The organism is Alitibacter langaaensis DSM 22999, assembly GCF_003096995.1.
Classification (GTDB): Bacteria; Pseudomonadota; Gammaproteobacteria; order Enterobacterales; family Pasteurellaceae; genus Exercitatus; species Exercitatus langaaensis.
In genome coordinates, this window is the sequence record NZ_QENU01000015.1 from 1 (window position 1) to 42,982 (window position 42,982).

Consider the following 42,982-nt stretch of genomic DNA (forward strand, 5'->3'; position numbering starts at 1 on the left):
CGTTGTAGCGAAAATCATCAAATAATTGATGTTGCGTAAATAACGTTAACAAGCATTAAAAAGGGTATCGAAAGATACCCTTTTTGTTTTTGTGCGTTTATAAAAATTCCATTGTTACCTTTCTAACGAAGTCATTACATCCTTAAAAAATTTAGGATTTTTTGACCGCACTTTCGCTTATTTAAATTAGATGAATGGTTTTATCTATTAAAAGGTTAGATTTAAACGTCTTTACATATTATTTCATTCGCCTATAATGTTATCAACAGCCCATAAATGAGCTCAATCTCAAAACTATTTTATATCGGAGGTATAATTATGAGCACGAAAAGTATTCATTTCCCTATTTTGACATTAACAGAAAAAAGTTCAGCATTAACGGCAGATGTAAACAAAAACGCAGTATTTACCGCTCCTGGTTTAGATAAAAAAGTGGGACATTCAATTGCAGATGCATTGCAAGCACGCTTACAAGGTTTGAACGAATTACAATTAATTCTAAAACACGCCCATTGGAATGTTGTAGGACCTAACTTTATCGCAGTACACGAAATGCTTGATAGCCAAGTTGATGAAGTTCGTGATTTTGTTGACGAAATTGCAGAACGCATTGCGACATTAGGTGTTGCACCAAATGGATTATCTGGCAATTTGGTTGCGAATCGTCAAACACCTGAATACCCATTGGGACGTGCTTCAGCACAGGATCACTTACGAATTATCGATCAATTCTATTCACATAACATTGAATCGCATCGTGTTGTATTGGCTCATTATGGTGAATTCGATCCTATCAGTGAAGATTTACTTGTAGCACAAACCCGTGCATTAGAAAAACTTCAATGGTTCTTACGTGCCCATTTAGATAAAGGTGACGGAAACATTTAACCTAAGTGCGGTCAGAAATGGCTGCATTTTTTATCTCAAAAATGATTGAAACGCAGCGTATATGGCGTTATTGATTAAGATTGCTATATAGAATAAATGAGCTCTACATTTCTAATCAGAAATTACTCAAAAGTTTTATTCAGCTATATTCAACTGATTTTCCCACTTCTAACTTTTCAAATTCTAATAATCTCTCTTAACTTTCATCAACTTTATGCATAAAAAAGCCCATGCATTAACATGGGCTAGGTAAATTTAGCTAATTTATTCTGCTGTAAGTTTTGGGCGGATAATGGCGTAAATTATCCCAGTTACGAGAGAACCTGCTGCGATTGCGCCGAGATACATTAATGGTTGTGAGACTAATGGCACAACGAATAAGCCGCCGTGTGGGGCTGGTAATTCGATTGCAAAGCTTAATGAAATTGCGCCTGCTAATGCACCACCGATGACGCTGGAAATAATTACGCGGATTGGGTCTGCGGCAACGAATGGTAGCGCACCTTCAGAAATAAAGCATAAGCCTAACACAAAGGCGGCATTGCCAGCATCACGTTGGCCTGCATTGAATTTGCTGCGTGCGATCCAAGTGGCGATTGCCATTCCGATTGGGGGCACCATACCACCTGCCATAACGGCTGCCATTGGCGTGTTTAATTGTGAAGCCAATAAACCTGTACCGAACATATAAGCGGCTTTGTTTACCGGTCCGCCCATATCGACACACATCATACCGCCAAGAATCGCGCCAAATAATAAACCGTTGGTTGAGCCTAATCCGTTTAACCATTCAGTTAATGCCGCCATAGTGGAAGCAACAGGAGGGTTTAAAAAATAAACCATCAATAACCCGACGATTGCAGAGCCGAGCAATGGCAGAATTAAAATAGGTTTAAGCGATGCCATAGATGCAGGCAATTTGATTGCTGCGTTTAAGCCTTTCACCACATAACCTGCAAGAAAACCTGCGATAATACCGCCTAAAATTCCCGCGCCTGCGGTGGTGGCAAGCATACCGCCAATTAAACCAACGGCTAAACCTGGGCGGTCTGCAATGGAGAATGCGACATAACCTGCGAACACAGCGATCATTAATTTGAATGCGGCACCGCCACCAATTTCCATTAATGCTGCGGGTAAGCCGCCAGCAATGCTTGGGTCTTTGAAAGCATTCGGACCAAACATAAATGAAATAGCGATTAATAAGCCACCAGCAACCACAACAGGCAACATATGTGATACGCCTGTCATCAAGTGTTTGTACACGCCTTTTTTCTCATCTGAACTATTGTCCGCTTTCGCAGATGTCGCGCCACCTTCATAGATCTTGGCTTCAGCAAAAGCTTTATTAAACTCTTGTTCGGTTTTTTTCAAGGCTAAACCCGTTGAAGTGCGATACATCGGTTTGCCTTTGAATTTTTCCAAATCAACATCAATATCAGCAGCGACAAAAACTAAATCAGCAGCCGCCACTTCTTCCGCGGTGATTGGGTTGCCCGCGCCCACTTGACCGCGCGTTTCCACACGCACATTCCAGCCCATTTTTTTGCCATAAGCCTCAATGGCTTCGGCTGACATAAAGGTATGGGCAACGCCCGTTGGGCAAGCTGTTACCGCAACGATATTTTTCGCGCCCGAAACTGTTGAAATTCCGACCGCACTTTGCGCGGGTGCAACATAATCAACCGCTTGAGTGAAGGCACTTTGGATCACATTTTCAGGAGCTGATAACGCTTGTTCTGCATCAACTAAAAAGACTTTCTTGCCTTGAAGTGCGGTCAACTTTGGCAAAGTTTCGCCAAATACAATCGCCACATCGGCTTGTTCTGCGTTATCAACAATTTGGGTGTTTTGCGCTTTTGCCGCGGCAGCGATGACTTGCTTCAGCAAGAACGCTTTAGCGTTGCCTAAAGTCGGGGATTGAGTAAGAAAAAAATTCATAGGTTATCCTTTAATCGTGGTAATTTTGACATTGGCGAGAATTGGATCGAGTAATTTTCGATCACTCACGCCCACGTTACTTTGTGATACTGCAAAGGCAGACACGGCACTGGCGAAAGCAAGGGTTTCAGCTTGTGAATAATCATTAACAAAGCCATAAATTAACCCCGCAACCATTGAATCTCCTGCGCCCACCGTGCTGACAACGTTTTCGCATTTTGGCGGTTGCGCTTGAACAATGCTATTTTCCGTTAACCATATCGAACCGTTTGCACCCATGGAAATAATGATGTTCGCAATTCCTTGCGCTTGTAATTTCTGGGCCGCCGCAATGATTTCATCTAAGCTATTTAGGCTATGACCAACCCAGGCTTCCAACTCGCGGTGGTTTGGTTTCACTAACCAAGGATTTGCTTTTAAGCCAGCCGTTAATGCGGCATTTGAGCTATCGAGTACCACTTTTACCCCTGCACTATGGAGTTGGCTTAACCATTCCGCAAAGTGTTCTGGTGTTACCCCGCGTGGAAGGCTACCACATACCGCAACAATGTCGAATTGTTGGCAATAAGCAAGGGAGGTTTTGACAAATTTTGCCCAGTCTTCCGCGCTAATTTCATAGCCTAAGAAATTGAGATCCGTCACATCGGCTTCGGTTTCGGTGATCTTCACATTAATACGGGTTTTGCCTGCCACACGCTGGAATTTGTCTTCTAAGCCTTGTTGCTGAAACAGGCGTTCAAAATCGCCTACGTTGTCGATGCCTAAGAAACCACCCACGGCAACTTCAACGCCTAGATCATTTAAGACTTTGGCAACGTTAATGCCTTTCCCCGCAGGGAATAAACCGAGCGTTTCTACCGTGTTGACTTCACCTAATTCAATGCGTTTTAAACGTCCGACCAAATCATAGGCGGCGTTTAAGGTGATTGTTGCTACTTTTGCCATAATATTCTCCAATTATTCACCTAAACCTGCGGCAATCGCGGCACCAATGCCGTCAATAGCTTTTTGTGCTTCTTCACCCGTTGCCACAAAGCGTAAACGTTGACCTTTGGTTACGCCTAACGCTACGATTTTCATTAAACTTTTGGCGCTGACTAATTGGCTGTTGCGATCTAAATTTTGCACCGCAACGGAAGCGTTATATTTTTTCACTTCATTGACGAGCGTAGCACTTGGACGCGCGTGTAGCCCGTGTTCATTGATAATGGTGAAAATCGCTTCAATGGCACCATCGTCATTTTTTTGTGAAGAAACTTTGTCAGATTTGACCGCACTTTGCGCTTGAGCGGTACCGACAGTTTCAATGCTATCTGCTTCCGCAGGTGTGAAAGAGCTCACATCTTCGCCTAAGCCACTGGTTAAAGCTTGGCTAATTGCCTCGATAGCCGCTTGTGCATCTTCGCCCTCGGCAACAAAACGTAAGCGATGCCCTTGTGATGCGCCTAATGCCACAATTTTCATCACGCTTTTGGCATTCACAAGTGAACCACCACGGGTTAAGTTTTCCACGGTAATTTTCGCGGTAAATGGTTTTATCGCACTCACTAACACCGCACTTGGGCGAGCGTGTAAACCGTGTTCATTGCGTAAGGTAAATGTGCCCGCCACGCCACTTGCAGCTTGTACGGATGCGGCAACGGTTTCCACTTTGCCACCATTCAATACGCTGACAATTTGTTCGCTAGAACCGTTTAATAAGGTGTTTTGCACATTTTCATCTAATAAGCGAGTGAGCGCATCATTAATCGCGTCGTCTTTTGCGGCAATGGTTAATACGCCTTGGATTGATTTTCCGTTATGCTCAAATGCAGCTTTAGGGCGGCTAAAAGCAATCGCGTTTTTAAGGTTGCCGTTTACGCTATCGGTGAGCCATAAGCCTTTAGCCAATGGTAACGCGGCGGAGCTGATGACTTCAGAAACAAAGGCATTTTCCACCGCACTTTGTTCTTGTAATTTTCCTGCATTGATTGCAGTGAGCGTGAGCAAGCTTTGTGTGTCCACATCAAGGCTGATTGTGTCTGCTTTCACGCTAAATTCTTCGGACTCGCCCATTAAAATGGCGCGGAATTTTTTAACATCATTTAATGTTGCTAGTTTTGCCGCCGTTTCTTCATCGCCTAACACATGGGTTAATTGGCGTAATAATGCGAGATGTTCATCAGAGCGAGCTGCGATGCCGATAACCACATAGGCAATATTGTCTTCACCCCATTCCACGCCTTGTGGAAATTGGAATACGGCAACGCCAGTATTTTTTACCATACCGCGAGTTTCAAGGGTGCCATGCGGAATGGCGATGCCATTGCCTAAAAAGGTGGAGGTTTGTTGTTCTCGACCTAGCATGCCTTGCAGATAGCCACTTTCTACATAACCAGCTTGCTCTAATGCTGCTGCAGCCAATTCAATAGCCTGTGTTTTCGTTGCAGCCTGGGCGGCAAGATGAATGTTGTTTTCAGGTAAATTAAACATTCTGTTTTCCTTTTAGTTGGTTAGCTAAAACGTGTCAGCTTGAGTTTTCTATTATTATAAAAAATAAACAAGCTCAAATCTCTGCACTTTTCTCAGAAATGTGAGCTTGCTCATAGTTTTTTTCAATTATTTACAAGTTTGCAGTAATTGCTCGTTGCCTTTGCTGATGTATTCATCATCTTCACTACGAGCTTTGCCTTTGCTTAAATCGATCATCGCATCGTATATCCCTTGGGTCATACTTGGACGATCAATTTTGCTCCAGCAGGTTTGGCTTAAACGGCTAAAGTTTGTTTGCAGATCCGCTGCAAATACCACGCCGCTATAATAAGCGTGTATATTGCTGTCAATGCCCGAAGCGAGTTTTGCTTTAACTTGATCAATTGGCACTAAAATTGCGCCTTCATAATATTGTTTCACGCCATTGGCAAATGAGTTGACATCGTAATCTTCGCTGAGTTGACCTTTATAAGTCTGCACGGTGGAAGCGTAGGCAACGGCATAAGATTTTTGATCGATTTTATCTTCATCAAGATTAATCACGGGCTTGCTATTGCCCATAAATGGCACATATTTGGTGACTGATGAACAAGCAGTTAATATTGCAATCATTGCAATGAGTGAAATTTTCTTAAACATAACGCAAATGTCTCTAAAGCAAGTGGAAAATAGGCTTTATTATACTGTTGAAATGCTATGGAATAAAGGCGTTTTATTTAACGCAAGCCATTCAGAATGATATAGATCGCAGCACACCAGAAAATGAGCACACAACTGATTAATATTTTCCGTGCCAAGTGCGGTCGATTTTTATGAAGTTTAAATAAAATGCGGGCAATGATGCCTAACACAAAGGGATAAAGCCAGAAAAAGCACGCAAATGCCAGAGATTGAGTTCTGCTGAGCGCGGGGTTTTCTAATAATGTTGGCGACAGCAATAACGCCAATGGCCAGAGTAAAATCGGGAAGCACAAACCCGCTAATGCCCAGCTGAAACGGCTAAATCCTTCAGGCAAATTTTGTTGTGTCATTTTCTCTCCATGTTTTACAATATCCCTTATTTTGAATAATCGGACTATATCAAATGCAATGCTTAATTAGAAGTCATATTCCACAATTTATCATGTCCTTTCGCGATTATATTCGTAGCAAGTATGCAGTCGATCTTAAGCTCGTGGAAGAAATGAACGCTCAAGGCGAGCCAAAGCTTTGTGCTTATTTAGATGAAAATTCACCGCATTTTGCGGCTATTACGCATGAAGCAAAGATCTTTTTACAAAACCCGTTTGATGAACGTTATCAGCAAGCAAGCTGGGAAAGTGGGGACACCAAAAGCGTTCAATATCAGTATCAAAAACCGAATTTTTACGGCTATTTATTGCGTTGGAGCCAAACAAAATTTACCGTATTTTTGACCGCACTTTGCGCCATTATTTTTGCTTTTGAATGGTTTGGCTATGATGAATCCATTATGACATTCGCGCATTATCCTGCAGATATTGGCGAAGATCATGAAATTTGGCGTTATTTTAGCCACGCATTGGTCCATTTATCGCCGTTACATATTCTGTTTAACCTCGCTTGGTGGTGGATTTTTGCTGGGATGATTGAGCGACATTTCGGATCATTGAAATTAATCGGATTATTTTTCTTGTCGGCAGTGGTGAGTGGAATGGTTCAAAATTGGGCTAGTGGGCCGGCGTTCTTCGGTTTATCGGGCGTGGTTTATGCAGTGATGGGTTTTGTTTTTATGGTGGATAAATTTGGCTCGACAAAAGCGACAGTCTTGCCCGAGGGCTTTTTCACTATGTTAGTTGTGGGGATCGCCTTTGGCTTTGTCAGCCCATTTATCGGGATCGAAATGGGCAATGCAGCGCATATTTCGGGTTTAATTGTGGGCTTAATCTGCGGTTTCTTGCAAGCAAAAGTGCGGTCAAATTGAGCTAAGTTTTTTAGCAAAAATGGACGTATTTGGCGTCCATTTTGTTTCATCGTTCATTTCAAAATAAAACATCGCAAGCGCAAAATGCGCACTTTGGATTATATCTCAACAGGCAGATTCGCTTTTTGCCAGCCTTCAAAACCGCCGATGACGCTATAGACATTGTCATAGCCTTGAGCGAGTAAATAAGCGCCAACATTAAGGCTGCTTATGCCGTGGTAACAGATGACAATCACATTGTTCTCAAAATCAACCCGATTTTGAAATTCGCCGTAGCTTTGGTTGGTTAGATGAAATGCGCCTTTGGCATGGGCTTGGTTAAAGCGCAGTTCGTCACGCACATCAAGCAAATGCGCGCCATCATTCATCATCTGCCACGCCTGTTCTGGCGTGATTGAGATCGGTTGTTCCATTTTCTACTTTCCTAACAAATAATAATTTTTCAGTTTCAATATCACTGTGCAGCAATTCCACCGCAGGCAGCGTTTTATTGGCTTTCGCCGATAAATCTTTAAAGCGTTCCACTTTGCCGACCAAACCTTGCTGCCCAACAAGAGCGGTCACCGTGTCATTATAGCGCGCATTGGCAGAGCTCAGGGTATTGCCTAATTTTGCCAACCGTTCCGCCACTAAACAGATTTGATTATAAATTTCTCCCGCGCGCTCACTAATTTCACGGGCTTCTGCATTGCCCCGTTCAATTCGCCATAAGTTTGCCACGGTGCGAAGAATCGGCATCAGCGTGGTGTGCGACACTAAAATAACGTTTTTATTATAACCATAATTGAACAGCTCGATATCGGCTTTCATCGCCTCAATATAGGCAGGCTCTACGGCGACAAACATTAACACGAAATTAGGGCTGCGCATACCAATCAAATTGCTATAATCTTTTTGTGATAAGTCATTGATATGATTGCGAATGGCTTTAACGTGTTCTTTCAGCCAATGATTGCGCTGAGATTCTTCATCAGAATTGACCGCACTTTCATAAGCCACCAGCGACATTTTACTGTCGATGATTAAGTGCTTGTCGTCTGGCAAATGCACCACAAAATCGGGGTAATTGTGCTTGCCTTGTTCATCTTTAAAGTGCGCTTGCGGTTCATAATGCTCGCCTTTCACCAAGCCAGCTAGCTGCAAAGCGCGCTCTAGCTGAATTTCGCCCCAGTTTCCTAAGGTTTTTTTCTCGCCTTTTAAAGCGGATGTGAGATTATCGGCTTGTTGCGACATCGAAAGCCCAATATCCAAAACTTTTTTAATCTCACTTTCTAGGCTTGCGTTGCCCTTAACATTCTCCGAATGAATTTCATTTACCCGCTTTTGAAAACCATCAATTTGCTCACGAAATGGCTTGAGCAAGGCATCTAATGCAACTTGGTTTGATTGGCTAAAAGATTGAGATTTTTCTTCTAAAATGCGATTAGCCAAATTTTGAAATTCTATCGTAAGCTGTTGTTTGCTTTGTAAAAAGGCTTGCTGCTGCTCGGCGAAGTTTTTCTCTTTTTCTGATAATGTGATTTTAAATGTGGTTAATTCTTGCCCAAGTGCGGTGAGTTTTTCTTGCGTTTCTGACAGTTCTTCGCTGCGTTTTGATAAGAGCAGATCCCGTTCTTTAATCTCTTCGTTCAAGTAATTATTTGCTGTTTGAAAACGTGCCACCGCTAAATCTTGGCTCGATTTGACCGCACTTAATGCATCAAATTTTTCGACTAATTGATTGTAATCTAAGATATTTTTCTGTAAATCTTGCGAAAGCTCTTCCACATCTCGGCTTTTACGCATAATCACAAAAAGCAAAATAATGCATAGGATTGCTAAGCCCAGTGCGGTTAAAAAATAGGGATTTTGGAGAAGTTCAAGCATAAAAATTCCTTTGGTTTTGGGTTGTGTAGTATAAACGAAAATGGGTAAAATCAGAGCAAGATTTTTCAACGGGATAGGCTATGAATTGCTCACTTTTTCAACGCACGAAACAACATGAAGTTTGCCCTGAATGTGGCTCGCCATTGCAAATTCGTCATGGCAAAAAAGGCTTGTTTTTAGGGTGTTCTGCTTTCCCAAAATGTGAATATTTAAAACCGTTGCAAGCACAATATGAAAGCAAAGTGTTGAAAGAATTAGACGCGCTTTGCCCAGAATGTGGAAAACATTTGCAGCTCAAACAAGGCAGCTTCGGTATGTTTATTGGCTGCAGTGGCTATCCTGATTGTCACTTTATTTTTCGTGAAGAAACAGAACAAGAAACTGAGAGCGCAGAAAAAATCCCCTGTCCTGATTGCGGTAAAGGGGATTTAGTTGCGCGCCGTGGGCGACAAGGCAAAACCTTTTATGGTTGCAACCGATTCCCCCATTGCAAGTTCACCTTGCCCGTCAAGCCACAGCAGCAACCTTGCCCCGCTTGTGGCAACGCTTGGGCGGTGCTTAAAAAAGAAACTGAAACCCACCGCACTTTTCTCTGCTTAAATAAAAAATGTAAACAGATATTTGAAACAGAAATTTAAACGGCAATAATGCTGCGGTTTCTTTTCATTCTTTATTGATGCCCTTTCTAAATCATGATCACCAATTACAGTTGTTTTGGTGATTAGCCTTGTTTTCAATTCACCTTAAATTTTGCACCAAAACACGAAGAAGCATTACTTTTAATCATTTGACGGCATAGCAAATATTCGCTATTTTTTGTCAATCTCATAAAAACGAAAAGGAAAAAATGATGATGAAATTATGGTATTCAATGGCAAGCCCGTTTGTGCGTAAAGTGTTAGTGACGATTAAACATCAGCAATTAGATGACAACATTGAGTTTAAATTTGTTACTGGCTCATCTGATCCGAATTCGCCGCATAATCTGGACAACCCATTGGGGCGCATTCCTGCCTTGCAGCGTAATTGTGGTAATTGGTTGTTTGGCAGTTTGTTAATTTGTGAATATTTGGATCAAAAAGGCAAGCAGCCGTCCTTGTTTCCAAAAGAAGGTAAACCACATTGGGCGGCGCTGGCATTGCATAATCTCGCAGACGGAATTTTAGAAAACACCGTGCCAATGGTGATAGAAAAAGGAAATCGCCCAGAACAGGAATGGTGGGTGAGCCGTTTTGCGCAAATTGCAGATCGTAATTCACGGAGCTTTGCTGCATTAGAGAAAGCCATTGAGCCCTTTGGCTATGAATTAAATATCGGCACCTTGACCGCAGTTTGTGTGGTGGATTGGTTTATTTTCCGCCAAAAAGTCATTGGCTATGATTTAGCGCAGCATTATCCAAATTTAGTGGCTTGGGCAGCAGAAATGAATGCGCGTTATCCTGAATTGAGCGAAACCTTGCCACGAGCTTAATATGAATATGACGGAAATTGCCGATAAACTCCACCAACAGCAGGTGGTGGCTTATCCAACGGAAGCCGTGTTTGGGCTGGGTTGCAATCCGCATAGCGAAAGTGCGGTCAAAAAATTATTAGAATTGAAGCAACGCCCTGTGGAAAAAGGCTTGATTTTGGTGGCACCCAGTTTGGTGTATTTATTGCCTTTTATTGATGTGGAAAAGATCAATCAAGCCCAATATGAACGTTTGGCGGGGCAATATGCACGCCCGACAACTTGGCTAGTGCCGGCAAAATCAAGCACGCCAAAATGGTTGACGGGGCAGTTTGACAGCATTGCGGTGCGCCTTTGTCGTCATCCCGCGGTTGTCGAATTATGCCATTTAACCCAATTTGCATTAACGTCAACCAGCGCCAATTTGTCAGGGCAGACCCCTTGCAAAACCGCTGACGAAGTGCGGTCACAATTTGGTGAGAATTTTCCTGTATTAGACGGCGTTGTCGGCAGGGCAGAAAAACCTTCAGAAATTCGCGATTTACTCACTGGGCAGATTTTTAGATAGGAACGATATAGGAACAATAATGACAGATCAATACACGGTTTGGGGCAATCCCATTGCTCAGAGTAAATCGCCACAAATTCATAAAGTCTTTGCACAGCAAACATTGCAGGATATGGAATACGCCGCAATGCTAGGAGATCTCGATAATTTTGAACAGCAACTACACAACTTTTTTCAGCAAGGCGGAAAAGGTTGCAATATTACCGCCCCATTCAAAGAGCGCGCCTACGCCATTGCCGATGAATATAGTGAACGTGCGTTGACGGCAGAAGCCTGCAATACATTAAAGCGTTTAGATGACGGCAGATTGTATGCGGATAATACTGATGGCGCGGGACTGGTGAGTGATTTGCAACGTTTAGGGTGGTTAAAACCCAACCAATCTATGCTCATTTTAGGGGCAGGCGGCGCCACCAAAGGCGTTTTGCTGCCCTTATTGCAAGCACAACAAAATATCACCATTTCTAACCGCACTTTGTCGAAAGCGCAGGCGTTGGCGGATAAATTCAGACCTTATGGCGCGATTCAAGCGGTGGCTTTAACTGAAATTCCAGTCCAGCGATTTGATGTTGTCATCAATGCTACGTCTCTTGGCTTGCAAGGCAAAACGGCAGAGATAAATTCGGATATTTTGCGCTTAGCGGGCGCGGTGTATGATATGCAATATGCGAAACAAACAGACACGCCTTTTGTGGCGTTGGCTAAATCCTTAGGCGTAAAAAATATTGCTGACGGCTTTGGTATGCTGGTGGGACAAGCGGCGCATTCTTTCACTTTATGGCGAGGTGTTATGCCCGATATTGAACCCTTGCTTGAGAGCGATTGGGTCTAATTGGGAATGTTAAGCTGAACTTCGTGTTCTTCTTTTATAAAAACTTTCCAAAAAATGACCGCACTTTTGAACAGTTTGAAAAGTGCGGTCATTTTTAATTAAATAATTTGACTTAGGCTTTTGGACCTGCTGCGACTAAGGCTTTGCCTTCGTCAGTCACTGTGTATTTTTCAAAGTTTTTCACAAAACGACCAGCAAGATCTTTCGCTTTTTCTTCCCATTGCGCTTTGTCCGCATAGGTATCGCGCGGGTCTAAAATCGCTGGATCAACACCCGGCAAGGCTTTCGGAATGGCAAAATCAAAGATTGGCAATGAGCCCATTTCTGCTTTGTCGATTGAACCATCTAAGATAGCATCAATGATGCCGCGCGTATCTTTAATGGAAATACGTTTGCCTGTACCGTTCCAACCTGTGTTTACTAAGTAGGCTTCAGCGCCTGATTCTTGCATACGTTTTACTAACACTTCTGCATATTGTGTTGGGTGTAGGCTTAAGAATGCCGCACCGAAACAAGCGGAGAAGGTTGGCGTTGGTTCTGTGATACCACGTTCTGTACCCGCAAGTTTGGCGGTGAAACCAGATAGGAAATAATATTTTGTTTGCTCTGGTGTTAATTTAGAAACTGGCGGTAGCACACCGAAAGCATCAGCAGATAAGAAAATCACTTTAGTTGCGGGGCCTGCTTTTGACACGGGTTTCACAATATTTTGAATGTGGTGGATTGGATAGGACACGCGCGTATTTTCCGTTTTTGAACCGTCTGCATAATCGACATCGCCATTGTCTAACACCACCACGTTTTCTAATAACGCATCACGTTTTATTGCCGCATAAATATCAGGTTCATTTTCAGCAGAAAGATTAATGGTTTTGGCATAGCAACCGCCTTCAAAATTGAATACGCCTTCATCATCCCAGCCGTGTTCATCATCACCGATTAATTGGCGTTTTGAATCTGTGGATAAGGTTGTTTTCCCTGTGCCAGATAAACCAAAGAAGATTGCTGTGTCGCCGTCTTTGCCGACATTGGCAGAGCAGTGCATTGAGGCAATGCCGCGAAGTGGCAAGAAGTAGTTCATCATTGAGAACATACCTTTTTTCATTTCGCCGCCATACCAAGTACCGCCGATTAATTGAATGCCTTCAGTGATATTAAATGCGACAAAGTTTTCAGAATTTAAACCTTGTTCTTTCCAATTTGGATTGGTGCATTTCGCTCCGTTCATCACAACAAAGTCAGGTTTGAATGTTTTTAACTCTTCTGCGGAAGGGCGGATAAACATATTGGTAACAAAGTGCGCTTGCCAAGCCACTTCAGTGACAATCCGCACGGACAAACGTGTATCTTTGTTCGCGCCACAGAATGCATCAACCACGAATAAGCGTTTGCTCGAAAGTTGTTTGGTGACGAGTTCTTTTAGGCTTTGCCAAGTGGCTTGATTCATTGGTTTGTTGTCGTTTTTAGCCGCATCGCTTGTCCACCAAACGGTATCTTTGGTTTTTTCATCCAACACGATATATTTATCTTTTGGCGAACGCCCTGTGAAGATACCCGTATTGACAGCCACAGCGCCTTGGCTTGTGACCACGCCTCTTTCGTAGCCTTCTAAATCTGGCTTGGTTTCTTCCTCAAAGAGCTGATCGTAAGATGGGTTGTATACCACTTCTTTCACATCATAAATACCCAAGTCACTAAGTTCTTTGATTAAGCTGTTTAAGTCAGTCATACATCACCTCTATTAAGTTCAAAAGTTAAATTTAAATCGGGAATTGGCGACTATTCTAGGCATTTTTCTACCTAAAAAATGTTAACTGGATCGCATTTTGGGAAAAAAGTGGGATTTTTTGTTCAAATTTTGACTAAAATCAAAATTAAAACGGCAGGAAATGAAAAATGCGATCAAATTTGACCGCACTTTTAAACGAAATACACAATTCATTTGTTCAAATGAACGAATATTTAACTTTTTGTGGAAACGCGCTAATTCTGCGCTTGCGCTTTTAATTTATTGATCGCTTCTTTATTAAAGAAATAATGAGTGCCACAACATTCGCATTGCATATCAATGCTGCCGTTGTGCTCTTCCAAAATCTCATCAATTTCATCATCATTAATCAGCATTAGTGCCGCACCAGAACGCTCTGTAGAACAGCCGCAATGGAATTTCACTTGTTGCGGTTGATAAATCTCAACTGTCTCCTCGTGATATAAGCGGTAAAGCATTTCTTCTGCGGTTAAGCCGAAAATTTCTTCGTCTTTTACCGTGGCTGTTAAGGTGGCTAAATGCTCAAAATCTTCAGGCGTGCCTTGTCCGTCAGGCATAATTTGTAACAGCATACCTGCGGCAACAGGTTGACCTTCATATTCGCCCGTGCGAATAATCAACTGGGTTTGTAACTGTTCGGAACGCACAAAATATTCTTCTAAACATTCGGTAATGGTGGGTTTATCTAAGGCGATCACCCCTTGATAACGCTCGCCTTCTGTGGGGGCAATGGTAATCACCAACACGCCTTTCCCAATCATTTGGTGCAAACTGAAATCATCGGGAATATCGCCATCAACCCGAGCCAAAGCGCGGATTTCTTGATTGTCGCTGCCATTAACTAAAGCGAGTTTTAACGGACCGTCCCCTTGAATTTGTACTGTAATATTGCCGTTGAATTTTAAGGTTGCCGTTAATAAACTGGTAGCCACCATCATTTCTCCGAGCAGATTTTGCACGGCGGCTGGGTAATGGTGAGTATTCAGTGTGTCTTTAAAGGTTTGATTAATGCGCACCCATTCGCCACGCACGGCGCGGTTTTGAAATAGGTAGCGGTAGAGTTTGTCATTGTCTTGTTGATATGTCATTGTTATTCCTAGTTTTATTTCAATCTTAGCCAACTTGATGTTGCTTGAACGCCGTTATTATTGATGTTTAAATTTCAACAAATCCCGCCGTTCTTTTTTATTCGGTCGGCGATCAGGATGTGGCATCGCATTCATTTTTCGCGCTAATGCCATTTTTTCGCGAGCTTCAAGGCTGTGTTCCGTTTCACGATACAAAAGTTGCGCTTCGGGCGCACCACGGCGTTGCGCAGAAAGTGCGGTCACTTCCACCTCTTTTTCTTCATTGCCTTGGCGCAGTTTGATTTTCGCCCCGATTTCCACGGTTTTATTCGGCTTGGTGCGCTGACCATTATAATGCACTTTGCCGCCATCGATCATTTCTTTGCAGATCGTTCGCGTTTTGTAGAATCTTGCTGCCCACAACCATTTATCCAGACGCACATCATCGTCTTTTTCATCTTGTGAATGTTTTGTGTTTTTCGCCATAATTTTTCCTTAACGCAGAATGGGGCTTATGGTATCGTTATTCCAAACTTTGTCAAACGGGAGAACCCAAATGAGCCAACAATTACCCGAAATTCTGGATATTTCAATTGCTGCCAAATCACGGATTTTTGAAATTCAAGCGGTAGAACTGAAATTTTCTAATGGCGAACATCGCACCTATGAACGTTTCCGCCCAGCCACCCGTGCCGCCGTTATGGTTTTGCCGATTGATGGCGATGATCTGCTAATGCTGCGCGAATATGCCGTGGGCACTGAGCGTTATGAGCTAGGTTTTTGCAAAGGGTTAATGGAAAAAGGGGAAACTCCAGAACAAAGTGCCAATCGAGAATTGCAAGAAGAAATAGGCTTGGGCGCTAAGCATTTTGAATTATTACGCACGGTAAATTCCAATCTCACTTTTATGAACGCGCCAATGCATATTTTTGTTGCCCGTGATTTTTACCCTTCAAAATTAGCAGGCGATGAACCTGAACCCTTGGAATTAGTGCGTATGCCGTTAGCGAAAATTGATGCGCTATTGGCGGACGAACATTTTAATGAAGCACGCAATTTAGTGGCACTATACGCATTACGCGATTACCTAAAAGGCTAAAAGTGCGGTCAAAATTTAAAAAATTTTCATTTATTATAAGAAAATTTATGAATTATGGTTTTCGTCGGCACAACTAAAATCTACGGTTAAAATATAAAAATAGGGCAAACCAGAAATTTGCCCTATTTTTATATTCGTTTTGTGTATTAGGAACGAGTGACATTTAGCGCATTAAAGCTCTGCGATACGGGCATAATTTCGATGCGGTTAATGTTCACGTGGGCGGGTTGTTGGTAAATCCATAAAATGGTATTGGCGATATCTTCCGGTTGAATGGCGTTTGTCCCTTCATATAGGCTTGCAGCTTTTTCATCATCGCCTTTGAAACGCACATTTGAGAATTCTGTGCCGCCGCATAAACCGGGTTCAACATTGGTAACACGAATGGCGGTGCCCGCTAAATCTGCGCGTAAATTCAAGCTAAATTGTTTAACAAAGGCTTTAGTCGCGCCATATACATTGCCGCCAGGGTAAGGATATGTGCCTGCAATCGACCCTAGATTAATAATATGCCCCTGATTGCGTTCTACCATTTGGGGCAGCACTTGACGAGTCAGATAAGTCAAGCCGATGATGTTGGTTTGGATCATTGTATGCCAGTCGTTGAAGTCCACTTTATGCGCGGGTTCTAACCCCAATGCCAAGCCTGCATTATTGACTAACAATTCAATTTTCGACCACTCCGCTGGCAAGCTAGCTAAGGCTGCGTCAATTTTTTTGCTATCCGCCACGTCCATTTGCAATGGATAAAATTTTTCGCCTAATTCTGCTTTTAACTCAGCTAATTTTTCTAAACGGCGTGCGGCACCGATCACCGAAAATCCTGCACGCACAAAGGCTCGACAAGTTGCCGCACCAAATCCAGCCGAAGCACCAGTTACTAAGATTGCCATATTTATCTCCTTGATATTTTTGAATACGCTTTCTCGCAAAATCGCAAGTAAGGTTGTTTATAACAGAGATAACAGCGCAGTGCAAACGATTGCAAGAAGAAAATTTTCTTGATTTCTAGGGCGTGTGCTGTTCGCCTTTTGCTATGAATTCTGCTAAAATTGTCCGCATTTCTAGCGCCCGTCGAGAGCCCAATTATGCCGACAGTTTCCCTTTCTGATAGTTTGCTTCAATCTGTGCTAGCCATTGCGCAGCAAGCCGGTGAACATATCCGTGCGTTTTATGCTAAATCTGTCAAAATTCATACTAAATCTGATAATACCCCCGTCACCGAAGCTGATTTGTTTGTGAGCCAATTTTTAATCGAAAAATTGATCGCACTTACCCCCGATATTCCCGTGTTGTCGGAAGAAAATTGTGAAACGCCTCTAAAAGTGCGGTCAAAATGGGCGCAATATTGGTTAATCGATCCCTTAGACGGCACGCAGCAGTTTATCAATCGCACGGGGCAATTTTCGGTGATGATCGCCCTTGTTGAACATAATCAGCCCGTGCTTGGCGTGATTTGCGCACCGATTCTGGATTGCAGCTATTATGCGATGAAAGGTTTTGGCGCGTTTAAGCAAACGCAACAGGGTGTGATTCAGCTTGTTAAACGAAACATTGATTTAAACGGAACAGTTAAAATTATTGTGGGAAGTGAAAAGAAAATCCCCAAAGTGCGGTCATTTTTAAACCCAAATTTTCATTATGAATTTCAAGTGTTTGGCTCGAGTGGGCTAAAAGGTGCGCGCGTGGCGGAAGGCATTGCCGATTGCTATGTGCGCTTGGGGAATACGGGCGAATGGGATACCGCCGCGGCGCAGGTGATTTTGCACGAAATAAACGGAACGATTTTTGACCGCACTTTTGCACCGCTTAGCTACAATCAGCGTGAAACCTTTACAAACCCTGATTTTATTATGGTGGCGGATGAGCAGATTAATTGGGAAAATATCTTTCAAACTAATACCCGCTAGCTATTGGTAATTTCCCTTGAATTCGGGCATTATAAGACACAGCCAGCCTTAGGCACATTTTGCTTTTATTTTAAACGTGAAATCGTTTTGAAGATAAAACAAATACTGATAACAAATAGAGATAAAACTATGCAAACAGAAAATAATTGTATTGTCATTTTTGGTGCGTCAGGTGATTTAACGCATCGTAAATTGATCCCTGCTTTATATAATTTATACAAAATCGGGCGTTTGTCTGAACATTTTTCCGTGCTTGGCGTGGCGCGTACGAATTTGGACGATACCGCATTCCGCGAAAAAATGCGTGAAGCCTTAATTAAAAATGAAAACGCCGAAGGTGAAACCCTCGATAAATTTTGCGAACACCTTTATTATCAAGCGATTAACACCGCTGATGCGGTGGACTATGTGAAGTTAGTGCCACGTTTAGACGAGTTACATGATAAATATCAAACCTGTGGTAACACGCTTTACTATATGTCAACGCCGCCGAGTTTATATGGCGTCATTCCTGAATGTCTTGCGGCGCACGGGCTGAATACGGAAGAATTCGGTTGGAAACGCATTATCGTCGAAAAACCATTTGGCTATGACATCAAAACGGCTCAAGCCCTTGACGTGCAAATTCACCGTTTCTTTGAGGAACATCAAATCTATCGTATCGATCACTATCTTGGCAAAGAGACCGTACAAAACTTGCTCGTGCTACGTTTTTCAAATGGCTTATTTGAACCGCTTTGGAACCGCAATTTCGTTGATTATGTAGAAATCACAGGGGCGGAAGCCCTTGGGGTAGAGCAACGTGGCGGCTATTATGATGGTTCTGGTGCAATGCGTGATATGGTTCAAAACCACTTATTGCAAGTGCTTGCAATGGTTGCGATGGAACCGCCCGCAATTATTAACGCCAATTCTATGCGTGATGAAGTCGCCAAAGTGCTTCATTGTTTGCACCCACTTACAGATGAAGAATTAAAACACAATCTTGTGTTGGGGCAATATATCGCAGGCGAAGTGAACGGCGAAATGCAAAAAGCCTATACCGAAGAAACAGGTGTGCCAGCGGATTCCACAACAGAAACCTACCTTGCTTTACGCTGTGAAATTGATAACTGGCGTTGGGCTGGCGTGCCATTTTATATCCGCACAGGTAAACGCTTACCAACTCGTGTAACGGAAATTGTCATTCATTTTAAAACCACGCCACACCCTGTGTTTAGCCAAAATGCGCCTGAAAATAAACTGATCATTCGCATTCAACCAGATGAAAGCATTTCTATGCGTTTCGGTTTGAAAAAACCGGGTGCAGGTTTTGAAGCCAAAGAAGTGTCAATGGATTTCCGTTATTCCGATCTAAGTTCCGCATCCAATTTATTAACGGCTTATGAGCGTTTATTATTAGATGCGATGAAAGGCGACGCCACGCTCTTTGCGCGTACGGATGCGGTGCATGCGTGTTGGAAATTTGTTCAACCAATCCTAGATTATAAAGCCGCGAATGGCAGAGTGTATGAATATGAAGCAGGCACTTGGGGCCCTAAAGAAGCGGATAAATTAATTGCGAGAGAAGGTCGTGTATGGCGTAAACCTTCGGGTCAAATGAAGAAAAAAGTTTAATCACTATCTTCAGCACGCCACAATCGCAGATACTCTGAATAACCACGAAATAGACATATCATCAACGCTCAAATACCGTTTTTGATATGTCTTATCGGAAAAAATAGGATAAAACCAATACTATGAACTATATCGTCTTCCCAACTGCGCAAAATGCAGTAGAGAAAATTGCCCAAGAGTTTGAGTTGTACAGCCAATTAAATCGCCCCGTGCATATTTCACTTTCGGGCGGTTCAACGCCAAAATTGCTCTTTAAAACTCTTGCTCAAGCGCCTTTTAACACTTCGATAAAATGGAAAAACTTGCATTTTTGGTGGGGCGATGATCGAATGGTGCCGCCGCAAGATCCCGAAAGTAATTATGGCGAAGTGCAAAAATTGTTATTCGATCACATTCAAATCCCCGCGGAAAATATTCATCGCATTCGTGGCGAAGAACCTGTGGAAAGTGAGCTTAAACGCTTTGAACAAGAGCTAAGTGCGGTCATTTTTGACGGCGTTTTTGATTGGATTATTTTAGGTATGGGCAGCGATGGGCATACCGCGTCTTTATTCCCACATCAAACGAATTTTGCTGATCTAAATCTTGCCGTCATTGCGAAACATCCTGAAAGCGGACAAATCCGCATTTCAAAAACAGTGAAACTGATTGAACAAGCAAAACGCGTGACTTATTTAGTTACAGGCGCAGCAAAAGCAGAGATTTTAAAAGAAATTCAATCAACGCCAGCCGAGCAACTTCCTTACCCAGCCGCAAAAATTAAAGCGAAAAATGGGGTAACGGAGTGGTATTTGGATAAAGAAGCGGCAGCGTTATTGTAATGTTGATTGTTGCTTATATTTTGATAACCCTTGTCGCCATTGAGCATTTCTACATAATGTATTTAGAAATGTTTGCATTAGACAGCTTACAAGCGAGAAAAATATTTAATTTGGATGAACGCGCGGTAAACGATCCTAAAATTAAAGTTTTGTTTGCCAATCAAGGGTTATATAACAGATTTCTAGCTGCAGGGATAATTTTTTCCCTTTTTATTCAACAAAGTGCGGTCATTTCTTTCTTTTTATTTTGTGTCATTGTTGCCGCGATTTATGGTGCAATGAGTACGAAAAATAAAGGAATTTTGCTCAAGCAGGGCGTGCCAGCGGTGTTGGCGATACTTATAAATTTTATTTTACTGTTTCAGTGAAATCTTAGAGTTTTATAAAAATATTATAGAGTTTAAATTACTATGATAAATTTCGATCAAGAGACGATCTTTAAGCTTTTGGGTCTAATAATTTCTATTATTACTTTAATTTATTTGGTAAGACGTTTTTATATAGATACATTTAATAAAAAAGAAATTCAGGATTTTGAACAAATTAATAAGTACTTTTTATCTGATAAAATTAAAATATTTGATAATGAGCCTCTTTTAATACAAGAGATGTTGTGTAATACGGTATCATACTTTAAGGATACTCCATTTAGTCAAGTTAAAGAAGTATTAGAAAATAGGAATGTAGGTATTTATGATTTTATCAATCTCAAAAAGCTAAGAAAAATTGGTTACTTAACTACCAGTAATGAAAGAAATAAAAATTATAAAAATCAAGGAGGTTTTTTGTGGGTTTTGGTATTAATTTTTGTAATTTATATTTTTGCGCTCCCTTTTATTTTAGAATATTATAAAGTTGAACTGGTAGCTTATGAATTTTTTCTTTTGGCTTTGGTCTTTATAGGTTTACCTGAAATATATATTTTGTCAAAAATAGATAGGAAGTCCCAGAATAAGAAGGTTATAGCATGGTATGCAGAAAATGAAGATAGATTAAAACTATCAAAGATAGTACTAATAGGACAAGATAGTAATTTTGAAAATATAAACCCAACTAGGAGAAATTAAATGTCAACAAAAGGTGATATCGGCGTTATCGGTTTAGCGGTAATGGGCCAGAACTTAATTTTAAATATGAACGACAACGGTTTTAAAGTTGTTGCTTATAACCGTACTACATCAAAAGTCGATGAGTTTTTACAAGGGCCAGCAAAAGGCACCAATATTATCGGCGCGTATTCGTTAGAAGATTTAGCTGCGAAACTTGAAAAACCGCGTAAAGTGATGTTAATGGTGCGTGCAGGCGATGTGGTGGATCAATTTATTGACGCGTTATTACCGCACTTAGAGCAAGGCGACATCATTATTGACGGCGGTAACTCAAATTATCCTGATTCAAACCGCCGCACAGCAGCATTAGCTGAAAAAGGCATTCGCTTTATCGGCACAGGGGTTTCGGGCGGTGAAGAAGGCGCTCGTCATGGGCCTTCAATTATGCCAGGTGGTAACATTGAAGCGTGGGAACACGTTAAACCAATTTTACAAGCCATTTCAGCGAAAACAGACAAAGGCGAGCCTTGCTGTGACTGGGTGGGCAAAGAAGGTGCGGGCCACTTTGTGAAAATGGTTCACAATGGTATCGAATACGGCGATATGCAATTAATTTGTGAAGCGTATCAATTCTTAAAAGACGGCTTAGGTTTAAGCTACGATGAAATGCAAGGCATTTTCCAAGAATGGAAAAAAACCGAGCTAGATAGCTATTTAATCGACATCACCACAGATATTTTAGGTTATAAAGAAGCGGACGGCACACCGTTAGTGGAGAAAATTTTAGATACCGCTGGGCAAAAAGGCACAGGAAAATGGACAGGGATCAATGCGTTAGATTTTGGTATTCCATTAACCTTAATCACGGAATCCGTCTTTGCGCGTTGCGTTTCTTCATTTAAAGATCAACGTGTGGCAGCATCAAAATTATTCAACAAAAACATTGGCAAAGTAGAAGGCGATAAAAAAGTATGGATTGAAGCAGTGCGTAAAGCGTTACTTGCATCAAAAATCATTTCTTACGCACAAGGGTTTATGTTAATTCGTGAAGCCTCTGAAAACTTTGGCTGGGATATTAATTATGGCGCGACCGCACTTTTATGGCGTGAGGGCTGTATTATTCGTAGCCGTTTCTTAGGCAATATTCGTGATGCCTATGAAGCCAACCCAGACCTTGTGTTCTTGGGCTCAGACAGCTACTTCAAAGGTATTCTAGAAAACGCGATGGCAGATTGGCGCAAAGTGGTGGCTAAATCTATCGAAGTGGGCATTCCAATGCCGTGTATGGCGTCTGCGATCACATTCTTAGACGGTTACACTTCAGCGCGCGTGCCAGCAAACTTGCTCCAAGCACAACGCGACTACTTCGGTGCGCACACTTATGAACGCACAGATAAACCGCGTGGCGAATTTTTCCACACTAACTGGACAGGTCGCGGCGGCAATACCGCTTCAACCACTTATGATGTGTAATTCGCTCAAACGAGCATAAGCGAATTATTTCGCTTAAAACTTGGCTAAAACAACCGCACTTTGCGTTTTTATTCGCCAATGCGGTTGTTTTGTTTCAGTGAGAATATCAACGTTGCGCCTAAAGTGCGGTCAAATTTGGCGAGATTTTTTCGATGAAATCGTGTTGAATTTGAACGATAGGCTTGAGTTTTCGGGCTTTAGGTGCAGGGATTTAGATGCAGAAATTTAGGGGATTTTGTTGATTGCCAACAGCACAATCACCGCCCCAATTTTCGCAAACTTGATAAGCCCACTTTCCCAAGTGATTCTTTTTCAACCTTGATCCGTAAGGCATTTAGGTTTAAAGTTAAGCCCTTAATCCAAGATAAATAGGAAAGATAATGAAAAACGAAACTCCAATTGAATGCGTAGGCTGCAACACTTTAGATGTTGGCTCAATTTTAGATAATAGCGAAGTGGTTGCCCCTTTTGAAAAAGTGTATGCCACACAAGCCGATGCAGAACAAGCATTAGCCCAATTAACGCAAAAAGCGCGCGATACAGAAAGTGAACCGTGCCAAATCGAAAGCGCAATTAGCGCGGTAGAAGGCGGTTTCTTACTAAAAGCCACCTTCACATTTAGCTGCCAAGCAGAAGTGGTGATCTTCCAATTAGGCACACGCAATATTTAATGATTTCATCGCAAAGTGCGATCAGAAATTACAGAATTTCTGATCGCATTTTTATTGTCTCCAAATTTCTCGCCTTTCGATCCACTTCTTTCCTAAGTGCGGTCAACTTTCCGTATTTTTTAGCAAAACTCACCAAATTTTGACCGCACTTTAGCGAGTTTTAAGCTATAATAATCCACATTTTTGAACGAATTTTTTAGGAATCGTAAAATGACAGCAAAATTTAATGTGAAAACCTTCCAAGGAATGATCCTCGCACTTCAAGATTACTGGGCAAACGTAGGTTGCACCATTGTTCAGCCATTTGATATGGAAGTGGGAGCAGGGACATCGCATCCAATGACGGCATTACGTGCTATCGGCCCTGAACCAATGGCTTTTGCTTATGTGCAACCTTCACGCCGCCCAACCGATGGACGTTATGGTGAAAACCCAAATCGCTTACAACATTATTACCAATTTCAAGTGGTTATCAAACCATCGCCAGACAACATTCAAGAACTTTATCTTGGCTCGCTAAAAATGCTTGGTTTTGATCCAACACAACACGATATTCGTTTTGTGGAAGATAACTGGGAAAACCCAACGCTTGGTGCGTGGGGATTAGGCTGGGAAGTGTGGCTAAATGGTATGGAAGTGACCCAATTTACCTATTTCCAACAAGTGGGTGGCTTAGAATGTAAACCTGTTACGGGTGAGGTAACCTACGGTTTAGAACGTTTGGCAATGTATATTCAAGGCGTGGATAGCGTTTATGATCTTGTATGGTCTGACGGCCCATTGGGCAAAACCACTTATGGCGATGTTTTCCATCAAAATGAGGTGGAGCAATCCACTTATAATTTTGAATATGCAAACACCGATTTCTTATTCTACTGCTTTGAGCAATATGAAAAAGAAGCACAATCATTATTGGCATTAGAAAAACCATTACCCCTACCTGCCTACGAACGTATTTTAAAAGCCGCACACAGTTTTAACTTATTAGATGCACGCAAAGCGATTTCGGTTACAGAACGCCAACGCTATATTTTACGCATTCGTGCCTTAACCAAAGGCGTGGCTGAAGCCTATTATGCGAGCCGTGAGGCATTAGGTTTTCCGGGCTGCAAAAAATAAGTGCGGTCAAATTTTAAGGAATTTTATATGAACAAACCTATTTTATTTTTCGCAGAAACTTGCCCAGATACAGCACCGTTTGTTGCGGAATTAAAACGATTAAACATTGAATACGAGCCAGTGGAAGTATTGTCTTCATTGGCCAATTTTAAACAATTTTTACGCTTGCGTGACAATAATGCCGTTTTTGATGATGCAAAAGCAAATGGCTATGCAGGGCTTCCTGCGTTATTGCTAGAAAATGGTGATGTTGTATTAGAAAAGGAAAAATTAAGCGAGTTATTTGCTAAATAAAGTGCGGTCAATTTTGTAGACATTTTTGAGAGAAGCTAAATATGGTGGCAGAAAAACACCTTGTTATTACTGAACAACAATTAGTGAGTGAAATTAGCCAGCTCATTCAAAGTAGTAAACAGCGGGTTGCAGTTGCCGTAAATGCCGAACTCACCTTGCTTTATTGGCATATTGGGCAACGAATCAATCAGCATATTCTACAAAATGAGCGTGCCGAATATGGCAAGCAAGTGATTAAAAATTTATCTAAAAGCCTAACAGAGCAATTTGGGAAGGGGTGGGGACGTTCTCATCTTAATTATTGTGTTAAATTTGCAGACACATTTGGTGATTTGGAAATTGTCCACGCACTGCGTGGAAAATTAAGTTGGACATACTTTACAAAGCTATTTGTAATTGATGATCCCAAAGTGAATGGCTATGTGAGCTTCTAGCGTTATTGTTTGTAAATGAGCAAGTAACTTTAGATATAACACAGTTTAGCGAGATTGTAGGCTAATGATAAAACAATAAAAATGAGATACTTGCTGGGGGAGTATAGAGATAACCAGATTGTATTTGGGATGATATAAGAAAAACTTGTTTCTTAGAATAAACTATCTAAGGATGGTTGGGGCTAGGTGAGAAAGATGCAATTATAGAATAATAAATTAATTGATTTTGTAAAATAGACTATAATCTAAGGATGAATATATGAAGAAAACATTACTAAAATTAGCAGGGGTAAGTGCTATTGGGTTAGTTTTAGCAGGTTGTAGTGGTTCAACTCCGAATACTAATGGTGGGGCAATTATTAGACAACCAGTACAAGAAGAAAATTGGACAAAGCAACCACTAGAAAATGCTAAATTTTTAAGACAAGGAATGACAGAAAGTGAGGTTATTCAAATTATGGGAGAACCTATCACACGAGAATTCCAAGGTAGACGTTCAGCGCTACAATGGTGTTCAACAGGAACGATTGGGACAGTTAACCCATATGACAGATTTTTATTTGCAGCATTTACTGATGAAAGATTAACTGAAATTAAAAACTTCTCAAATAAAAATGAGTTTAGGGAAATGTTGGCTCAAGTAGAAAAAAATGGCGGTATTGATTGTTCAAGTTTAATTCAAAATGTACATTGGTTAGATCAAGCCGATAAAATCATTGAATATAGAACAAGAGATATGGATAGATATCAGTAAAATCTTTGTAAGGAATAACCAATGACAACAAAAAACTTCCTCGCCGAGATCGGCACTGAAGAGTTGCCACCGAAGGCACTCAAAAAATTAGCAACCGCATTTGCGGAGAATGTAGAAAACGAATTAAACCAAGCGAGTTTATCATTCGAGAAAGTGGAATGGTTTGCAGCACCTCGCCGTTTAGCGGTGAAAGTGTTGGGGTTGGTAACAGCTCAGCCGAGTAAAGAAGTAGAAAAACGCGGCCCTGCTGTGGCGGCTGCGTTTGATGCAGAAGGCAAGCCAACCAAAGCGGCAGAAGGTTGGGCGAGAGGCTGCGGCATTCGTGTAGATCAAGCTGATCGTTTAACGACAGATAAAGGTGAATGGCTTGTTCATCGAGCAGTCATTGAAGGGCAGCCAACGAAGAATCTTTTGCTTAACATTATCAGTAATGCTCTTTCAAAATTGCCTATTCCAAAAACGATGCGTTGGGGGGATAAAAGCGAGCAATTTGTTCGCCCTGTACATACTGTAACGTTGTTGTTTGGTGATGAATTGATTGAGGGGGAAATTTTAGGTGTGGCGAGTGATAGAACCATTCGTGGACACCGTTTCTTAGGCAGTCAGGAATTTACAATTGAAAATGCAGATCAATATCCTGAAATTTTAGAGCAAAAAGGCAGCGTGATCGCTGATTTTGAACGCCGTAAAGCGATTATTTTGGAAAATGCTCAACAAAAAGCCACTGCACTTGGCGGTGTGGCAGATATTGAAGAGAGTCTGCTTGATGAAGTTACCGCATTGGTGGAATTTCCAAATGTGCTGACGGCAAAATTTGAAGAACGTTTTCTTGCTGTACCTGCGGAAGCCTTAGTTTATACGATGAAAGGCGATCAGAAATATTTCCCTATTTACGATAAAAATAGCAAATTATTACCGCACTTTATTTTCGTATCAAATATCAATCCACAAGATCCAACCGCGATTATTGAAGGGAATGAGAAAGTCGTGCGTCCACGTTTAACAGATGCAGAATTTTTCTTTAAAACAGATTTAAAACAACGTTTGGAAGATAATTTACCACGCTTAAAAACCGTATTATTCCAACAACAGCTCGGCACGTTATTTGATAAAACAGAGCGTATTGAAAAACTGAGTGGCGAAATTGCCGCTCAAATTGGGGCAGATGTTGCGAAAGCGAAACGTGCAGGTTTGCTGTCTAAATGTGATTTAATGACCAATATGGTGTTTGAGTTTACCGATACGCAAGGTGTGATGGGAATGCACTATGCACGCCACGATGGTGAAGACGAAGAAGTTGCTGTGGCGTTAAATGAGCAGTATATGCCTCGTTTTGCGGGTGATGCATTGCCACATTCTTTAGTAGCTTGTTCTGTTGCGTTGGCGGATAAATTAGATACGCTAACGGGCATTTTCGGTATTGGCCAGCATCCGAAAGGAGATAAAGATCCGTTCGCACTACGCCGTGCTGCGTTAGGTGTGTTGCGGATTATCGTTGAGAAAAAACTGCCGTTAGATTTAGAAAAGCTTGTGCAAAAAAGCAGCGAACTCTTCGGCGATAAATTAACGAACAGTAATGTAGTTAATGATGTGGTGGATTTTATGCTTGGCCGTTTCCGTGCTTGGTATCAAGATGAAGGCATTGCCGTAGATGTTATTCAAGCTGTACTTGCTCGCCGCCCAACAAAACCTGCTGATTTTGATGCTCGTGTGCGTGCAGTGGCACATTTCCGCACACTAGATGCAGCAGAAGCTTTAGCCGCAGCGAATAAACGTGTTAGCAATATTTTGGCGAAAGCTGAGGGTGAAATCTCAACAGAAATTGACCGCACTTTATTGGTGGAAACAGAAGAAAAAGTGCTTGCAGAACAAGTGATTAGCCTACAAGCTGAGCTTGCGCCGAAATTTGCAAATGGTGAATACCAATTTGCCCTAGATCGTTTAGCAAGTTTGCGTGAAACGGTGGATAATTTCTTCGAAAAAGTGATGGTTAATGCAGAAGACGAGGCACTTCGCCGCAATCGCCAAGCGATTTTGAATAATTTACGCAACCTGTTCTTACAAGTGGCGGATATTTCACTTCTACAATAATGATTTCTTCCCCAGCTTGACTGGGGAGATTTTTATTGGGATTTGGCGAAAATAATGAGTGGTTATCCCATTCAATTCAGCAATTTTTTTAGCTCAACAGCAATCACTAAAAGTCGCTTTCAACGCTTTTATCAAAGATTTAGAGCAGTTAAAAGCTCAATAATTTTAAGCCCTGTTTAATCATGGCTTTCTTGTAAAATCAACCTACGCAAACGATTTCTTTTAATTTTAAATTCCTTTATAATACCCACGATTTTACCCATTTCTCAATTACAAAGGATATTCCTATGTTCCAAATCTTTCGTGGTTCGCCAGCCTTATCTGAATTCCGTTTAAGCCAACTTACAGCAAAATTCCAAAAAGCAAATCTGCCCGTTAAATCTTTCTATGCAGAATATGTGCATTTTGCTGATTTATCGGCGGCATTATCAGCTACCGAAACTCAAGAATTAGAAGAATTATTGCATTATGGTCCTACTTTGGCACAACACGAACCGAAAGGGGAATGCTTTGTTGTAATCCCGCGTATTGGCACGATTTCTTCTTGGTCATCAAAAGCAACGGATATTGCTCACAACTGCGGTTTAGAAAAAGTGGTGCGTTTAGAGCGTGGTTTAGCCTATTACTTTGAATTTGACCGCACTTTGAATGCGGATGAGCAGGTTAAATTAGTATCGCATTTACATGACCGAATGATGGAATCTGTGGTGCGTGAAAAACAAGAGGCGGCACAATTATTTGAACAGCAAGAACCCAAAGAATTTACCACTGTCGATGTGTTAAACGGTGGTCGCCAAGCATTAGAAGCGGCGAATGTGAACCTAGGTTTAGCGTTGGCTGAAGACGAAATGGATTATTTAGTAGAAAATTTCACCGCACTTCATCGCAATCCAACGGATGTTGAACTTTATATGTTTGCACAAGCCAATTCAGAGCATTGCCGCCACAAAATTTTTAATGCGGATTGGATTATTGATGGCGAAAAACAAGAAAAATCGCTGTTCAAAATGATTAAAAATACCTTTGAGAAAACCCCTGATTATGTGCTTTCTGCCTATAAAGATAATGCGGCGGTGATGGAAGGCTCAAGCGTAGGGCGCTTTTTCCCCGATCAAGATGGGCAATATCGCTACCATAATGAAAAAGCGCATATCCTAATGAAAGTGGAAACCCACAACCACCCGACGGCTATTTCGCCATTCCCAGGGGCGGCGACAGGTTCTGGCGGCGAAATTCGTGATGAGGGTGCAACAGGTCGTGGTGCGAAACCGAAAGCAGGGTTGGTCGGTTTTTCGGCCTCTAACCTTGTGATCCCTGATTTTGAGCAACCTTGGGAAGCACCGCTTTCTAAACCAAATCGCATCGCCTCTGCCTTAGATATTATGTTAGAAGCGCCTTTAGGCGGTGCGGCATTTAATAATGAGTTTGGTCGCCCTGCATTGTTAGGCTATTTCCGCACCTATGAAGAAAAAGTGAACAGCTTTGCTGGCGAAGAAGTGCGTGGTTATCACAAACCTATTATGCTTGCGGGCGGCATTGGCAATATTCGTGAAGAACATGTTCAAAAAGGCGAAATCTCTGTTGGCGCAAAACTGATCGTGCTTGGTGGCCCTGCGATGAACATTGGTTTAGGCGGCGGCGCGGCTTCTTCTATGGCATCGGGTAAATCCAAAGAAGATCTCGATTTTGCCTCTGTGCAACGAGATAATCCAGAAATGGAACGCCGTTGCCAAGAAGTGATCGACCGCTGCTGGCAAATGGGGGAAGATAACCCAATTCTATTCATTCATGATGTGGGCGCGGGTGGGCTTTCTAATGCTATGCCAGAATTAGTGCATGACGGTGGACGTGGCGGTAAGTTTGATTTACGCAAAATTTTGTGTGACGAAAAAGGTATGTCGCCCCTTGAGATTTGGTGTAATGAATCGCAAGAACGCTATGTGTTAGCGGTTGCGCCCGAAAAACTCGATTTATTCACCGCACTTTGTGAACGTGAGCGTGCGCCATTTGCTGTGATTGGCGAAGCGACCGAAGAAAAACATTTAACGCTTGCTGATCCGCATTTTGACAATAAACCGATTGATTTGCCAATGGATGTTCTGCTTGGAAAAACGCCGAAAATGACCCGTGATGTTTCGCAAAAATCGGTAAAAAATCCACCGTTGGCGCAAGAAGAAATCCAATTAAGCGAAGCGTTACACCGTGTACTACGTTTACCTGTGGTAGCAGAAAAAACTTTCTTAATTACCATTGGCGACCGTTCGGTTACAGGCATGGTAGCTCGGGATCAAATGGTTGGCCCTTGGCAAGTGCCCGTGGCGGATTGTGCGGTGACAACCACATCCTTAGATAGCTACTATGGCGAAGCCATGTCAATGGGCGAACGCGCACCTGTTGCCCTATTAGATTTCGCAGCATCTGCACGTCTTGCTGTGGCAGAAAGTTTGACCAACATTGCAGCAACGGATATTGGCGATATTAAACGCATTAAACTGTCGGCGAACTGGATGTCTGCCGCAGGGCATACAGGCGAAGATGCGGGGCTTTATGAAGCCGTTAAAGCTATTGGCGAAGAGCTTTGTCCGCAATTAGGCTTAACCATTCCTGTGGGCAAAGATTCGATGTCAATGAAAACCACATGGCAGGAAAATGGCGAACAAAAATCGGTTACCGCGCCATTGTCATTGGTAATCAGTGCCTTTGCCAGAGTGGAAGACGTGCGTAAAACTGTCATCCCACAACTTCGCACCGATAAAGGCGAAAGCCGTTTATTGCTCATTGACCTAGGCGAGGGGAATAATCGTTTAGGCGCAACCGCACTGGCTCAAGTGTATAAACAACTGGGGGATAAACCCGCCGATGTGGTGAACGCGCAAACACTAAAAGATTTCTTCAATGGAATGCAAGCCTTGGTGGTAGCGGGTAAATTATTGGCTTATCACGACCGCTCAGACGGTGGTTTAATTACCACGTTGGCAGAAATGGCATTCGCAGGGCATTGCGGTGTTGATATTGATATTTCAGCCTTAGGCGATAATGATCTAGCCGTATTATTCAATGAAGAGTTAGGCGCTGTCATTCAAGTGGCAGATAGCGAATTAAATGCTGTGCGAGAAGTGTTAAAAGCGCACAATTTATTGCACTTAACGAAAGAACTCGGCACGGTAAACACAGAAGATCGTTTTGAAATTCGCCGTGGCACTCAAACATTGCTAACCGAAAAACGCTCGCATTTGCGTGGTATTTGGGCAGAATTGACCCATCAAATGCAGCGCTTGCGTGATAACCCAGAATGTGCTGATCAAGAATTTGAAAGCAAAAAAGATCCAAATAACAAAGGGTTATCAGCCTATTTAACTTATGATGTGAATGAAGACATTGCCGCTCCTTACATTGCCAAAGGCATACGCCCACGCATTGCGATTTTGCGTGAACAAGGAGTGAACAGCCATTATGAAATGGCAGCTGCCTTTGACCGCGCAGGGTTTGATGCCATTGATGTGCACATGAGCGACTTGCAACAAAATCGCCATAATTTGAAAGACTTCCAAGCTCTTGTTGCTTGTGGCGGTTTCTCTTATGGTGATGTGCTCGGTGCTGGTGGCGGCTGGGCAAAATCTATCTTATTTAACACCGCACTTCGTGAACAATTTGCCACTTTCTTTGAACGTGAAAACACCCTAACACTAGGCGTGTGTAACGGCTGCCAAATGATTTCTAACCTTGCCGAAATTATTCCAGGCACAGAAAACTGGCCACGCTTTGTGCGCAATAAATCTGAGCGTTTTGAGGCTCGTGTTGCTATGGTGAAAATCAACGATACTCACTCACTTTGGTTCAACGGCATGGCTGGAAGCCATATGCCAATCGCAGTAAGTCACGGCGAAGGACGGGTAGAATTTAAACAGCCAGAACAGCTAGCCAATTTACAAAAACAAAACTTGGTAATTGCGCAATATATTGATAATAATCTCAATATTACCGAACAATACCCAGCCAACCCAAATGGCTCAGCCAACGGCATCACCGCGATCTCAAACCAAGACGGCAGAGTCGCCATTATGATGCCACACCCTGAACGCGTATTCCGCGCCGTGAGCAATTCTTGGTATCCAGAAGACTGGAGCGAAGATGGCGCATGGATGAGATTGTTTAGGAATGCGAGAGTGGTTTTAAAATAAGTAGTGAAAGTATTCATTTTTGATGAATACTGAATTATTTCTAGATCTTATAATAGACTGATAATATAGGGAGAAAATGCGTGTCTAATTTAGATATATCAATGCTATCACTGACAAAGAATACCTACTTCTATAGAGCTAAAGATCATGATATAAATCATGTAGAAATTCTTGATTGTGCAAGCAGAAATTGTCAAGAAGGAAAAGAATTTCTAATTAATACGGTAAAAGAAAATATTGAAATAAATGAAAAATCATATTTATATTCTTTACGTATTTTCCCTTCAGAAAGAACAGTGTATTTCATTAATAGTCAAGATAAAGAAGTAAAATTTAGTGATATTATCCATGCCTATATAATATTGATTGAGAGAGATGATTTCTTAGCCGTGTTAAGTAAAAGTTGTTCTAGTATTATCTAAAATAATTGATACAAAGTTTGAGTTATTAAGTAATTTAGGTAATAACTCTCTTGTATCTCAAAATGCTGAATATCAGAGATTATCTTTAAGAAATATGACAATATCAGATAAAGCTATAAGGGCCCGATCATATGAAGATGCTAATCTTAATGGTGTTTTGTCTCTTCATGGAGCAGGAAGATCCATTCCATCTCATATAAGAGTCAGAGAGAACTCTTCTGTTATATCAATATCTAGTAGTGGAAGAGTTAATGAACTCTCTCAAAGAGTTACTTTTACAGACATTATTAATTGGATTGATAAAAATTTTGAAAAAATCCAAAATGGAAATAGCAATGAATTTTTAGATAGCTTTGCTAAAAGAATTGATTTGAATGAAATAATAGCATCAGGTGTAGAACCTAACTCTATTTTGATTGAAACTAGTACGCTAATTAATGCTCTTGAAAATAACAATATTTACTTTTATCGTTCAAAATCTAAGAAGGTTTGTATTAAGGATGGATTTAAAAATAAGTTAATTTTAGGTTTAGAGAAAATTTATGATTTATCTAAGTTATCTGACGCCAATGCTAATTTGTTTCAGGTGAATGGATTAGGTAAAAATAACGTATTAAAAATTAATAAGAAAACAATTTCTATAGAAATTAACATACTTAAACGATTAAATATAGAAGATGATGGGAAAGAGCTTAGTCTTCAGGATTATATTAAAAAGCATAAATTATATAGTGTTACATTTACAGATCCTCAATATATGTACTTCATGGGTTATTGCTTCCAAGATAGATCAGGGATATCTGATATAGATAATATTTTAGATATACTAGTTAATCAGGATAATTTTACAGTAAAAGCTGAGAAAGAACCTGAAGACGAGTTCCTAACAGAAAACAGTACACAATTTTCTAGTAATTCTATTTTTGGCTTTGTAGAGAATTTACACCGAAAAGATGATTACATTTTTTGTGATGATTTAGGTGATGAATGGGCTGATCATATAACTATGAATTTAAAAGATAAATCAATTAACTTTATTCATTCGAAATATAATGATGATGTGAGCCTATCGGCAAGTAAGCTACATGATGTTGTTGGACAAGCAATTAAAAATATAGGGAATATGCATTTTTCAAGAGATCAATTTATCAATAAGAAATTAAATCCAAAACTTATGAAGGTATATACTACATCTAATTCAGTGAGAACTAACATATCTAGGGTCAGAAAAGGTAATTTAAAAGATTTTGAGTCCAAATTAGATTCACTACTAAAAAATCATTCCTTATCTAGAAAATGCATATTATGTTGTCCATTTCTATCAAAAGAACAGATAGGTAATGAATTTAAGAAGATAAAGCAGGGAAAAAACACAAAAGGAAATGTCACACAATTGCTATGGATTATATCTTCTTTTTCACATGTAGTAAAAGAGATGAATATTGTTCCAGTAATTTACTGTCGTTCATAATAAGTAAATTTTTCAATACAGTCTGGCTTTCGAATAAGGATTTCCTATTTTTATTAATATAAGCACTCGCCAAAACGAGTGCTATTTTTTTAATTTCTTTTAAAGCATTTCCTAATGCATTTCTGCAATTTAGATTAATCAATAACCTACCCCACAACCGTAGGCAGCCAGCCTGCTTTGATGGCGAAAGGGATTGAGGTGATGATTAAGCCTAGAATGGCGACGATAAAGAGTAATATGTTTCCGCCAAATACTCGGTATGGCAGATTTGGGTGAGCGTGGCGGGCTTTCCACACGAGAGCGGCGGGCAGCACCACGGCGTAAAATGCGAACATTTGTCCTGCGTAGCCAAGGGCAAGGATGAAGCCTTTTGGATAGAATAGGGCGAATAACAACGGTGGCAAGAAAGTGAAAATGCCAATGGTAAAACGGTTTGTTGCACGTTTGAAGGTTTGGGTGAAAAGATCTTGTATGCATTCAAACAAGCCTAAAGCCACGCCAAGGAATGACGTGATCAGCGCAAGTGCGGAGAAAATTTTCACAATTTTTGCGGTGATCTCGCTGCCTGTGATTTGTTGAGTGGCAGTGACTAAGCCATTGAGCGTAGGATCTTGTTGCAGGATTTGTAAAAACAAATTCTGGCTTAATACGCCGTGGGTGGAAAGCTGCCATAAAATATACACGCTGAGCGTGATGAGCGACCCTGTGATAATCGAAAAACGCAGTGCTTTAACGTTGCCTTGCAAATAGTTATTCAGGCTTGGAATGGAGCCGTGAAAACCAAATGCCGTGAAGAAAATCGGGCTGGCGGAAATAAGCAGCAAATTATCAAGGGGCATTGCCATTAGATTATCCATATGAATGTGTGGAACCATGGAGAAAATCACGAGAGCAAGTCCAATCAGCATCACGAAAAATAACAGGCGATTGATGCCATCAACGCTTTTGGTGCCGATGACGATAAATGCGCCAAAGAAGACGGTGAACAAGACGATAGCGAGTTTTTCTGCTATCTCTTGAGAGCCGAATTCAGGCAGAATAGAAGAGAGCAAATTCCCGCCGCCGGTCACATAAGCCGCGAGCAGCGCATAGAGAAAAACCATTAATACAATGGTTGAAATAACACGCCCCGTTTTACCAAAATATTGCGCAGCGAGAGTGCCGATTCCCGCATCATGGGTAGCCGTTTGGTACACTTCCACAAAAAGCAGAGCGCTGTAAGTGAGTAATAACCACAATGCGATTAATAATACAAAGGTAAAGGAAAAGCCGATTCCCGCTGAAGTGAGCGGCATAGCAAGCATTCCGCCACCGATCATGGTTCCTGACACTAATAATGTGCTGCCTAATGTTCTATTCATTTGATTTCCTTTTAGAATCTCGTAAGCGTTTTTTTGTATTGTTATTGAAACGATGAGTGTAATAAATTTTTTACTAGAAGAAAAGCATTTGATGATATTTTCAATGGTTTTATTGGGTTGTTATTAAGTGTAAATAAAAAGTTACATAACGGCGAAGATATTATGAATAAACGTTAAATTGTTAGTTTATGGCTGTTCACACATGGAAAACAAAAATTTTGTGTTTCTTGACCGCACTTTGATTGATAAAACAGGGCAAAAAGTTGATAAAAAGGGCATAAAAAAGGGATAGATGATTTCTATCCCGATATTTTTGCGCAAAAGTGCGGTCAATTTTGATGAAATTTTAATGGGCACGCAATCGTTGCAAAAAGGCTTTCGTGCGTTCATGCTGTGGGTTGTCGAACAGTTGCTGCGGCGAACCTTGTTCGACAATAACGCCACCATCCATCACAATCACCAAATCTGCCACGTCTAAAGCGAATTTGATTTCATGGGTGACTACCACCATTGTCCAGCCCTCTTTAGTTAAGGCTTTCATGGTGTCCAGCACGTCTTGCACCAGCTCTGGATCCAACGCCGAAGTGGGTTCATCAAACAGCATTAATTCGGGCTGTAAAGCTAAGGCGCGGGCAATACCAACACGCTGCTGCTGACCGCCTGATAATTGGAATGGATAAAGGGTTGCTTTGTCCGTTAATCCCACTTTATTGAGCAGTTCTAAGGCTTCCGTTTGCGCCTGTTGAACGCTTTTGCCTTGTACTTGCACTGGGCCTTCCATTACATTTTCTAACGCTGTTTTATGGGGGAATAAATTGTAATTTTGGAAAACCATGCCTGATTTACGGCGCAATGCGAGAATGTCTTTTTTGGCAGGATGACGGGCAAAATCAATGTGCAATGGTGCCGCATTCTCAAAACTAATCGTCCCCTGTTCGGGCATTTCAAGCGCGTTTAAACAGCGCAAAAAAGTGGTTTTACCCGAGCCTGACGGTCCGAGAATTACCACTACTTCACCTTTGGCAATGTCTAAATCAATACCACGCAGAATTGGGTTGTCGCCAAACGCTTTATGAATATTTCTTACTTTAATCATTGCTTCTCCTAGCGTGCTACATAACGAGCCATACGTTTTTCAAGGTGTGCTTGGATAAAGAATAATATCCAGCAGAATCCCCAATATACAAGACCCGCTTCAATATAAATCGGCAAGAAGTCATAGGACATATTTGCCATTTGTTGTGCCACGCGGAACATTTCCGTTACGGTGACGACAGATGCTAGCGAAGTGTCTTTAAATAGGCTGATAAATGTATTACTTAACGGCGGAATGGCAACACGGAAAGCCTGTGGCGCAATGATTCGGCGGAAAGTTTGCATATAGCTCATGCCAATGGTGTAGCCCGCTTCCCATTGCCCTTTCGGCACTGAAGAAATAGCGGCGCGCACTGTTTCTGATGCGTAAGCACCGATATTGAGCGAGAAACCGATAATCGCCGCTGGGATTGGATCGATAAATATCCCTAAGGCGGGTAATCCGTAAAACACCACTGAAATTTGTACCAGCATTGGCGTGCCACGAATAATGGAAATATATACTTTCACAATGGCAAGCACGATGCGGTAAAACCAGCCACCCACTGGTGTGACTCGAATTAATGCCACCGCGACAGCCAAAATCATGCCGATGATAAATGAAGCAATCGCCAACGGAATGGAAATTAATACCGCAGCTTTTACCATTGGCCAAAAAGCATTAATGACCAAGTCCACGCGGGCCTCGGTCATAAATGGGAGAGAAAGGAGAAAATTACTTAGCACTGATATCTCTTCCGAAGAACTGTTCGCCTAGTTTTTTCAATGTGCCGTCTTTTTGTAGTTCTAGCACTGCCGCACTAATTTTTGCTAAGGCTTCATCGTTGCCTTTGTTGACAATAAAGCCTGAGCCTAATTTGTCATTCGATTCCCATAAGATTTTTAACCCAGAATTTGGATCTTTTTTCAAGAAATCTAATACGGCTAATCCATCATTGAATGTAACATCAGCGCGTTTTTGTTTTAATAGCATTACGCTTTGTGATAAACCGTCTACAGGCACGATTTCAGCATGATTTTTTACCGCTAATTCACCGTAGTTTGAGCTGATAGATTGCGCTGCTTTTAAGCCTTTCACATCTTCAGGTTTGCTTACACGAGTATCATCGGCACGACCTAAGATAACTTCGCCAGACCAGCTGTAAGGCTCTGAACGGTCAAAAGTTGCACGGCGTTCTGGTGTGGTTAATGACACTTGGTTGGCAACAATATCAAAACGGCCAGCTTTCAAGCCTGCCATCATAGAATCCCAAACGGTTTCTTTGAATTCCACTTTAACGCCTAATTTTTCAGCCACTGCTCGCGCCACTTCCACATCATAGCCCGTTAATTTATTGCTTTCATCGTGATAGGAAAATGGCGGATAAGTGCCTTCTGTGCCCACGGTGATCGTACCATGGTTGTTGATACGTTCTAATAAACTCTCTGCGGCGAATGCTTGAGTGGTTGTTGCTACAGCAAAAATACTTGCTGCTAAAAATGCTAATTTTTTAAACATAGACTTTCCTTTAATAAGTTAACTAAGAAATGACGATATTTTAATTGAATTCTATTTAATGACCAAGGAATCAATGGTTATAACTTATAACCAAGCGACTTTTAACTAAGCGACTTTGTGTATGAAAGATAAACAGTTTTCATATTTAGCCAATGATTACGCGGGATCAATGCGCAACTTTCCTTGATTTTTAGCTAAAATTTTGACTGCACTTTCTCTATCTAAATTGGCGAGAAGCATCATAATCGCTAATTTTGCGTTTCCGTCTGCGGTTTTTAAATATTGCTCTGCTGTGTTTTTATCACACTCGCTGGCTTGCATCACAATGCGAACGGCACGAGCGCGCAGCTTTTCATTGCTCGCTTGCACATCTACCATCAGATTTTGATAACATTTGCCCATTTGAATCATAGATGCCGTAGTGAGCATATTTAACACCAATTTTTGTGCGGTGCCTGATTTCATACGGCTCGAACCTGTTAGCACTTCAGCGCCTACAAGGGTTTCAATCGCAATCTGGGCAATTTGTGCCATCGCTGAGTTCGGATTGCTCGCAATGGAAATGGTAACCGCGCCGAGTTCATTGGCATATTCCAAACCGCCTAACACATAAGGCGTGCGGCCACTAGCGGCGATGCCCACCAATATATCTTTATGGCTAAAATGAATCTGTTGCAGATCCGCTTTGCCTTGCGCGCGATCATCTTCCGCCCCTTCAATAGGATGACGCAAGGCACGTTCGCCGCCTGCGATTAGCCCCACCACCATTTCGGGCGGCACGCCATAAGTCGGCGGGCATTCCGATGCGTCTAATACGCCTAAACGTCCACTCGTGCCAGCGCCCATATAAACTAAACGCCCCCCTTGCTGGAATGCGGCCACGATCTTTTCCACTGCTTGTGCAATTTGTGGCAAGCATTTTTCCACCGCCAAGGGAACTTGTTTATCTTCATTATTGATAATACGCACAATTTCCAAGGCAGAAGCGCGGTCAATTTGCATGGAATTTGGGTTGCGCTGTTCGGTGATCATTTGCTCAAGGGCATGCAATAAATTTTGTTCTGTCATCCGTTAATCCTTCGGAAAAATTACGCCTAAACTGACCGCACTTTTCGCGCCCGTTACGCTAGGCAAATTGCTGGTTAATCCATGAATGCGTTGATATGCGAGCCAAGCGAATGCCGCGGCTTCCACATAATCGCTGTCTAAGCCAAATTCATCGGTGGTTTTCACTTGCCATTGTGGCAACAGTGCGTTTAAACGCGCCATTAGCAATGGATTGCGCGCGCCGCCACCGCAGACTAACAATAAGCAGGGAAGATGTGCAGCGGCAAGTTGATCTAGCTCATTGGCAATGCTGCGTGCCGTGAATTCAAGCAAGGTGCGTTGTACATCTTGTGGCAAAAGTGCGGTCAAATTTTCCAATTTTTTATTAAGCCAAGCGAGATTAAAAAGCTCCCTTCCCGTGCTTTTGGGTGCAGGCTGTTGGAAGAAAGGTTCAGCCAACAAATGGGCGAGCAATGTATCATTAACCTTGCCTGAATACGCCCACTCCGCATTTTTGTCATAGCGTTTGCCTTGGTGCTGTTCAATCCACCCATCCATTAAGGTATTGCCGGGGCCGAGATCATAACCGATAGTTTCTGTATAAGGCGAGAGAACAGAAATATTGCTGATCCCGCCGATATTTAACATGACGGTGAAACGATCGTCTGCATGAAAAAGTGCTTGATGAAAAGCGGGTACAAGGGGAGCCCCCTGTCCGCCCATCGCCATATCTTTACGGCGAAAATCGCCCACGGTTGTGATCTGGGTTTTCGCTGTCACTAAGTTCATATCGCCAATTTGCATGGTGAATGGCAGTGCGCCATTGGGGGAATGCCAGACGGTTTGCCCGTGGCAGCCAATGGCTTGAATCTGTTGAGGTTGAAGCTGATTTTGGGCTAAGAACTGATTCACCGAATCGGCGTAAAGTGCACCAAGTTGGTGATCAAGTTCGCCTAAATTTTGTAAACTGGTTGCGCCGCTGTGTAAAAGTGCGGTCAATTTTTGGCGTAAATTTTCTGGCATCGGGATAAATTCACTTGCGCGCATTTGGGGCGGCGTGCAAGAAAAATCCACTAGGGCTAAATCCACCCCGTCTAGGCTTGTCCCCGACATAATGCCAATATATAACTCAGTCATAATTTCTCGAATAAAATAAAAAGCCTGAACATCATTGCTCAGGCTAAGTGAAGGCTAATCAATGTGTTCGTTTAAGAAACCGCCACTTTGGTGTTGCCATAATTTGGCATATAAACCATTTTGCGCTAACAATTCTGCATGGGTGCCTTGCTCCACAATTTGCCCCTTATCCAGCACAATAAGGCGATCCATTGCAGCAATGGTGGAGAGACGGTGAGCAATGGCAATAACCGTTTTGTTTTCCATCATTTTGTCTAAACTTTCTTGAATTGCGGCTTCGACTTCGCTATCCAGCGCGCTGGTGGCTTCATCAAGCAATAAAATCGGCGCATCTTTTAACATCACGCGTGCAATTGCAATACGTTGGCGTTGTCCGCCCGATAATTTCACGCCACGTTCGCCTACATGTGCGTCATAGCCACGACGCCCTTTTGCATCGCTCAGTTGCGGAATAAAATCTGCCGCTTCGGCACGTTTTGCCGCGTGGAACATATCTTCTTCCGTTGCATTCGGGCGACCATAAATAATGTTATCACGCACGGAACGATGCAGTAGCGAAGTGTCTTGTGTCACCAAACCAATTTGGCTGCGTAGGCTCTCTTGCTGAACATCCAAAATATTTTGCCCGTCAATGGTAATGTTACCTTTTTGTGCTTCGTAAAAACGTAACAGCAGATTAACGATAGTGGATTTTCCCGCACCTGAACGCCCAATAAGCCCCACTTTTTCGCCTGCTTTAATGGTTAAACTGAAATCATTAAGCAACGGTTTTTCTGGCGAATAGGCAAAATCGACATGCTCAAATTTAATTTCTCCGCGATTAATTTGCATTGGCACCGCATTAGGTTTATCGACAATTGTATGCGGTTTGGACAGTGTTTCCATACCATCATTCACCGTACCAATGTTTTCAAATAAACGTGCCGATTCCCACATAATCCAATGGGCTAAGCCATTTACACGCAATGCCATTGCCGTCGCGGTGGCAATCGCACCGACACCGATAGCGCCGTGTTGCCACAAATAAATCCCTAATGCCGCCGTGCTGAGAGTTAAGAAAATATTACTGCCATAAGTTAACACATCTAATAAGGTGGCTAGGCGCATTTGAGCATGGACCGTGACCATAAATTCTTTCATAGAACTTTTCGCATAGGCAGCTTCACGTTCGCCATGGGAAAATAATTTCACTGTGGTGATATTTGAATAAGCATCGGTAACTCGCCCAGTCATCAGCGAGCGAGCATCGGCTTGACGCTCAGCGGTTTTAGCCAATTTGGGAATTAAGAAATAAAGAATAACGGCAAAAATAAACATCCAAGCGATAAATGGCACAAGTAACCAGCCGTCAAAGGTGATTAATACCACGCCTGACGTGATGAAATAAACGCTGACATAAACCACCATATTTGCCACAGTGAGTACCGTATCTCGCACAGCCAATGCGGTTTGCATCACCTTGGCGGATACGCGTCCTGCGAATTCATCTTGGTAAAAGCTAAGGCTTTGTCCGAGCATTAAACGGTGGAAATTCCAACGCAGACGCATAGGGAAAACCCCTTGCAAGGTTTGTAGGCGTACTGCTGAAGTGAGAAATACCCAGCCGATACTGAAGATTAAAAGCACAACCATGCCGATCAGATGGGGGCCTTTTTCTGCCCATAAAGTTGCGGGCGAATAAGCACCGAGCCAATCTACAATTTTGCCCATAAATTGGAATAGCATCGCTTCAATGATACCGACACCCACTGTCAAAAATGAGAAAAAGGCGATCCAACCTTTTAATCCCTCTAGGCTAGACCAAATAAAACCCCATAATCCCTTGGCGGGCGTCTTGGGATCATCTTCAGGATAGGCATTAATGCGGTTTTCAAACCACGAAAAAATTTTATGTAACATATTTTATCTGACTATTTTTATAAAATGAAAAAGGCAACGTAAGCGAATAGCTTAATTGCCTAAAGTGCGGTCATTATACCGTTTATTTTCTAAGCAGCAAAATGAAACCTAATAAAAATCTTCTCCACTACCAATAAAATCAGCAAAATCATCAGAATGGAAACCATGAGACATCATATAGCGCCAAATTTTCTGCTTGCTTTTGGGATCTTGCTTTTGTTGGTAATCAGGAAATTTTTTACGCAATACAGAATGCGCAATTTCGCTCCAATCAATTTCACATTCCATAAGCACATCATCAATCAGTTCTGATTGGATTCCTTTCAGTTGGCGCAGCTCTTGTTTTATACGGCTTAGTCCGTAGCCACGTTGGGTGCGGGAATTTAGGTAATTTTCACAAAATCGGCGATCACTTTGCCAGTTTTTTTGCTGGCAATAAGCAAGCGTATTTTCAATATCTTCTTCTGTAAAGGCTTTTTCTTGCATTTTGCAACGAATTTCGTATTCACTGTATTCGCGGCGAGATAGCAAATTAACGACATAACCTAAAGCGAGAGCTGAGTAAGAAGTGTGAGTCATAGCATTTGGCATTTAGAAAAAGTGCGGTTAATTTAACCGCACTTTGTAATATTAAGGGAATATAAAACTTGGGGCTGACGTAGATTAGCCCTAAATTTCACACCATTTTCGCAATGTTTTTAGCTGCATTTTGGGTGTTCCAAAGTTAAACCGAAATTCACATTCC

At 41.9% G+C, this 42,982-nt stretch carries 41 protein-coding genes and 1 pseudogene; 22 read left to right on the forward strand and 20 right to left on the reverse strand.

Features of this window, described 5'->3' with window-relative positions:
• The first annotated feature begins 318 nt into the window (after positions 1 to 318).
• Positions 319 to 888, forward strand: coding sequence for a Dps family protein (locus tag C8D76_RS08310; protein ID WP_116632320.1), 570 nt, complete (start codon positions 319 to 321; stop codon positions 886 to 888).
• Positions 889 to 1,152: 264 nt separating this feature from the next.
• Here the strand turns inward: C8D76_RS08310 and C8D76_RS08315 are convergent, their stop codons facing one another.
• The 5 genes from C8D76_RS08315 to C8D76_RS08335 form a co-directional block, all read right to left on the reverse strand.
• Positions 1,153 to 2,829 carry a fructose-specific PTS transporter subunit EIIC gene (locus C8D76_RS08315; protein WP_116632321.1) on the reverse strand — a complete coding sequence of 559 codons (1,677 nt, stop codon included), beginning with the start codon at positions 2,827 to 2,829 and terminating at the stop codon, positions 1,153 to 1,155.
• Between the two features lie 3 nt (positions 2,830 to 2,832).
• Positions 2,833 to 3,774 carry a 1-phosphofructokinase gene (fruK, locus tag C8D76_RS08320; protein ID WP_116632322.1) on the reverse strand — a complete coding sequence of 314 codons (942 nt, stop codon included), beginning with the start codon at positions 3,772 to 3,774 and terminating at the stop codon, positions 2,833 to 2,835.
• A 12-nt stretch (positions 3,775 to 3,786) separates the two neighbouring features.
• Positions 3,787 to 5,301, reverse strand: a complete 1,515-nt coding sequence (gene fruB / locus C8D76_RS08325) for a fused PTS fructose transporter subunit IIA/HPr protein (RefSeq protein ID WP_116632323.1) — start codon at positions 5,299 to 5,301, stop codon at positions 3,787 to 3,789.
• Positions 5,302 to 5,427: 126 nt separating this feature from the next.
• The gene (locus tag C8D76_RS08330) at positions 5,428 to 5,940 is read right to left on the reverse strand and encodes a hypothetical protein (RefSeq protein WP_116632324.1); all 513 of its coding nucleotides are present in this window, start codon (positions 5,938 to 5,940) and stop codon (positions 5,428 to 5,430) included.
• A 77-nt stretch (positions 5,941 to 6,017) separates the two neighbouring features.
• A complete protein-coding gene (locus C8D76_RS08335) occupies positions 6,018 to 6,332 on the reverse strand; it encodes a DUF5389 family protein (RefSeq protein ID WP_116632325.1) in 315 nt (104 codons plus the stop codon).
• 53 nt (positions 6,333 to 6,385) lie between these two features.
• Here C8D76_RS08335 and C8D76_RS08340 point away from each other — a divergent pair, with 53 nt between their 5' ends.
• Entirely contained in the window at positions 6,386 to 7,243 is an 858-nt protein-coding gene (locus C8D76_RS08340) for a rhomboid family intramembrane serine protease (protein ID WP_116632326.1), read from the forward strand.
• 98 nt (positions 7,244 to 7,341) lie between these two features.
• Here the strand turns inward: C8D76_RS08340 and glpE are convergent, their stop codons facing one another.
• Together glpE and C8D76_RS08350 are read right to left on the reverse strand one after the other, a co-directional pair.
• Positions 7,342 to 7,656, reverse strand: a complete 315-nt coding sequence (glpE, locus tag C8D76_RS08345; RefSeq protein ID WP_116632327.1) for a thiosulfate sulfurtransferase GlpE — start codon at positions 7,654 to 7,656, stop codon at positions 7,342 to 7,344.
• Positions 7,604 to 9,109, reverse strand: coding sequence for a DNA recombination protein RmuC (locus C8D76_RS08350; RefSeq protein WP_116632328.1), 1,506 nt, complete (start codon positions 9,107 to 9,109; stop codon positions 7,604 to 7,606). The genes glpE and C8D76_RS08350 overlap by 53 nt, the downstream gene beginning before the upstream one ends.
• Positions 9,110 to 9,189: 80 nt before the next feature.
• Between C8D76_RS08350 and C8D76_RS08355 the strand changes: the two genes are divergently transcribed.
• The 4 genes from C8D76_RS08355 to aroE all read left to right on the forward strand — a co-directional run bounded on the left by C8D76_RS08355 (position 9,190) and on the right by aroE (position 11,959).
• Complete coding sequence (locus C8D76_RS08355; protein ID WP_116632329.1) at positions 9,190 to 9,747, forward strand: DNA topoisomerase family protein; 558 nt, start codon at positions 9,190 to 9,192, stop codon at positions 9,745 to 9,747.
• A 215-nt stretch (positions 9,748 to 9,962) separates the two neighbouring features.
• Complete coding sequence (locus C8D76_RS08360) at positions 9,963 to 10,580, forward strand: glutathione S-transferase (RefSeq protein WP_116632358.1); 618 nt, start codon at positions 9,963 to 9,965, stop codon at positions 10,578 to 10,580.
• A gap of 1 nt (position 10,581) precedes the next feature.
• Positions 10,582 to 11,127, forward strand: coding sequence for an L-threonylcarbamoyladenylate synthase type 1 TsaC (tsaC, locus tag C8D76_RS08365; RefSeq protein WP_116632330.1), 546 nt, complete (start codon positions 10,582 to 10,584; stop codon positions 11,125 to 11,127).
• Positions 11,128 to 11,146: 19 nt separating this feature from the next.
• Complete coding sequence (aroE, locus tag C8D76_RS08370) at positions 11,147 to 11,959, forward strand: shikimate dehydrogenase (protein ID WP_116632331.1); 813 nt, start codon at positions 11,147 to 11,149, stop codon at positions 11,957 to 11,959.
• A gap of 112 nt (positions 11,960 to 12,071) precedes the next feature.
• Here aroE and pckA read toward each other — a convergent pair whose 3' ends face one another.
• From pckA to hslR, 3 genes are all read right to left on the reverse strand, one after another.
• Positions 12,072 to 13,688, reverse strand: a complete 1,617-nt coding sequence (pckA, locus tag C8D76_RS08375; protein WP_116632332.1) for a phosphoenolpyruvate carboxykinase (ATP) — start codon at positions 13,686 to 13,688, stop codon at positions 12,072 to 12,074.
• 254 nt (positions 13,689 to 13,942) lie between these two features.
• Positions 13,943 to 14,815, reverse strand: coding sequence for an Hsp33 family molecular chaperone HslO (hslO, locus tag C8D76_RS08380; RefSeq protein WP_116632333.1), 873 nt, complete (start codon positions 14,813 to 14,815; stop codon positions 13,943 to 13,945).
• 57 nt (positions 14,816 to 14,872) lie between these two features.
• Complete coding sequence (hslR, locus tag C8D76_RS08385; RefSeq protein WP_116632334.1) at positions 14,873 to 15,280, reverse strand: ribosome-associated heat shock protein Hsp15; 408 nt, start codon at positions 15,278 to 15,280, stop codon at positions 14,873 to 14,875.
• A gap of 28 nt (positions 15,281 to 15,308) precedes the next feature.
• On the opposite strand from hslR, the gene nudE reads away from it, so the two are divergent.
• Positions 15,309 to 15,893, forward strand: coding sequence for an ADP compounds hydrolase NudE (gene nudE / locus C8D76_RS08390; RefSeq protein ID WP_116632359.1), 585 nt, complete (start codon positions 15,309 to 15,311; stop codon positions 15,891 to 15,893).
• Positions 15,894 to 16,039: 146 nt separating this feature from the next.
• On the opposite strand, the gene C8D76_RS08395 is transcribed toward nudE, so the two are convergent.
• A complete protein-coding gene (locus tag C8D76_RS08395) occupies positions 16,040 to 16,786 on the reverse strand; it encodes an SDR family oxidoreductase (RefSeq protein WP_116632335.1) in 747 nt (248 codons plus the stop codon).
• A 195-nt stretch (positions 16,787 to 16,981) separates the two neighbouring features.
• Here C8D76_RS08395 and cysQ point away from each other — a divergent pair, with 195 nt between their 5' ends.
• The 15 genes from cysQ to C8D76_RS08470 all read left to right on the forward strand — a co-directional run bounded on the left by cysQ (position 16,982) and on the right by C8D76_RS08470 (position 34,200).
• Entirely contained in the window at positions 16,982 to 17,803 is an 822-nt protein-coding gene (cysQ, locus tag C8D76_RS08400; RefSeq protein WP_116632336.1) for a 3'(2'),5'-bisphosphate nucleotidase CysQ, read from the forward strand.
• 129 nt (positions 17,804 to 17,932) lie between these two features.
• Entirely contained in the window at positions 17,933 to 19,420 is a 1,488-nt protein-coding gene (gene zwf, locus C8D76_RS08405; protein WP_116632337.1) for a glucose-6-phosphate dehydrogenase, read from the forward strand.
• Positions 19,421 to 19,542: 122 nt separating this feature from the next.
• Complete coding sequence (pgl, locus tag C8D76_RS08410; RefSeq protein ID WP_116632338.1) at positions 19,543 to 20,241, forward strand: 6-phosphogluconolactonase; 699 nt, start codon at positions 19,543 to 19,545, stop codon at positions 20,239 to 20,241.
• Positions 20,241 to 20,609: a DUF1304 domain-containing protein gene (locus tag C8D76_RS08415; protein ID WP_116632339.1), complete on the forward strand. Its 369-nt coding sequence runs from the start codon at positions 20,241 to 20,243 to the stop codon at positions 20,607 to 20,609. Before pgl ends, C8D76_RS08415 begins: the two co-directional genes overlap by 1 nt.
• Positions 20,610 to 20,651: 42 nt before the next feature.
• Entirely contained in the window at positions 20,652 to 21,308 is a 657-nt protein-coding gene (locus C8D76_RS08420) for a hypothetical protein (RefSeq protein WP_116632340.1), read from the forward strand.
• A complete protein-coding gene (gene gnd / locus C8D76_RS08425; protein ID WP_116632341.1) occupies positions 21,309 to 22,763 on the forward strand; it encodes a decarboxylating NADP(+)-dependent phosphogluconate dehydrogenase in 1,455 nt (484 codons plus the stop codon).
• A 380-nt stretch (positions 22,764 to 23,143) separates the two neighbouring features.
• Entirely contained in the window at positions 23,144 to 23,434 is a 291-nt protein-coding gene (locus C8D76_RS08430; RefSeq protein ID WP_116632342.1) for a YfcZ/YiiS family protein, read from the forward strand.
• Positions 23,435 to 23,644: 210 nt separating this feature from the next.
• Positions 23,645 to 24,553 (forward strand): glycine--tRNA ligase subunit alpha, encoded by a 909-nt coding sequence (gene glyQ / locus C8D76_RS08435; RefSeq protein ID WP_116632343.1) that lies wholly within the window; start codon positions 23,645 to 23,647, stop codon positions 24,551 to 24,553.
• 27 nt (positions 24,554 to 24,580) lie between these two features.
• Positions 24,581 to 24,847, forward strand: coding sequence for a hypothetical protein (locus C8D76_RS08440; RefSeq protein WP_116632344.1), 267 nt, complete (start codon positions 24,581 to 24,583; stop codon positions 24,845 to 24,847).
• 41 nt (positions 24,848 to 24,888) lie between these two features.
• Positions 24,889 to 25,281, forward strand: coding sequence for a DUF1016 N-terminal domain-containing protein (locus tag C8D76_RS08445; protein ID WP_116632345.1), 393 nt, complete (start codon positions 24,889 to 24,891; stop codon positions 25,279 to 25,281).
• A 259-nt stretch (positions 25,282 to 25,540) separates the two neighbouring features.
• Positions 25,541 to 26,035: a hypothetical protein gene (locus tag C8D76_RS08450; protein WP_116632346.1), complete on the forward strand. Its 495-nt coding sequence runs from the start codon at positions 25,541 to 25,543 to the stop codon at positions 26,033 to 26,035.
• Between the two features lie 21 nt (positions 26,036 to 26,056).
• On the forward strand, positions 26,057 to 28,126 hold the full coding sequence (gene glyS, locus C8D76_RS08455) for a glycine--tRNA ligase subunit beta (protein WP_116632347.1): 2,070 nt from the start codon (positions 26,057 to 26,059) through the stop codon (positions 28,124 to 28,126).
• A 287-nt stretch (positions 28,127 to 28,413) separates the two neighbouring features.
• Complete coding sequence (gene purL / locus C8D76_RS08460) at positions 28,414 to 32,307, forward strand: phosphoribosylformylglycinamidine synthase (protein WP_116632348.1); 3,894 nt, start codon at positions 28,414 to 28,416, stop codon at positions 32,305 to 32,307.
• A gap of 80 nt (positions 32,308 to 32,387) precedes the next feature.
• Positions 32,388 to 32,729 carry a hypothetical protein gene (locus C8D76_RS08465; protein ID WP_133241339.1) on the forward strand — a complete coding sequence of 114 codons (342 nt, stop codon included), beginning with the start codon at positions 32,388 to 32,390 and terminating at the stop codon, positions 32,727 to 32,729.
• Positions 32,730 to 32,823: 94 nt separating this feature from the next.
• Entirely contained in the window at positions 32,824 to 34,200 is a 1,377-nt protein-coding gene (locus C8D76_RS08470) for a hypothetical protein (RefSeq protein ID WP_116632350.1), read from the forward strand.
• A 146-nt stretch (positions 34,201 to 34,346) separates the two neighbouring features.
• On the opposite strand, the gene C8D76_RS08475 is transcribed toward C8D76_RS08470, so the two are convergent.
• The 9 genes and pseudogenes from C8D76_RS08475 to C8D76_RS08515 form a co-directional block, all read right to left on the reverse strand.
• A complete protein-coding gene (locus C8D76_RS08475; RefSeq protein WP_116632351.1) occupies positions 34,347 to 35,561 on the reverse strand; it encodes an aromatic amino acid transporter in 1,215 nt (404 codons plus the stop codon).
• A gap of 346 nt (positions 35,562 to 35,907) precedes the next feature.
• On the reverse strand, positions 35,908 to 36,657 hold the full coding sequence (locus C8D76_RS08480; protein WP_116632352.1) for an amino acid ABC transporter ATP-binding protein: 750 nt from the start codon (positions 36,655 to 36,657) through the stop codon (positions 35,908 to 35,910).
• A gap of 8 nt (positions 36,658 to 36,665) precedes the next feature.
• Positions 36,666 to 37,382, reverse strand: coding sequence for an amino acid ABC transporter permease (locus C8D76_RS08485; RefSeq protein ID WP_116632353.1), 717 nt, complete (start codon positions 37,380 to 37,382; stop codon positions 36,666 to 36,668).
• Positions 37,372 to 38,154 (reverse strand): amino acid ABC transporter substrate-binding protein, encoded by a 783-nt coding sequence (locus tag C8D76_RS08490; RefSeq protein WP_116632354.1) that lies wholly within the window; start codon positions 38,152 to 38,154, stop codon positions 37,372 to 37,374. Before C8D76_RS08490 ends, C8D76_RS08485 begins: the two co-directional genes overlap by 11 nt.
• Before the next feature lie 156 nt (positions 38,155 to 38,310).
• Positions 38,311 to 39,222, reverse strand: a complete 912-nt coding sequence (murQ, locus tag C8D76_RS08495) for an N-acetylmuramic acid 6-phosphate etherase (RefSeq protein WP_116632355.1) — start codon at positions 39,220 to 39,222, stop codon at positions 38,311 to 38,313.
• A gap of 3 nt (positions 39,223 to 39,225) precedes the next feature.
• On the reverse strand, positions 39,226 to 40,338 hold the full coding sequence (locus C8D76_RS08500; RefSeq protein ID WP_116632356.1) for an anhydro-N-acetylmuramic acid kinase: 1,113 nt from the start codon (positions 40,336 to 40,338) through the stop codon (positions 39,226 to 39,228).
• Positions 40,339 to 40,392: 54 nt separating this feature from the next.
• Positions 40,393 to 42,237 carry an ABC transporter ATP-binding protein gene (locus C8D76_RS08505; protein ID WP_116632357.1) on the reverse strand — a complete coding sequence of 615 codons (1,845 nt, stop codon included), beginning with the start codon at positions 42,235 to 42,237 and terminating at the stop codon, positions 40,393 to 40,395.
• Positions 42,238 to 42,345: 108 nt separating this feature from the next.
• Positions 42,346 to 42,816 (reverse strand): recombination regulator RecX, encoded by a 471-nt coding sequence (recX, locus tag C8D76_RS08510; RefSeq protein ID WP_116632360.1) that lies wholly within the window; start codon positions 42,814 to 42,816, stop codon positions 42,346 to 42,348.
• 90 nt (positions 42,817 to 42,906) lie between these two features.
• Positions 42,907 to 42,982, reverse strand: a pseudogene (locus tag C8D76_RS08515) (IS1595 family transposase); the annotation flags it as partial.

Excerpts from the sequence above, each read along its gene's own strand:
- C8D76_RS08310 (WP_116632320.1), top strand. The coding sequence starts at position 319 with ATGAGCACGAAAAGTATTCATTTCCCTATTTTGACATTAACAGAAAAA.
- C8D76_RS08315 (WP_116632321.1), bottom strand. The coding sequence starts at position 2,829 with ATGAATTTTTTTCTTACTCAATCCCCGACTTTAGGCAACGCTAAAGCG.
- fruK (WP_116632322.1), bottom strand. The coding sequence starts at position 3,774 with ATGGCAAAAGTAGCAACAATCACCTTAAACGCCGCCTATGATTTGGTC.
- fruB (WP_116632323.1), bottom strand. The coding sequence starts at position 5,301 with ATGTTTAATTTACCTGAAAACAACATTCATCTTGCCGCCCAGGCTGCA.
- C8D76_RS08330 (WP_116632324.1), bottom strand. The coding sequence starts at position 5,940 with ATGTTTAAGAAAATTTCACTCATTGCAATGATTGCAATATTAACTGCT.
- C8D76_RS08335 (WP_116632325.1), bottom strand. The coding sequence starts at position 6,332 with ATGACACAACAAAATTTGCCTGAAGGATTTAGCCGTTTCAGCTGGGCA.
- C8D76_RS08340 (WP_116632326.1), top strand. The coding sequence starts at position 6,386 with ATGCAATGCTTAATTAGAAGTCATATTCCACAATTTATCATGTCCTTT.
- glpE (WP_116632327.1), bottom strand. The coding sequence starts at position 7,656 with ATGGAACAACCGATCTCAATCACGCCAGAACAGGCGTGGCAGATGATG.
- C8D76_RS08350 (WP_116632328.1), bottom strand. The coding sequence starts at position 9,109 with ATGCTTGAACTTCTCCAAAATCCCTATTTTTTAACCGCACTGGGCTTA.
- C8D76_RS08355 (WP_116632329.1), top strand. The coding sequence starts at position 9,190 with ATGAATTGCTCACTTTTTCAACGCACGAAACAACATGAAGTTTGCCCT.
- C8D76_RS08360 (WP_116632358.1), top strand. The coding sequence starts at position 9,963 with ATGAAATTATGGTATTCAATGGCAAGCCCGTTTGTGCGTAAAGTGTTA.
- tsaC (WP_116632330.1), top strand. The coding sequence starts at position 10,582 with ATGAATATGACGGAAATTGCCGATAAACTCCACCAACAGCAGGTGGTG.
- aroE (WP_116632331.1), top strand. The coding sequence starts at position 11,147 with ATGACAGATCAATACACGGTTTGGGGCAATCCCATTGCTCAGAGTAAA.
- pckA (WP_116632332.1), bottom strand. The coding sequence starts at position 13,688 with ATGACTGACTTAAACAGCTTAATCAAAGAACTTAGTGACTTGGGTATT.
- hslO (WP_116632333.1), bottom strand. The coding sequence starts at position 14,815 with ATGACATATCAACAAGACAATGACAAACTCTACCGCTACCTATTTCAA.
- hslR (WP_116632334.1), bottom strand. The coding sequence starts at position 15,280 with ATGGCGAAAAACACAAAACATTCACAAGATGAAAAAGACGATGATGTG.
- nudE (WP_116632359.1), top strand. The coding sequence starts at position 15,309 with ATGGTATCGTTATTCCAAACTTTGTCAAACGGGAGAACCCAAATGAGC.
- C8D76_RS08395 (WP_116632335.1), bottom strand. The coding sequence starts at position 16,786 with ATGGCAATCTTAGTAACTGGTGCTTCGGCTGGATTTGGTGCGGCAACT.
- cysQ (WP_116632336.1), top strand. The coding sequence starts at position 16,982 with ATGCCGACAGTTTCCCTTTCTGATAGTTTGCTTCAATCTGTGCTAGCC.
- zwf (WP_116632337.1), top strand. The coding sequence starts at position 17,933 with ATGCAAACAGAAAATAATTGTATTGTCATTTTTGGTGCGTCAGGTGAT.
- pgl (WP_116632338.1), top strand. The coding sequence starts at position 19,543 with ATGAACTATATCGTCTTCCCAACTGCGCAAAATGCAGTAGAGAAAATT.
- C8D76_RS08415 (WP_116632339.1), top strand. The coding sequence starts at position 20,241 with ATGTTGATTGTTGCTTATATTTTGATAACCCTTGTCGCCATTGAGCAT.
- C8D76_RS08420 (WP_116632340.1), top strand. The coding sequence starts at position 20,652 with ATGATAAATTTCGATCAAGAGACGATCTTTAAGCTTTTGGGTCTAATA.
- gnd (WP_116632341.1), top strand. The coding sequence starts at position 21,309 with ATGTCAACAAAAGGTGATATCGGCGTTATCGGTTTAGCGGTAATGGGC.
- C8D76_RS08430 (WP_116632342.1), top strand. The coding sequence starts at position 23,144 with ATGAAAAACGAAACTCCAATTGAATGCGTAGGCTGCAACACTTTAGAT.
- glyQ (WP_116632343.1), top strand. The coding sequence starts at position 23,645 with ATGACAGCAAAATTTAATGTGAAAACCTTCCAAGGAATGATCCTCGCA.
- C8D76_RS08440 (WP_116632344.1), top strand. The coding sequence starts at position 24,581 with ATGAACAAACCTATTTTATTTTTCGCAGAAACTTGCCCAGATACAGCA.
- C8D76_RS08445 (WP_116632345.1), top strand. The coding sequence starts at position 24,889 with ATGGTGGCAGAAAAACACCTTGTTATTACTGAACAACAATTAGTGAGT.
- C8D76_RS08450 (WP_116632346.1), top strand. The coding sequence starts at position 25,541 with ATGAAGAAAACATTACTAAAATTAGCAGGGGTAAGTGCTATTGGGTTA.
- glyS (WP_116632347.1), top strand. The coding sequence starts at position 26,057 with ATGACAACAAAAAACTTCCTCGCCGAGATCGGCACTGAAGAGTTGCCA.
- purL (WP_116632348.1), top strand. The coding sequence starts at position 28,414 with ATGTTCCAAATCTTTCGTGGTTCGCCAGCCTTATCTGAATTCCGTTTA.
- C8D76_RS08470 (WP_116632350.1), top strand. The coding sequence starts at position 32,824 with ATGACAATATCAGATAAAGCTATAAGGGCCCGATCATATGAAGATGCT.
- C8D76_RS08475 (WP_116632351.1), bottom strand. The coding sequence starts at position 35,561 with ATGAATAGAACATTAGGCAGCACATTATTAGTGTCAGGAACCATGATC.
- C8D76_RS08480 (WP_116632352.1), bottom strand. The coding sequence starts at position 36,657 with ATGATTAAAGTAAGAAATATTCATAAAGCGTTTGGCGACAACCCAATT.
- C8D76_RS08490 (WP_116632354.1), bottom strand. The coding sequence starts at position 38,154 with ATGTTTAAAAAATTAGCATTTTTAGCAGCAAGTATTTTTGCTGTAGCA.
- murQ (WP_116632355.1), bottom strand. The coding sequence starts at position 39,222 with ATGACAGAACAAAATTTATTGCATGCCCTTGAGCAAATGATCACCGAA.
- C8D76_RS08500 (WP_116632356.1), bottom strand. The coding sequence starts at position 40,338 with ATGACTGAGTTATATATTGGCATTATGTCGGGGACAAGCCTAGACGGG.
- C8D76_RS08505 (WP_116632357.1), bottom strand. The coding sequence starts at position 42,237 with ATGTTACATAAAATTTTTTCGTGGTTTGAAAACCGCATTAATGCCTAT.
- recX (WP_116632360.1), bottom strand. The coding sequence starts at position 42,816 with ATGACTCACACTTCTTACTCAGCTCTCGCTTTAGGTTATGTCGTTAAT.